The organism is Staphylococcus pseudintermedius (assembly GCF_034042775.1).
GTDB classification, from domain to species: Bacteria; Bacillota; Bacilli; order Staphylococcales; family Staphylococcaceae; genus Staphylococcus; species Staphylococcus pseudintermedius.
On the sequence record NZ_CP120150.1, the window covers coordinates 2015736 to 2073406 of the forward strand.

48 protein-coding genes and 1 pseudogene (2 of these 49 cut by a window edge) are annotated in these 57671 nt (G+C 36.1%); 15 read left to right on the forward strand and 34 right to left on the reverse strand.

Going from position 1 to position 57671, the window contains the following annotated elements; all coding sequences use genetic code 11:
- The 10 genes from uvrA to fakB1 all read right to left on the reverse strand — a co-directional run.
- Positions 1-1645, reverse strand: the 5' portion of a protein-coding gene (gene uvrA / locus P3U61_RS09540; protein ID WP_014614500.1) for an excinuclease ABC subunit UvrA. The gene continues 1199 nt to the left of window position 1, outside the view; the window shows 1645 of its 2844 coding nt (coding positions 1-1645); it begins with the start codon at positions 1643-1645; its stop codon lies off the left edge, out of view.
- Positions 1646-1650: 5 nt separating this feature from the next.
- The gene (uvrB, locus tag P3U61_RS09545) at positions 1651-3633 is read right to left on the reverse strand and encodes an excinuclease ABC subunit UvrB (protein WP_014614501.1); all 1983 of its coding nucleotides are present in this window, start codon (positions 3631-3633) and stop codon (positions 1651-1653) included.
- A gap of 169 nt (positions 3634-3802) precedes the next feature.
- Positions 3803-4048 (reverse strand): CsbA family protein, encoded by a 246-nt coding sequence (locus P3U61_RS09550; protein ID WP_031253646.1) that lies wholly within the window; start codon positions 4046-4048, stop codon positions 3803-3805.
- Positions 4049-4053: 5 nt separating this feature from the next.
- Positions 4054-4695: a YfbR-like 5'-deoxynucleotidase gene (locus P3U61_RS09555; protein WP_014614503.1), complete on the reverse strand. Its 642-nt coding sequence runs from the start codon at positions 4693-4695 to the stop codon at positions 4054-4056.
- Between the two features lie 207 nt (positions 4696-4902).
- Positions 4903-6007 (reverse strand): peptide chain release factor 2 gene (gene prfB / locus P3U61_RS09560; RefSeq protein WP_096533149.1). Its coding sequence is split into 2 segments (ribosomal slippage): positions 4903-5934 and positions 5936-6007, totalling 1104 coding nucleotides; the frame shifts between segments, so codons are not numbered across the junction.
- Positions 6008-6046: 39 nt separating this feature from the next.
- Entirely contained in the window at positions 6047-8575 is a 2529-nt protein-coding gene (secA, locus tag P3U61_RS09565) for a preprotein translocase subunit SecA (protein WP_014614505.1), read from the reverse strand.
- Positions 8576-8997: 422 nt separating this feature from the next.
- Positions 8998-9558 (reverse strand): ribosome hibernation-promoting factor, HPF/YfiA family, encoded by a 561-nt coding sequence (gene hpf, locus P3U61_RS09570; RefSeq protein ID WP_014614506.1) that lies wholly within the window; start codon positions 9556-9558, stop codon positions 8998-9000.
- Between the two features lie 64 nt (positions 9559-9622).
- Positions 9623-10039 carry a ComF family protein gene (locus tag P3U61_RS09575; protein WP_225549922.1) on the reverse strand — a complete coding sequence of 139 codons (417 nt, stop codon included), beginning with the start codon at positions 10037-10039 and terminating at the stop codon, positions 9623-9625.
- A gap of 248 nt (positions 10040-10287) precedes the next feature.
- Positions 10288-11574 carry a DEAD/DEAH box helicase family protein gene (locus P3U61_RS09580; RefSeq protein WP_015728758.1) on the reverse strand — a complete coding sequence of 429 codons (1287 nt, stop codon included), beginning with the start codon at positions 11572-11574 and terminating at the stop codon, positions 10288-10290.
- 154 nt (positions 11575-11728) lie between these two features.
- On the reverse strand, positions 11729-12613 hold the full coding sequence (gene fakB1 / locus P3U61_RS09585; protein WP_041614914.1) for a fatty acid kinase binding subunit FakB1: 885 nt from the start codon (positions 12611-12613) through the stop codon (positions 11729-11731).
- A 297-nt stretch (positions 12614-12910) separates the two neighbouring features.
- Between fakB1 and P3U61_RS09590 the strand changes: the two genes are divergently transcribed.
- Positions 12911-13546, forward strand: a complete 636-nt coding sequence (locus tag P3U61_RS09590) for a YigZ family protein (RefSeq protein WP_014614510.1) — start codon at positions 12911-12913, stop codon at positions 13544-13546.
- A gap of 155 nt (positions 13547-13701) precedes the next feature.
- On the opposite strand, the gene P3U61_RS09595 is transcribed toward P3U61_RS09590, so the two are convergent.
- Positions 13702-14760, reverse strand: a complete 1059-nt coding sequence (locus P3U61_RS09595) for a glycosyltransferase family 4 protein (protein ID WP_037543770.1) — start codon at positions 14758-14760, stop codon at positions 13702-13704.
- A gap of 429 nt (positions 14761-15189) precedes the next feature.
- On the opposite strand from P3U61_RS09595, the gene gdpS reads away from it, so the two are divergent.
- The 5 genes from gdpS to P3U61_RS09620 all read left to right on the forward strand — a co-directional run bounded on the left by gdpS (position 15190) and on the right by P3U61_RS09620 (position 20821).
- Entirely contained in the window at positions 15190-16260 is a 1071-nt protein-coding gene (gene gdpS, locus P3U61_RS09600) for a GGDEF domain-containing protein GdpS (RefSeq protein WP_014614512.1), read from the forward strand.
- Between the two features lie 493 nt (positions 16261-16753).
- Positions 16754-17515 (forward strand): threonine/serine exporter family protein, encoded by a 762-nt coding sequence (locus P3U61_RS09605; RefSeq protein WP_014614513.1) that lies wholly within the window; start codon positions 16754-16756, stop codon positions 17513-17515.
- A 69-nt stretch (positions 17516-17584) separates the two neighbouring features.
- Positions 17585-18034 carry a threonine/serine exporter family protein gene (locus tag P3U61_RS09610; protein ID WP_232331230.1) on the forward strand — a complete coding sequence of 150 codons (450 nt, stop codon included), beginning with the start codon at positions 17585-17587 and terminating at the stop codon, positions 18032-18034.
- 23 nt (positions 18035-18057) lie between these two features.
- The gene (gene pepT / locus P3U61_RS09615) at positions 18058-19281 is read left to right on the forward strand and encodes a peptidase T (RefSeq protein WP_015728755.1); all 1224 of its coding nucleotides are present in this window, start codon (positions 18058-18060) and stop codon (positions 19279-19281) included.
- A 340-nt stretch (positions 19282-19621) separates the two neighbouring features.
- Entirely contained in the window at positions 19622-20821 is a 1200-nt protein-coding gene (locus P3U61_RS09620; protein ID WP_320327912.1) for an IS110 family RNA-guided transposase, read from the forward strand.
- 175 nt (positions 20822-20996) lie between these two features.
- On the opposite strand, the gene P3U61_RS09625 is transcribed toward P3U61_RS09620, so the two are convergent.
- From P3U61_RS09625 to P3U61_RS09635, 3 genes are all read right to left on the reverse strand, one after another.
- Positions 20997-22112 (reverse strand): glycerate kinase, encoded by a 1116-nt coding sequence (locus P3U61_RS09625; RefSeq protein ID WP_014614516.1) that lies wholly within the window; start codon positions 22110-22112, stop codon positions 20997-20999.
- A gap of 354 nt (positions 22113-22466) precedes the next feature.
- Positions 22467-22787 carry a bacillithiol system redox-active protein YtxJ gene (gene ytxJ / locus P3U61_RS09630; protein ID WP_014614517.1) on the reverse strand — a complete coding sequence of 107 codons (321 nt, stop codon included), beginning with the start codon at positions 22785-22787 and terminating at the stop codon, positions 22467-22469.
- 164 nt (positions 22788-22951) lie between these two features.
- Entirely contained in the window at positions 22952-23845 is an 894-nt protein-coding gene (locus tag P3U61_RS09635; protein WP_014614518.1) for an EMYY motif lipoprotein, read from the reverse strand.
- A 110-nt stretch (positions 23846-23955) separates the two neighbouring features.
- Here P3U61_RS09635 and P3U61_RS09640 point away from each other — a divergent pair, with 110 nt between their 5' ends.
- From P3U61_RS09640 to P3U61_RS09650, 3 genes are all read left to right on the forward strand, one after another.
- Entirely contained in the window at positions 23956-24474 is a 519-nt protein-coding gene (locus P3U61_RS09640; RefSeq protein ID WP_014614519.1) for a GrpB family protein, read from the forward strand.
- 144 nt (positions 24475-24618) lie between these two features.
- Positions 24619-25548, forward strand: coding sequence for a UDP-N-acetylmuramate dehydrogenase (gene murB, locus P3U61_RS09645; protein WP_015728753.1), 930 nt, complete (start codon positions 24619-24621; stop codon positions 25546-25548).
- Positions 25549-25572: 24 nt separating this feature from the next.
- Entirely contained in the window at positions 25573-25887 is a 315-nt protein-coding gene (locus P3U61_RS09650; protein ID WP_014614521.1) for a CHY zinc finger protein, read from the forward strand.
- A gap of 380 nt (positions 25888-26267) precedes the next feature.
- Here P3U61_RS09650 and nrdF read toward each other — a convergent pair whose 3' ends face one another.
- From nrdF to nrdI, 3 genes are all read right to left on the reverse strand, one after another.
- Positions 26268-27230 (reverse strand): class 1b ribonucleoside-diphosphate reductase subunit beta, encoded by a 963-nt coding sequence (gene nrdF, locus P3U61_RS09655; RefSeq protein WP_014614522.1) that lies wholly within the window; start codon positions 27228-27230, stop codon positions 26268-26270.
- Between the two features lie 227 nt (positions 27231-27457).
- Positions 27458-29563, reverse strand: coding sequence for a class 1b ribonucleoside-diphosphate reductase subunit alpha (gene nrdE / locus P3U61_RS09660; RefSeq protein ID WP_323695691.1), 2106 nt, complete (start codon positions 29561-29563; stop codon positions 27458-27460).
- Positions 29526-29924 (reverse strand): class Ib ribonucleoside-diphosphate reductase assembly flavoprotein NrdI, encoded by a 399-nt coding sequence (nrdI, locus tag P3U61_RS09665; RefSeq protein WP_014614524.1) that lies wholly within the window; start codon positions 29922-29924, stop codon positions 29526-29528. Before nrdI ends, nrdE begins: the two co-directional genes overlap by 38 nt.
- Positions 29925-30548: 624 nt before the next feature.
- Between nrdI and P3U61_RS09670 the strand changes: the two genes are divergently transcribed.
- Both P3U61_RS09670 and queF read left to right on the forward strand, forming a co-directional pair.
- Positions 30549-31430, forward strand: a complete 882-nt coding sequence (locus tag P3U61_RS09670) for a DMT family transporter (protein WP_014614525.1) — start codon at positions 30549-30551, stop codon at positions 31428-31430.
- A gap of 19 nt (positions 31431-31449) precedes the next feature.
- Positions 31450-31950: a preQ(1) synthase gene (gene queF, locus P3U61_RS09675; protein ID WP_015728751.1), complete on the forward strand. Its 501-nt coding sequence runs from the start codon at positions 31450-31452 to the stop codon at positions 31948-31950.
- A gap of 321 nt (positions 31951-32271) precedes the next feature.
- Here queF and P3U61_RS09680 read toward each other — a convergent pair whose 3' ends face one another.
- Both P3U61_RS09680 and P3U61_RS09685 read right to left on the reverse strand, forming a co-directional pair.
- A complete protein-coding gene (locus tag P3U61_RS09680) occupies positions 32272-32766 on the reverse strand; it encodes a GNAT family N-acetyltransferase (protein WP_070407458.1) in 495 nt (164 codons plus the stop codon).
- Positions 32766-34007 carry an MFS transporter gene (locus P3U61_RS09685; RefSeq protein WP_159461113.1) on the reverse strand — a complete coding sequence of 414 codons (1242 nt, stop codon included), beginning with the start codon at positions 34005-34007 and terminating at the stop codon, positions 32766-32768. Before P3U61_RS09685 ends, P3U61_RS09680 begins: the two co-directional genes overlap by 1 nt.
- Positions 34008-34479: 472 nt before the next feature.
- Between P3U61_RS09685 and P3U61_RS09690 the strand changes: the two genes are divergently transcribed.
- The 3 genes from P3U61_RS09690 (at position 34480) to P3U61_RS09700 (ending at position 38905) form a co-directional block, all read left to right on the forward strand.
- Positions 34480-35985 carry a peptide MFS transporter gene (locus tag P3U61_RS09690; protein WP_014614532.1) on the forward strand — a complete coding sequence of 502 codons (1506 nt, stop codon included), beginning with the start codon at positions 34480-34482 and terminating at the stop codon, positions 35983-35985.
- A 350-nt stretch (positions 35986-36335) separates the two neighbouring features.
- A complete protein-coding gene (locus tag P3U61_RS09695) occupies positions 36336-37838 on the forward strand; it encodes a peptide MFS transporter (protein WP_014614533.1) in 1503 nt (500 codons plus the stop codon).
- A 134-nt stretch (positions 37839-37972) separates the two neighbouring features.
- Positions 37973-38905 carry a diacylglycerol/lipid kinase family protein gene (locus P3U61_RS09700; protein ID WP_014614534.1) on the forward strand — a complete coding sequence of 311 codons (933 nt, stop codon included), beginning with the start codon at positions 37973-37975 and terminating at the stop codon, positions 38903-38905.
- Between the two features lie 86 nt (positions 38906-38991).
- Here P3U61_RS09700 and P3U61_RS09705 read toward each other — a convergent pair whose 3' ends face one another.
- The 6 genes from P3U61_RS09705 to P3U61_RS09730 form a co-directional block, all read right to left on the reverse strand.
- Complete coding sequence (locus P3U61_RS09705) at positions 38992-39528, reverse strand: 5' nucleotidase, NT5C type (protein WP_101457780.1); 537 nt, start codon at positions 39526-39528, stop codon at positions 38992-38994.
- A 100-nt stretch (positions 39529-39628) separates the two neighbouring features.
- Complete coding sequence (gene hisC / locus P3U61_RS09710; protein WP_101457781.1) at positions 39629-40678, reverse strand: histidinol-phosphate transaminase; 1050 nt, start codon at positions 40676-40678, stop codon at positions 39629-39631.
- 324 nt (positions 40679-41002) lie between these two features.
- A complete protein-coding gene (locus tag P3U61_RS09715) occupies positions 41003-42520 on the reverse strand; it encodes an ABC transporter permease/substrate-binding protein (RefSeq protein ID WP_101457782.1) in 1518 nt (505 codons plus the stop codon).
- Complete coding sequence (locus P3U61_RS09720; RefSeq protein ID WP_014614538.1) at positions 42517-43476, reverse strand: ABC transporter ATP-binding protein; 960 nt, start codon at positions 43474-43476, stop codon at positions 42517-42519. Before P3U61_RS09720 ends, P3U61_RS09715 begins: the two co-directional genes overlap by 4 nt.
- A 238-nt stretch (positions 43477-43714) precedes the next feature.
- A complete protein-coding gene (gene recQ, locus P3U61_RS09725) occupies positions 43715-45496 on the reverse strand; it encodes a DNA helicase RecQ (RefSeq protein ID WP_015728744.1) in 1782 nt (593 codons plus the stop codon).
- A gap of 9 nt (positions 45497-45505) precedes the next feature.
- Positions 45506-47383, reverse strand: coding sequence for an ABC-F family ATP-binding cassette domain-containing protein (locus P3U61_RS09730; RefSeq protein ID WP_100006802.1), 1878 nt, complete (start codon positions 47381-47383; stop codon positions 45506-45508).
- Positions 47384-47494: 111 nt separating this feature from the next.
- On the opposite strand from P3U61_RS09730, the gene P3U61_RS09735 reads away from it, so the two are divergent.
- Positions 47495-48310 carry a ZIP family metal transporter gene (locus tag P3U61_RS09735; protein WP_015728742.1) on the forward strand — a complete coding sequence of 272 codons (816 nt, stop codon included), beginning with the start codon at positions 47495-47497 and terminating at the stop codon, positions 48308-48310.
- 156 nt (positions 48311-48466) lie between these two features.
- Here the strand turns inward: P3U61_RS09735 and P3U61_RS09740 are convergent, their stop codons facing one another.
- The 9 genes and pseudogenes from P3U61_RS09740 to P3U61_RS09775 form a co-directional block, all read right to left on the reverse strand.
- Positions 48467-50407 (reverse strand): peptide cleavage/export ABC transporter, encoded by a 1941-nt coding sequence (locus P3U61_RS09740; protein WP_410254255.1) that lies wholly within the window; start codon positions 50405-50407, stop codon positions 48467-48469.
- Complete coding sequence (locus P3U61_RS09745; protein ID WP_197737723.1) at positions 50407-50604, reverse strand: cysteine peptidase family C39 domain-containing protein; 198 nt, start codon at positions 50602-50604, stop codon at positions 50407-50409. The genes P3U61_RS09740 and P3U61_RS09745 overlap by 1 nt, the downstream gene beginning before the upstream one ends.
- Positions 50528-50719 (reverse strand): cysteine peptidase family C39 domain-containing protein, encoded by a 192-nt coding sequence (locus P3U61_RS09750; protein WP_197737724.1) that lies wholly within the window; start codon positions 50717-50719, stop codon positions 50528-50530. Before P3U61_RS09750 ends, P3U61_RS09745 begins: the two co-directional genes overlap by 77 nt.
- A 374-nt stretch (positions 50720-51093) precedes the next feature.
- Positions 51094-51402 (reverse strand): DUF3884 family protein, encoded by a 309-nt coding sequence (locus P3U61_RS09755; protein ID WP_063284913.1) that lies wholly within the window; start codon positions 51400-51402, stop codon positions 51094-51096.
- Between the two features lie 74 nt (positions 51403-51476).
- Positions 51477-52607 carry a glycosyltransferase gene (locus P3U61_RS09760; RefSeq protein ID WP_270871703.1) on the reverse strand — a complete coding sequence of 377 codons (1131 nt, stop codon included), beginning with the start codon at positions 52605-52607 and terminating at the stop codon, positions 51477-51479.
- Positions 52608-53842: 1235 nt separating this feature from the next.
- Positions 53843-54220, reverse strand: a pseudogene (locus P3U61_RS12375) (ISL3 family transposase); the annotation flags it as partial.
- A 113-nt stretch (positions 54221-54333) separates the two neighbouring features.
- Positions 54334-56271 carry a polyglycerol-phosphate lipoteichoic acid synthase LtaS gene (gene ltaS / locus P3U61_RS09765; protein ID WP_101457815.1) on the reverse strand — a complete coding sequence of 646 codons (1938 nt, stop codon included), beginning with the start codon at positions 56269-56271 and terminating at the stop codon, positions 54334-54336.
- A 344-nt stretch (positions 56272-56615) separates the two neighbouring features.
- On the reverse strand, positions 56616-57620 hold the full coding sequence (locus P3U61_RS09770; RefSeq protein WP_014614543.1) for a 5-oxoprolinase subunit C family protein: 1005 nt from the start codon (positions 57618-57620) through the stop codon (positions 56616-56618).
- Positions 57617-57671 carry the 3' portion of a 5-oxoprolinase subunit B family protein gene (locus P3U61_RS09775; protein ID WP_014614544.1) on the reverse strand. The gene runs 629 nt beyond the window's last position, so only the last 55 of its 684 coding nucleotides appear in the window; the start codon falls outside the window, past its right edge; it ends in the stop codon at positions 57617-57619. The genes P3U61_RS09770 and P3U61_RS09775 overlap by 4 nt, the downstream gene beginning before the upstream one ends.

The following is a 57671-nucleotide window of genomic DNA, read 5'->3' on the forward strand; positions in this document are numbered from 1 at the left end:
CTTCATCGTGTTCAACCACAATTAATGTGTTTCCAAGATCACGCATTTCTTGTAATGTATGAATCAAACGATCGTTGTCACGTTGATGTAAACCAATAGATGGCTCATCTAGCACGTACAAGACACCTGACAAACGAGAACCGATTTGTGTTGCGAGTCGAATACGTTGCGCTTCCCCACCTGACAATGTGCCAGATGAACGGTTCAGCGTTAAATAATCGAGTCCAACGTTATTTAAAAAAGCTAACCGCGACGTAATCTCTTTTAAAATTAAATGAGCAATTTGTGCGTCTTGTTCAGTTAGCTCAATATTTTCGTAATATGTCAAAGCTTCTTTAATGGATTGTTCCACCACTTCGCCGACATTTTTACCTGCCACGTACACCGACAATGCTTCGCGACTCAATCGTTGGCCATGACACGTCTCACACACTTGTTCACCCATATATTTTTGCATCATTTCACGTACGTATTCTGAAGGTGATTCGTGGTAACGGCGCTCAATATTCGGGACCACCCCTTCAAACGGCATCGTACGTTTACGCTCTTGACCGAATTTCGACTTGAATGTAAACTCAATTTCTTTGTCCCCAGAACCGTATAAAATGATGTTTCTTTGGCGTTCAGTTAATTTTTTAAATGGTTTGTCCATATTGATTTTGTATACTTCACATACACGTTTTAACATCGATGGATAAAAGTCCGAACTTGTCGGCTCCCACGGTAAAATGGCGCCTTCATTCAGCGTTTTATCTTTATCCGGAACGACTAAATCCAAGTCTACAGTTAGCTTTTGTCCTAAACCATCACACGTTGGACACGCGCCAAACGGACTATTAAAACTGAACATTCTCGGCTCTAATTCACCGATTGAAAAACCACAAATTGGACATGCATGCTTTTCTGAAAACTCTAGCTTATCTCCATCAATAATGTCCACGACGAGTCGACCGTCTGCTAATTCAAGTACGGTCTCGATGGAATCTGCTAAACGTGTTTCAATACCCGGTTTCACGACTAAACGGTCCACGACGATTTCAATCGTGTGGTTTTTATTTTTATCAAGTTCCGGTACTTGTGTCACGTCCATAATTTCACCGTCAACACGCACACGTACATAACCTTTTTTACTAATGTCCGTTAATAATTTTTCATGCGTCCCTTTACGATGGTTCACTACAGGTGCTAATAGTTGGATTTTCGTACGTTCTTCCAATTCCATAATACGATCAACCATTTGTTGTACGGTTTGTGATTCGATTTCGATACCATGATTGGGACAAAAAGGCTTTCCGATACGCGCATAAAGGAGACGAATATAATCGTAAATTTCTGTTACAGTCGCCACCGTTGAACGTGGGTTTTTACTCGTTGTCTTTTGATCAATCGATATCGCTGGAGATAAACCTTCAATTGTATCTACGTCTGGTTTATCCATTTGCCCTAAAAACTGACGAGCATATGCGCTTAAAGACTCCACATATCGACGTTGCCCTTCAGCATAAATCGTATCAAATGCGAGCGAGGACTTCCCCGATCCTGACAGTCCTGTCATGACAATTAACTGATTTTTTGGCAATTCGATATCAACATTTTTTAAATTGTGGGCACGGGCCCCTTTCACTACGATTGATGGTTCTTCCATGCATTTCACCCTTTTGATTTTAATTCAAATAATAAATCTCTTAATTCGGTTGCTCTTTCGAAATCTAATGCTTTTGCTGCTTCTTTCATTTCTTTTTCAACATTTTCAATCGTTTTTTCACGTTCTTTTTTCGTCATTTTCTTCGGTACTTCTTTACGTTGATCTTCATTTGTTTCATCCGTTTCGACCGTTGCACTAATGACATCATGAATCTCTTTATTAATTGTTTTCGGTACAATGCCATGTTTTTCATTGTATGCGATTTGAATTTCACGACGTCGTTCCGTTTCATCAATCGCGACTTTCATGGAATCCGTTATTCGATCTGCATACATGATGACATGCCCTTTATCATTACGCGCTGCACGGCCCATCGTTTGGATTAACGAACGCTCAGAACGTAAGAAACCTTCTTTATCCGCATCCAAAATCACCACTAATGAGACTTCTGGAATATCAAGTCCCTCTCTAAGCAAGTTAATACCGATGAGCACATCAAATGTTCCCATACGTAAATCTCTAATGATTTCAATCCGTTCTAATGTTTTAATTTCAGAGTGCAAATAATTGACCTTTACACCGGCTTCTTTTAAATAAGTCGTTAAATCCTCACTCATTTTTTTCGTTAACGTTGTGATCAGTACACGTTCGCCTTGTTCTGTTCGTTCTTGAATTTCACTGAGCAAGTCATCGATCTGATTTTTCGTAGGGCGGACTTCGATTTTTGGATCTAACAAGCCAGTTGGTCGAATAATTTGTTCAATCATTTCATCTGTATGTTCGATTTCATATGGACCTGGTGTCGCCGATACATAAACGAGTTGTTTCGCTTTTTGTTCGAACTCTTCAAACTTCAATGGTCTATTGTCTAATGCACTTGGAAGACGGAAACCATGCTCAACTAACACTTGTTTTCGTGCTTGGTCTCCATTGTACATTCCACGAATTTGAGGTAACGTCACATGCGACTCATCAATCATAATAAGCCAATCATCACCAAAATAATCTAACAAAGTGTACGGTGTAGAACCGAGTGGTCGCAATGTAAGATGAACCGAATAGTTCTCAATCCCTGATGTAAAGCCCATTTCGCGCATCATCTCTAAATCATAATTTGTTCGTTGTTCTAAACGTTGCGCCTCGAGTAATTTATTTTCACTTCTTAAATATGCTAGTTGTTCTTCTAATTCTTTTTCAATACGCTCAATTGCAATCTTCATTTTTTCTTCACGGGTTACGAAGTGAGAAGCTGGGAAAAGTGCAAAATGTTCACGTTCTTTTAATACTTCGCCTGTTAAATAGTTAATTTCACTAATACGGTCTACTTCATCACCAAAAAATTCCACACGAATACATAACTCTTCACGTGAAGCTGGGAAAATCTCAACGACATCGCCGCGTACTCTAAATGTTCCGCGTCTAAAGTCAATGTCGTTTCGTGTATATTGTACGTCAACAAGCTTTCGCAATAACTCACTTCTATCCATTTCCATCCCTACACGAATGCTTACAACTAAGTCACGGTATTCATCTGGATTACCTAAACCGTAAATACAACTTACACTGGCGATAATAATGACATCATCTCGTTCAAACAGCGCACTCGTTGCTGAATGTCGGAGTTGGTCTATTTCATCGTTAATTGACGCATCTTTTTCAATAAACGTATCGGTAGACGGAACATACGCTTCTGGTTGGTAATAGTCGTAGTAACTAACAAAATATTCCACTCTATTTTCAGGGAAGAAGGTTTTGAACTCACTGTACAATTGCCCCGCTAACGTTTTGTTGTGGGCAATAATCAGCGTCGGTTTGCCCACTTCTTTAATGACATTGCTCATCGTAAATGTTTTACCCGTACCTGTTGCACCGAGTAATGTTTGGTGACGTTTACCTTCTTCTATTCCTTTTACCAGTGCTTTGATAGCTTGGGGTTGATCCCCTTGTGGTTCGAAATTTGAAGCAATTTTAAAGTCGTGATGCTCCATTCACTGTCCGCCTCCTATCTACTTAATACTCATATTTTAACAGAACACAATGATAAAATACAAACATTTGTTCGTAATCCAACACAAAGAGGAATGCTTCTGATTACCTTCAAACTGTGTCAGATTCACTCCTGATGTCGCTATAATTGTGAAGGCGTATGCACAACGATTACATGCCGCCCTCTTTATCATGTTCGATATGATGAATTTTTAGTTCTTCTACAATAATATACCCTGCTAACAATGATACAACGTCAAGGAAAATAATCCATTCATTATGAAAAAAACCTTTATAAACTGATGCACCGATTACAACTAATGTAATGAGCGTCCCCATCCATTTACTTCTCGTTATCGCGCTGAAAATAACCACAAGGACACAAGGAAAAAAAGCGGCCAGTAGATACCAAATCAACCCTATCACATCTTTCTTTTATTTAGGATTTGCATCGTCATTTCTTTTAATTCAGTGCGTGGTATAAATCTTTCAGTTAACATTTCTGGAATAATATTTTCAATAAAATCCTGTACGGAAGCCAGATGATCAAATTGCATAATCGTTTCAAGACTCATCTCATATATTTCAAAAAATAGAGGTTCAGGATTACGTTTTTGAATTTCACCAAATGTTTCATACAATAAATCAATCTTATCTGCGACTGATAGAATTTGTCCTTCTAACGAGTCATCTTTGCCTTCTTGCAAGCGACGACGGTAAATATCTTGATACTGTTCCGGAATTTCTTCTTTAATGAATGTATCAACCATTTCCTCTTCTACTTGTGAAAACAGTTTTTTCAATTCACCACTCGCATACTTCACAGGCGTTTTAATATCTCCTGTAAACACTTCGGCAAAGTCGTGGTTGAGCGCTTTTTCGTATAAACTTTTCCAATCCACTGTCTTACCGTGATGCTCTTCAACTGTACCTAAATACTGAGCAATTTTTGTAACTTTAAAAGAGTGTGCGGCTACATTATGCTCGAAGTATTTAAATTTCCCAGGTAATCGAATGAGCTTTTCTAAGTCTGATAACCTTTTAAAATATTGATGAATTCCCATAATCAACCTCCTCCTGTCATATTTACATTTGATGTCCATTTGTTGATTATATTAACATATTTATATTATTTATATCACTTGTTTCTCCAACTTTTGAAAAAATACTTGCACGTGCTCGTACCAAACATCAAACGTCTTCATCACCCATATAATTCAGGGGCTTGAACAATTGAATGCCCTAGCCCCTAGTTGGATATACACTTCATCTTATTGCATTTGATGTCTTAAATACGCTTCGATAAACGGACCAATCTCACCGTCCATGACTGCGTTGACGTTACCCGTCTCCTCATTTGTGCGATGATCTTTCACCATAGAATAAGGATGGAAAACGTAAGAACGAATTTGACTGCCCCACCCAATATCTTTTTGTTCACCACGAATGGCAGCAAGTTCTTGCTCTTTTTGTTCTAACTCGAGTTGATAAAGTTTTGCTTTCAACATTTTCATAGCTGCTTCTCGGTTTTTAATTTGCGAACGTTCATTTTGGTTATTCACTACGATACCTGTCGGATGGTGCGTAATACGGATGGCTGATTCAGTTTTGTTAATATGCTGCCCCCCTGCACCTGAAGCACGGAAAGTATCCACAGTAATATCGTCTGAATTGATTTCAACTTCGATTTTTTCATTGTTAAATTCAGGAATGACATCGCATGACGCAAATGACGTATGGCGACGACCCGAAGAATCAAAAGGCGAAATACGGACGAGACGGTGCACGCCTTTTTCTGCTTTTAAATAGCCATAAGCATTGTGTCCTTTGACGAGCATTGTAACACTCTTCACACCTGCTTCATCGCCCGCTTGATAATCGACAATTTCCACTTTGAAACCTTGCTGTTCACAATAACGTTGATACATCCGTAACAACATATTTGTCCAGTCTTGAGATTCTGTGCCACCTGCACCAGGATGTAACTCGAGAATAGCATTGTTTGCATCATGCTCGCCATCTAGCAAGAGTTGCAATTCGAATTGGTCTACTTTCGTTTGAAATCCAATGACTTCTTGTTCTAAATCATCTTTCATTTCGTCATCGTATTCTTCTTGTAGCAATTCATACGTCGCAATCATCTCTTCAAGCGTTTCAGCAACTTCATAGTAATTGTTTACAACAGACTTTATCGCATTGTTTTGATCTATAATCGTTTGCGCACGCTCTTGATTATCCCAAAATTGTGGGTCCGCCATCATCTCTTCATATTCTTGGATGTTCGTCTCTTTGTTTTCTAAGTCAAAGAGACCCCCTAAGTTGTTCTAATTTTGCACTATAACTATCCAGATTGCGTTTAAGTTCGGACAATTCCATCATGTATCGCTCCTTTTAAATATTCAACTATTGCCACCGCTATTTACCGTGGCAATTTTTATATTTTTTGCCGCTTCCACATGGACATGTTTCATTACGTCCGACCTCATGCTCTTTTACAATAGGTTGTGGTTTAACTTTTTCTTTGCCATCTTCAGCTGAAACGTGTTTACCTTCTAACTCTTTCGTTTTCTCACGTTCAACATCTTCTTCTACCGTGATGACAGATTTCAGGATATATTTGCTGACATCTTCTTCAATACTTTGCATCATTATATCGAACAATTGATGTCCTTCATTTTGATAGTCACGCAATGGATTTTGTTGACCATACGAACGTAAATGGATCCCTTGACGGAGTTGGTCCATTGTATCAATATGTGATGTCCAATGATTGTCGATTGAACGCAATAATATCATACGTTCAAACTCCGGCATACGGTCGCCAAGTTGATCTTTTTGACGATTATATGCAGCTTCAATTTTCGCCCAAATGACTTCAAACATATCTTCTCTATCTTTGCCATTAATTTCACTTTCTGTTAAGTCACCTTCATGTAAAAAGATATCTTGAACATAGTGAATCAGTGGTTCGTAATCCATCTTTTCTTCATCTTCATTCACGTAATGTAGCAATGCGCGATCTAATGTGGAATGCATCATTTGCATCACTAGGTCCGTACTATGATCTTGGTCAATAATTTGATTACGTTCTTCATACATGATTTCACGTTGTTTACGTAAAACTTCATCATATTCCAAAATACGTTTACGCGCATCAAAGTTGTTACCTTCTACACGTTTTTGTGCAGACTCTACAGCACGTGACACCATTTTAGATTCAATCGGCGTAGAATCATCCATCCCTAGACGACTCATCATCGCTTGCATACGTTCTGAACCGAAGCGCACCATCAAATCATCTTGTAATGATAAATAGAATCGACTGTCCCCTTTATCACCTTGACGACCTGAACGACCACGCAACTGATCATCAATACGGCGTGATTCATGACGTTCCGTGCCAATTACAGCTAGACCACCTAGCTCTTCAACACCTTCGCCTAGTTTAATGTCTGTCCCACGTCCAGCCATGTTTGTCGCAATCGTTACAGCGCCTCTTTGACCTGCACCGGAAACAATTTCTGCTTCTCTTTCATGATTTTTCGCATTAAGAACACTATGACGAATACCGCGTTTTTTCAATAAATTCGAGATATACTCCGATGTTTCAACTGCAACAGTACCTAATAAAACAGGTTGACCTTTGCGATGTTTTTCAATCACTTCTTCGACAACCGCATCAAATTTACCTTTTTGACTCACATAAATTAAATCTGAACGGTCGACACGTTGGACAGGTCGGTTCGTTGGAATTTGAGTTACAGTCATATTGTAAATGTTACGGAATTCTTCTTCCTCTGTTTTAGCCGTACCTGTCATACCTGCTAACTTGTTGTACATTCTGAAATAGTTTTGGAATGTAATCGACGCCATCGTCTTAGATTCGTTTTGAATTTGGACATTTTCTTTCGCTTCAATCGCTTGGTGTAAGCCTTCTGAGAAACGACGTCCTGGCATTGTACGACCTGTAAATTGGTCAACGATCAGAATTTCGCCACCCGTTACCATATAATCCACGTCACGCTGCATTGTATAATGCGCACGTAAAGCAAGGTTAATGTGGTGAATCACATCTACATGTTTCACATCATATAAGTTTTCAATTTTAAACATACGTTCTGCCTTGTCAATACCTTGTTCCGTCAATTGAATACTTTTCGTTTGTACATCATAGTTATAATCTTCTTCAGCTTTAAGCATTTTTGAAAACACATTCGCTTGTGTATATAAAGATGTAGATTTCTCCGCTTCACCTGAAATAATTAACGGCGTACGGGCTTCATCGATTAAAATCGAGTCGACTTCATCAATAATCGCAAAATGTAATGGACGCATAACACGGTCTTCTTTATAATTCACCATGTTGTCACGTAAATAGTCAAAGCCAAGTTCATTATTTGTACTGTATGTGATGTCTTTACTATAAGCTTCACGTTTTTCTACTGTACTTAAACTATTGAGATTCAATCCGACTGACAGACCTAAAAAATTGTACAGTTCTGCCATTTCCTCACTTTGAACGCTAGATAAATATTCGTTTACCGTAATAACGTGCACACCGCGACCAGTTAATGCATTTAAATAGGTTGGCATCGTTGCAGTTAATGTTTTACCTTCACCGGTTCTCATCTCTGCAATATCACCTTTATGAATGGCGATTCCACCCATGATTTGTACTTTATATGGTGTCATATTGAACACACGTTTAGAAGCTTCACGTACAAGTGCGAAGGCTTCCGGTAAAATATCATCTAATTTATTATTCTGTTTTTTAATGTCTTCTATTTGTTGAACTTCTTCTTGAAAAGCTTTCGTCTTTGCTCTCATTTCTTCATCAGTTAGCAATGCAATATCTTCTTCTAATGCGATGACTTTGTCTGCTAACTTACTTAAACGTTTGACTTCTCGTTTATTACCGTCAATCATTTTAGTTATCAAACCCATTTTGTTCGCTCCTTTAGCCATAAAACTGTGCCGCTTACAACTATCCATCATATCATTTTTCGGTATAAATTTATACTCAAACCACTTATATATATACGTATCATTTAACAATTTTATTATAATACCTCATACCGTCAAATAACAATGCATGATATTTCTTTATGATATTCGAATCACCTTCCTACTTTATAGACGTTCGACGTATCAACCAAATCAAAAACTTGTAGTCAGGCTTTTGAATCAAACACACATAAATATTTCCTATCTGATAAAAGAAGGGACAAGCTTTAAATCTAATACATCTGATTAGATTTATACACTTGCCCCACCCTTTTTGCACGCATCATCACACGTTCAATCAAGACTTATAGTTATCAAATTGTTCTGCGCAATGAACGCTATCTCTTTATCATGATTAGAGATTATTCAGTTTCAATCAAACCGTATTTACCATCTTTACGACGATAAACAATGCTTGTACCATCTGTTTCACGATCATTAAACACGAAGAAGTCATGTCCTAATAAATTCATTTGTAGTACAGCTTCTTCTGAGTCCATTGGTTTTAAGCTGAACGTTTTAGAACGAATGATTTCGATATCAGACGCTGTTGCTTCTTGTTCCACTTCTGGTTCAGTCGCTTCAACTTCTGTAAATACATCCTCTTCATAACCACGGTCTCTGTTTTTACGATTGACACGTGTTTTATACTTACGAACTTGACGTTCAAGTTTATTATTAATTAAATCGATACCTGCATATAAATCATCGTGTCGTTCCTCTGCACGAAGCGTTACATTTTTCAATGGAATTGTCACTTCGATTTTAGTACTTGAATTTTGATATGTTTTCACTTTCACATGCGCTGTTGCATTTGGCACATTAGTGAAATAGCGTTCTAACTTACCAATTTTCTCCTCAATATAATTTCTAATAGCATCTGTGATTGTGAGGTTGTCTCCATGAATTTCAAAGTTAATCATAGTGCTCGCTCCTTTCAACCTCTTTTTATAATATATTCCTTACTTATATTTTAACATGTTTACGCTATCTCGCAAACGTTAACATACTTAATTTTCTGACTTTTTGTTGTAATAATACATTTCCAGCACAGTGAGCAGTGTGACCGGTCGTGTAAATATCATCAATAAGGAGAATACTTTTGTTTTCCAGAGAAATATCACTATCGAAGTAAATGGGATTATCGACTGCATAGCGTTCTGAACGTGATAATGCAAATTGTTTCGAGCGAGGACGCATTTTTAAACATGCGACATAAGGTAATTTCAAATGATGTAATATCGTTTGAACTGGATTAAAAGTGCGTTGTAAATCGTGATCTTGACTGGATGGCATCGGTACAATCAGTTCATCTTTTACAAGTTTTACCCGAATGTAATATGCAAAAACTTTCGCAAGTGCGACGTCATTTAAAAATTTATACTGCTGTAACAATGTCTTCATAAAATGATCATAATGAAAAAGTGGTTCAATGCGCTCAAATCGAACACCCATAGTGGTTAGGTTCTGACAATTGCGGCATCCTCCTGAGAGATCTAAATTGCCTTTACAATAGGCACATCGATTCGTCTCATTAAAACGACAATTTTCGATTAATTCATGACATTTCGGGCATAAAGTATGCGTTTTCGAAAAGAGGTTCGCCATTAAAATCGCTTCATGCATAGTGTTCATACAAAAAAGACAGTGTTTCATTTAATCCATCCTCGTTTCTTTGCGAGTTGATTCATTTCAACAATTTGACGATGAGCATCATACATCGCCCTTGTGCGTCCTTCATGCAAAAACAACACGTCACCATCTGGACAAACGGCTTTACGTCCTACACGTCCAGCGATTTGTATTAAGGCTGTTGAAGTATAGCGATGACTATCCACTACCCATACATCTAAATAAGGCATCGTGAACCCTCTTTCCAATATGGTTGTCGTTAACATGATGTCGTATAGACCCTTTCGTAAAGATTCAACCTTATATAACCGCTCAGGGTCTTCACTGTAAACCAATCCTAAACGGACCACTAAGGGCGCATACGTTTTAAAAAACCGCTTCATTTCACATATGTCACTGAAAAAAATTAAAGTTGTCCGTTGCTGTTCTTGCTGTGCTTTCATACGTGTTAATAAATAAAACTGCACTTTGTTCACTCGAACCTTAAAATATTTAAACCTAGGGGTCACTAGAGGATGCTGATGAAATCTTGCAGGTAAAGTAATTGTATGTGCATCATCAAATTGCGCTTTTAAATGCGGCGGCGGGGTTGCTGTCATATAGATGAGTGCTTTTTCCATTCTTGCTGCATTTTCAATCGTTTGCATTAAAGACGGGTCCATTGCGAGTGGAAAAGCATCAACTTCATCAATAAATATAACGTGAAAATGCCGCTTGAATCGATACAATTGGTGCACTGTCGCAATGACAAAATGTGCTGCATACTGCTGCCGACTCGCTTGATGTAAAATATCAATCGCTTCATTTAAAAATGTTTGCTTAATACGCCTACTCACTTCAATGACCACATCTAGCCGTGGTGAAACGACCGCGACATTATATCCTTGACGGCGTGCTTGAGCAATCGCTTCAAACATCATTTCAGTCTTACCTGCACCTGTCACCGCATGAAGTAATAATGATTCATGACGCAGCACAGCTTGAACAATATGCTCAGAAGCATATTGCTGTTGTGTCGACAGCTGAAAAGGCAACTGATACGCCGCTTCCGAACGACAAGTGACACTCCTCAATGTAAAAACATCTGTCACACTATCCATCCGCCCCATTTGAATGCAATGACGGCAATAGGTGATTGTGTCATTTATTACATCACTTTCATATTGATAAAAGTGATGTCGTTCCTCAGTTGCACATCGCGTACATCGCCATCCAGTTGATGTACGTGTCACCCCCTTTTCTACTTGTATAATTTGATTGTCATCGTATAAAGTCGCGTCTGTTATAAGTTGGCCATTAAAATACATTTTGAAGCTCCTTTCAATAGCATACACGTTCCAACGCCTCATTTTACTTTTTTTATCGGAAAAATTTTTCTGATCCGGTCCACTTTTAATACGATACCTCTCCAAAATAAAAACAGCCCCCTATCTTGGGAGCTGCTTTAAACTCATTTTATTGTTAACGTTCAACATTGACCGAATCAGGAACATCGATATAACGATTGACGACACCGATACCAAATCCACCTAATCCTAAATGTGATGTAATGACAGGTCCAAGCTCTGAAAAGACGATATTTTTATTCGGATACTTTTCTTTAAGACCGTTGTAAACGCCTTGAGACTCTGTTCTATCATCGCCACCAATGACCATAATCGTCGACTGTTCATACTGGTTCGATAATTCAACCGCTTTATCTTCAATTAACTTTAGCGCTCTTTTTTTCGTACGCACTTTTTCGTAAGGGACAATCAAACCATCTTCAAATGTCAATACAGGTTTCATTTTTAATAAATTTCCAATCCACGCTTGAGCACCTGTAATACGGCCACTTTTATGCAAGTTCTTCAAGTCATCTACAACTAAAAACGCCCCTACATGTTGTACCATATCGTCTAAGTCTGCCAATATTGCTTCGACATCTAATCCTTGTTCAATCAAGTCTAGAGCACGCAATACAAGTGATCCTTCAGGTAAACATGCAATTTTGGAATCGACTGGATGCACGCGAATCCCCTCGACCATTGTTGAAGCTTGCATCGCCGTTTGATATGCCCCACTGATACCACTTGAAAGATGTATAACAATAACATCCGTGTAACCTTCATCTCTATAGGCTTCGTACGCACTGATCATTTCACCAATGGCAGGTTGACTCGTTGTTGGGATAGATTTTGATGTTCTTAATATTTCATGAAATTCGTTTGCAAAGATTGAAATATTTTCTTTATAGTTTTCACCGTTTTCTAACGTAATACTTAACGGTACAGTACGAATATTATTCTTTTCTAATATATGTTGAGGGATATAGCTTGTTGAATCAGTCATGACAGCTATTTTCATGTTTTCTTCCTCCTCTAAAGCAAACACTTGATTTTCATCACGCATATGTGCAAAAACATTCATTATAGACAGTGCTCATTTTGGTATGAATGTATCTCGACAGTTTATTATATAACAAATTTCATCATGGAATGCTATTTTTTCAAATTTTCTTTATCATCGTGACATTCTTTATATCCACATATGTTACTATCATACTATATTTTGTAAAGTCATGTAGCATACTTTCGCATCTTTAAGTTAAATCTAAATATAGTATAATGAGTTAAGCAATTATTACAATAAAGGGTGACCTGTATGACAGATTCAGTAATTACAATTAAAGATGAACACATTATAGAAAACATCATTAGTAAATCTCGTTTCATTGCTCATATTAAACCGGTCCATGATGAAGATGAGGCAAAAGCATTTATTGAAGCGAAGAAAAAAGAACATCGAGAAGCAACGCATAACTGTTCGGCTTACACGATTGGTGATACGATGCTCATTCAAAAAGCACATGACGATGGCGAACCGACTGGCACGGCGGGTGTGCCAATGTTAGAAATGTTAAAAAAGTTAGATGTCCATGATGTCGCTGTAGTGGTGACACGCTACTTCGGTGGTATTAAACTTGGCACAGGTGGCCTCATACGTGCATATGGTGGTGCTGTACGCGATGTGATTCAAGATGTCGGTCGTGTCGCATTACGTCCGGCGATTCCTATCCGTATTTCAATGGCTTATGATTTAACTGGAAAATTTGAATACGAACTCCAATCAACCACTTTTATGCTTCGTGATACCGCATATACAGACCAAGTGACGTACCATATTGATGTCCTTGAAGAAGAATATGAGACATTCATTCAATTCGCCAATCAACATACACAAGGTAAATATACTTTAGAAGCTGACCCAGTGATGCGCTTACCGTTTGATATTGATTAATCTTATAACCTTGTACAATATCCTCTCTCGCGTACTTTCCATGTGGCATTCAAGGCAGTATGCTGTATGACAAAAGTATGGAGCGCTAGTTTCAACCTTGTAAAAACTTATCCCCCATCATGACGATGAGGGATAAGTAATATATGTTTCAATGTTTATTTTTTACTTCTTAATCGCTTTTGTCTCGCTATGAGGTCAAGTAATGGACGATAATCATCGTCTATTAAACCAGTGAATTCAACAATCAATTCAATCGTAATGACAATGAGGATGATCATTAAAAAGACGCCCCACGGTTGTGAGAGGTATAAAATAATACTCACGACACTGAACATAAACGCGATAGAATAGATTAAAATCACCGTCTGTCGATGCGTATAACCGAGTTCTAATAACTTGTGATGTAAGTGAGATTTATCGGCTTGCATAATATGTTGACCTTTTTTAACGCGGCGAATCATCGCAAAAAGTGTATCAATAAATGGCACTGCTAAAATAACGATCGGGAAAAACAAGGAAATAAACGTAATATTTTTAAAACCAAGTAGTGACACGAAACCGATAATAAAGCCGATACATAACGCGCCACTATCTCCCAAAAAGATTTTGGCTGGATGAAAGTTAAAAGCAAGAAATCCAAAAAGCGAACCAATCAGAACACTACAAATCATAATAATAAAAATATTGCCTTGTAAAATCGCAATAAATGCAATCGTCACAAGCGCAATGACAGAGACGCCTGCTGCAAGTCCATCTAAGCCATCAATCAAGTTAATCGCATTCGTAATGGCTACAATCCAAAAAATGGTAATTGGAATACTTAACCATCCAAAGTAAATCGTTGGCCCAATTGGAATGGAAATAAAATCGATAGTCACGCCGTACGACACAACGACTAATGCCGCTGCAATTTGGCCTATTAATTTAAGTATAGGTTTTAAGTCATATAAATCATCTATTAATCCAACAAAATACATAACAATTGCACCAAGTAATAGCGGCTTGATTTCTCGTTCAATCGGATGTCCAAGCCAAATCCCTATTAAGAAAGATAATAATATTGCCGTACCCCCAAGCATCGAAATGGGTTTAGTATGTATTTTACGGAAGTTGGGTTTATCTACAATATCTAGCTTTTTAGAAACGGCTATTACTATTGGTGTAATTATTAAACTGACTATCATCGAGACGCCAATGAGTGTTAAAGTATACATCAGTTCACCTACATTACACGGAATTTTTCTTCATTCGTCGTTCAACAACGGCAAAAATCATTCGAAACATTTGCTGTCTCATTCATTCGCAATCAAACGACTTCAGCACATTAGTTAAATACAAGACAACACACAAAACACAATTATACATTAATTATTTTTTATTATGTCAGTGTTGCCAATATATTTATTTTACATTAAATTAAAAGCACATTAAACCTATCAATTAAATTGAATGATGTATGTATAATTCATTAAATAAAAGCGCTGATAAGGTTAAAATACACGTTTATTTTATCACATCTTAGGACTCAAGTTCCTATAAAAACATTTTCAATCACATAAATCTTTACACGTTATAAAAAATAATGACAAATTGTAACATTTCACATACAATAACTAATGGTAAAGAAAAGGAGTCGCTTAATTATGATTGAAGCTATTATTTATAATATTTCAGTAACAATCGCTGGAATATATTTATTTCATCGTCTTCAATACGCTGAATCTCATGACTTTAGATTTTCAAAAAGTTATATTACCGTATTGATGACTATCGTTGGGTTGTTACTTGCATTTCAACCTATTCCAATCGAAAACTATATGATTCAACTTTCTTTTGTCCCTTTACTCTTTTTAGGCCGATATACAAATTCTTTTTACACAGTCTTCGCAGCAGTCATTATTGCGTTGGTCGGTTACTTTGTATTATCGACGACATTAACTTATGCTGTTTCGTTGTTAGTCATTGCAGCTATTGTAAGTACAATTGGACCATTTCTCAAGCAAAATCATGTCGTTTCGATCCAAATTTTAAATATTTTAAGCATTATTATTTTAACGATTATTGCAATGATTATGCCATCATTTGATACCGTAGAAGTGCTCTATTTAATCCCTATTTCAATGGTTGCAACATTAGTAACAGCCGTATTTTACGTCGACTTGCTCAGATTCTTCTCACTCATCGAACGTTACGAGAATGAAGATACTGTTGATTACTTAACCGGTTTAGGCAATGTAAAAGAATTTGACCGTCATTTAAACGAGATGGCACGTGTTGCAGAAAATGAACGACAAAGTTTAGCGTTACTATTAATTGATATTGATGGCTTTAAAGATGTGAACGATGCTTATACACATCATGCAGGTGATGCCGTATTAAAACAAATGTCTCACCTTTTACAAAACTACGTGCCTAAAAAAACACGCATTTTCCGAAACGGCGGCGAAGAATTTTCGATTGTCTTGCGTGATTGCTCTTTAGATGAATGTGTCAAACTTGCTGAAAGTATTCGTAAAGCTGTGGAAAAATCAAACTTCCATTTGCCAGACAAAATTGTCATTAAACTCTCCGTTTCTATTGGCGTCGGTTACATGACGAGTGAAAGTCATAAATCACAACGCAAATTATTTAAAGATGCTGATGATATGTTACATGTCGCGAAAAACGAGGGGCGTAACCAAGTGATGTTCAGCCCTATTATTAACCCAAAATAACGCATTAAAGCCACCTTACTTACACAACAGAGAGGTGGCTTTTTTATATGCTTTGATTCAATATTTGCTTGGTTTTAAGGTCTAGGAAAGCGTTCCTACCACCCACTCATTAATGTATGAATAACGTGTGACACCCATGTATTGAAGCACCATTTTTTAAAGTTTGCAAAAACCATTAGACCCTCGAAAGATAAAGGCACAGCCGAAAATCCAATTCGCCTTCCATCTAACGCATACTTCAATCAAGCCGGATTTAGTTGAGGAAAGTCTCTTGGGAAAGGGAGAAATCGTTCAGCAACATTGACTTAACATAGGAATAGCTTTCTGACCTCTTTGTCCTAAAATAAAATAGCATTTCCTCCTTCCCACTTTATTTTCAGCCATTTGCCAAATCACATTTTCAAAACTTTCATTAAAACTAAGTATTAACTATTGCAAGTGGTATTATTCCCATGTAGACTGACTATTGATTGAGATGAAAGGAGACACAGCCATGGCAGAAGCACTCACGATTATTGATGAAAACAAAGTCATTGATGTCGTCCTACTTGCTGGTAAAGTTTTATTAGAAAGTGGCGCAGAAACCTATCGTGTAGAAGATACAATGGGCCGTATTGCAGCGAGTTTTGGTCTAGAAGATACATACGCCTTTGTCACATCAACAGCGATTATTTTTTCACTGAACGATCGAACGAATACTCGTCTTGTTCGGGTGCGTGAACGGACGACGGACCTAGAAAAGATTGCACTCGCTAACAATATTTCAAGGAAGATTTCGCGTAATACATTAACGTTAGACGAAGCAAAAGCGGAACTGATTCATCTAGAGCACGCTTCATTACAGTATTCATTTATCATTAAGTTTTTAGCTGCATCTATCGCATGTGGTTTCTTTTTATTTATGTTCGGCGGCGTTGGACATGATTTTATTTATGCCGTTATTGCTGGTGGCGCTGCATTTTTAACATTCGACTTAGTCCAGCGCTTTATTCAGATTAAATTTTTCTCAGAATTCATTAGTGCTACAGTTGTAATTACAGTGGCCGCCTTTTTCACTAAAAACGGTTGGGCTACCAATCAAGATATTATTACCATTGCCGGCGTCATGCCACTTGTACCAGGAATTTTAATTACCAATGCCATTCGTGATTTAATGGCGGGTGAACTTTTAGCAGGTATGTCACGGGGTGTAGAAGCTGCCCTCACTGCATTTGCGATTGGGGCCGGCGTTGCGATTGTATTACTTATTTTCTAGAAAGGTGTGAGGACATTGACTTATATTTTTTATTATATTGCGCAGTTTTTAATCAGCTTTGTTTCGACGATGCTATTTTCAATCATTTTCAATGCGCCGAAACGCCTTTTACTCGCATCAGGCTTTGTAGGTGCCATGGGTTGGTCCATTTATAAATTTACAGTTGATATGAACTATGGGATTGTCATGGCTGCTTTTTTAGGAAGTTTTATCCTTGCGATGATGAGTCATACGATGAGCCGTCGTTACAAGCGACCTGTCATTATTTTCATTGTACCAGGTATCATTCCATTAGTGCCTGGGGGTGCAGCATATGAAGCAACCCGTTTACTCGTAACAAATGCTTATACACCTGCAGTAAATCAATTTTTAGAGGTCACTTTAACATCAGGTGCCATCGCATTCGGAATTCTTTGTGCCGAAATCTTCTACTACATCTATACACGACTTAAACATGCCTATGGTAAACTTAAAGGAAAGCATTATCGTAAAGGATACCATATGAATAACCGTATCTAAGTAGACAAAAAGGAGTGTTAAGTATGAAAGAACAAATTATCGAAAGACTCTCACGTTACGTTAAAATTAATACACAATCTGATCCGAATAGCGAGACAACCCCTTCAACTGAGCGTCAATGGGATTTGCTTCATCTTTTAGAAAGCGAATTGAAAGCGATGGGGCTTGATACCGATTTAGATCGTCATGGTTACCTATTCGCCACATTAGAAGCGAATATTGAAACAGAGGCACCTACAATCGGTTTTTTAGCGCACGTAGATACATCACCTGATTTCAACGCCGCAAATGTAAATCCACAAATGATAGACAACTATGACGGCGGCGTCATCACTTTAGGTACTTCTGGCCGTGAAATTAACCCCGAAGTCTTTCCAGATATCCTCAAAGTCAAAGGGCATACATTAATGACAACAGACGGTACTTCCTTACTTGGTGCCGATGATAAAGCAGGTGTTGTCGAAATTATGGAAGCACTCCAATATTTGATTGCACATCCAGAAATTAAACATGGCCGTATTCGTGTTGGCTTTACCCCTGATGAAGAAATCGGTCGCGGTCCTCACAAATTCGACGTTGAACGTTTTGATGCAGATTTCGCGTATACAATGGATGGTAGCCAATTAGGTGAATTACAATTTGAAAGTTTTAACGCCGCAGAAGCAAAAATTACGTTTGATGGTGTGAATGTGCATCCAGGTTCTGCTAAAGATAAAATGGTTAATGCACTGAATTTAGCCAATGCGTTTCATCAAGCATTACCTGTCAATGAAGTTCCAGAGCATACGGAAGGTTACGAAGGCTTCTTCCACCTCATGGAATTGAATGGTAACGTTGAAAAAGCGACTGCACAATACATCATTCGTGACCATGACAGCACTTCTTTTGAAAACCGAAAACAACAACTTATTGAAATTCAAAAAGACATCAATGCACGTTATTATTATGATCCTGTACATCTCGTAATCAATGATCAATATCGCAACATGGCAGAAAAAATTAAGCCATTGCAACATATTATCGACATTCCAAAAGCGGTTTATGCTGACCTGAATATCACACCGAATACTGAGCCGATTCGTGGCGGCACAGATGGTTCACAACTTTCATTTATGGGCTTACCGACACCGAACTTATTTACTGGCTGTGATAACTTCCACGGCCCTTATGAATATGCTTCTATCGATGTCATGGCACAAGCCGTACAAGTCATCTTAGGCATCGTCCAAAAAGTAGCAGAAAAGTAAACCTTGTAAAAAGAGCAAGAAATAGAAGTGTTTGATGGTGATATCATCAATGTCTGTTAAACGATGAATGGATATAATCCCACAAAAACATACTAAGATTAGCTGTGAAGAAATTTATGACGATAGATTTCTTCACAGCTATTTTTTATAGTTGTAGAGAGAAGTAGATCGCGCAGTCCCGTGGATCTTTGAATCCGTAAAAAAACTGATCAGCTTTACTCTCCTTTTGAAATTCGATTGAAGTATGTTGGGTTCTAGAAACCGTGTATAGGAAAATGAAATGAAAAAGGCTAAGTAAAGTTAAAGATTTCTCAATTCAATAAAGAAAGGTATGATTTTTATCAACTGTTTAGGTATTGATATAAGTAAGTCAGAAAGTGTGGTCGCACATTATAAGGATGAAGTTTTGGTTAAAGAAATGGTCATTCAAAATAATCAAAATGGCTATCGTTATCTTAAAAATTACATCAAGCATCTTGATTCTCTATTTATCCTCTTTGAATCAACAGGTATTTATTCAAGAGGCATGAAACGCTTTTGTGAAATTCACAAAATAGATTACTTAGAAATGAATCCCCTAGAAGCCAAGTTCAAAACGAGCTCATTAAGATCATGGAAAACAGATAAGTCAGACGCACATAAACTTGCACTTCTTGCCTTTAGAATGAAAGATTCAAAGGTACAACGTCAGTCTGAAGAGATATACTTTGAACTGAGAGAACGTGCGCGCTTTCACTTAGAAATGGAGATAAACCAAAATCGTCTCAAAGTTGAGTTAGTCGAAACACTACATCAAACATTTCCAGGGTTAGAAAAGCTATTTACTAACAGATATTCAAAAATCGCATTAAATATAGCTAAAGCATTTCCTCATCCTGATTTTGTAAGTACTTTGACTCATGATGAATTGGTGGAAAAAGTACTTCATTCAACTGATAAAGGCATTTCAGTTAATAAAGCTCACAAGTATGTCCAAAAATTAATTGAGATCAAGAATAATAGTTTTCCGAATGTGGACAAGTCTTCTTTCCTCCTACAAAAAGTCCAATACTTATGCGACAAACTGCTTATTGGGATAGAAGAAATGAAAGAATTTGATCAGGAAATGATTGACTTAGCTAAAAATACAACTGAGTTTGAAAACATTATTTCAATTCCTGGCATCGGAGAACTCACAGGTGCATTGCTTATTGGGGAACTTGGTAATATTAGAGAATTTAAAACAAATAAACAATTGAATGCATTTGTAGGTATTGATATTAAACGGTATCAATCAGGAACTTCAAAAAGTAGGGATACGATCAACAAAAGAGGAAATAAAAAAGCAAGACGTTTATTGTACTTAATCATTATGAACATTATTAGGGGAAGAAATCATTATCAAAGCCATATTGTGGATTATTATTATAAATTAAGAGAGCAGCCTCATGGGAAAACCCACAAGACTGCCGTAATAGCGAGTATCAATCGCTTATTAAAGACCATTCACTACTTGATAGTCAATAATAAATTATATGATTATCAGAAAGCACCACACTAACGCAACCATATAATCATATACATCATAACACCTTATTCAAAAAAGTAAAAATTGGACGGTCTAGTTCAGTAATGTCAATTTTAATTATTGAACCCTTGACAAATCGTAGGAAATAGAGACTGGGAACTTTTTCAAACATTCCCAGTCTCTGTCCTTTTTAATTCATGTCCTCTCGTTAATTAAACGATGTCCGTAACAATCGAATGGCTTGTACGGCATAATTTCTTAACTGTATCCCCATTTTGAAGTCAGTTAATGTTTTCGGCATATCAATAAACGTGTTGAACATCCCTGTCACGCCTAATGCTTCGAATCGTTCGAATTTGTCCGCTGTACCACATAGTGCAATAGCCGGCTTATCATATTGTTGGCATAGTTCAGCAATTCTTAGTGAAGACGTTTCAATCATTTCGTCTTGTTCATCTATGCCTTCACCAAATACAACTAAGTCCGCTTGTTTCACTAATGCATTCAATCCTGTAATTTGATCAACTAATTCATGACTCGTTTGAATTTCAGCTTTAAATAATGCGTGTAACGTTGCTGCGATACCGCCACCTGCACCACCTCTTTCAACCGTACCTAACACGATATGATGCTGATGTTTAAACAATTCACTCCAATACCAAAGCAAATTATCAATCACCACTGCCTCTTCTCGGTCGATTTGAAGATTTGGATAAGTCTTCATGACTGCACTCTGTTTGCCGTATAGCTTACTCTCAAAATCTGTCACAATCTGAATTCGACACTGTTTCAAACCTTCATGTAAATCTTCTAGATCAATACGACGCACGTGTTTAATTTGGCCGCCACCTTTTGTCATGTCGACGGTACGCCCTTCATCGTCATAAAACTGTGCACCTAAAGCTTGTAACATCCCTGCGCCACCATCAAATGTATCGATAGCACCTACTGAAATAATCATATGTTGCGCATTTTTATCCAAGGCATGACGCATCACTTCACCTACACCATAGCTTGACTGTTCTACAAGTGGTAACGTCCCTTTTAAAAATTGCCCCGCTTCTATAACGGTAATGCCATCATCTGTCTGACCGTACGTGGCGTCTACAGCTTGCATCGCCGCATCGTGTACGGGAATTTGATATTGTGTCCCAGATTTCCACAAAAAGACGGCATTTAATAACTCTCTTCTCCCATTAAATAGTGGGACTTGTACAATATCTGCATCCTCAATTTGACTCGCCACACCTTCTTCTACATAGCGATTTGCGTCATAACTCGAAATAATATGGTTAAATTCATCCATAGCTATTAATATTTTCATATAGTCCCCCTCTTATCTCTGAAATATTGATGTTCAACATCTCGTCTAATTGAATATATACTTTATTGATTTAATATCCGTTAATAACTTCTAATCTCATTATTCTATATTATAGCCTTGACCTTCAAAAGTGTACAAATGAACTAAACAACTCATTTAAACGTAGCGCTTTAATTCCCATGATACGATGCACTCATCACGCTTATATCATTGATCAAAATAAAAAGCAACACATCCTAGTTTATCACATGTGTTGCTTTCATATATTTTCAAATATTGCTTGGTTACGCTTTTCAGGTCTACCAATCATGACATATCATCACATCGATTCAACCATTACCAAACAATCTCAGCCTATTCCTCAGCTTTCGCAAGTTCAGAGACATTCACATTTTTATGACTGTCGTGCCACTTGACCTCACCGTTTACGAAATAAAGCGCTTGAGGTGATTCATGTTGGACACCTGTCTTTTCAGCAATATAATCCGATAGTTCACGTGCTTCTTGAACTACTACATAGTAACCATCCATATCACGCTCATATAAAAATTTATTAAATTGATCGAACGCGTTTTCCGAAATCGGACAAGTATTGCTATGTTTTAAAATAAAGATATATGGATTCTCTTCAATCACTTGTTCGAATTGGTCAATCGAAGTTAGCTTAATCGCCATTCTCTTCACCTCTAAGTAGATTTTCTGTTTGTCTTTTATCTAAATTAATTAAGTACTTTTCTCAATGTTTACCATTATACACACATAATATAGGCTTGTTAACCTTTAATTTTGAATCCGCTCCCCATCTACCGAAACAATCCATCTAAAACAGCGCGCGTCCATTAGTTTGAATTCAACTGATCACGCTGATTTTCGTATGGTGCGTTATAGCTGTCCAAATCTTTTGCCTTTGTAATGAGTTTACGAATATTCGCCTGAGCTAATTTTTGATTATAGTCAATCGTTTTGAGACGTTCTTGATAATAGCGCTCAAGACTATAATACATTTGCACTGCATTTTGTCGGGCGTGGTTCGTCATCTCATCTCGGAGTTGCATTTCATTTAAATCTTTAATTTGTGTTTGAACTAACGGAATCACTTCCTCTTGAATCGCCTGCATTTGTGCTTTTCCATCCTTTTCACGAATAGAGGTCTCTGCTTTCTCTTTGATATGGTGATTATTTTCATCGAGTCGCTCTTCTAATTTTGTGCTATCTTCTATGCCTTGTGACGTTTGTTTCGCACTACTTATTTGTGCCTCTACACGACTGCGATGCTTTTCAAATTGTTGTGTGAACTCCAGTATGTTTTCATTCGCGCGAATTGAATTTTGGCAGAGTACGATAAACTGATCTAATTTTTCAATTATCTCTTCTTTACCCTTTATGCCCTCTAAATATGTAGACTTCAACGCTTTCAAATCTTTATTTGGTTCAGGAAGTGCTTTCGCCTCTTGATGATACACTTTCATCGCTGGCTTTAATTTATCGTCTATTTGCTTTTTAAATTGTTCAAATGCTTTTTTGTTCGCATCTGTCGTATTTGTTTGACTCAAATCATACAGTTGGTTTAAATTCATTTCTTCTAATGTTCGATTCACAATGCGTTCTTTTTCTGCAACAGTCTTCATTTGTTGATCGAATGCGTGCATCTGCTTTTGAGATGATGCCATACATGCGGTAAGACTGCCAATCATCAGAAAACTTAAAATGATTATTTTTATCCATTTTTTCATCGCTGCACCTCTTATTCAATTCGTATTATACATAAACGTATTTAACTTGAAAATAATATATGATATAGTAATGCAGAATTACGCAAAAGGACACTCAAGGAGGCCTCCATATGTATCGTCATGTCCAACCTTTTATGACTGAAAATCAACAGCCATTTTATGCGACACAATACGAAAAATACCAACACATTTTGTTTGATCTCTTAGACTCACCGGTGAAGTTCACACAACATATCGGCGGTACTTTTCATTTTAATTATCCGACTGAACCTATTTTAGATATTTTAGTCGGTGTTGAAAATTTGCACGACATTACGTCATTAGATGAAAAGCGACTAAACTATGCTGGATTTTATCGTTTACACCATGCTTACGAAAAGAAAGTCGTGATGGCAAAATTTAATAACCTGAATGAATTAAAGCAAGAAGTCCGCTTACATATTATTCAAATGCACACGCCTACTTTCCAACAATACCAACAATTTCATGAATTATTAACGCATCATCCAGCAGCCATTCAATTTTTTAAAGCCCAAAAAGCCTCTCTCGAACAACCATTCATGCCAATCCGAGATTATGAAAACTTAAAAAAGCAATGGTTTAAACAACTTCAACAATACACAACATAAAAAGTTCATACATGACGTGTTCTATTAAAACAGTTAAAATATAGTTAAGTCTAAAAATACCAAACACACTTTGTAAAAACCATCAAATATGAAAAATTGATTTATAATTGGCAAAAACACTATGGATTATAATGAAGAGAAAGGATGTTATTTGTGAATCATTCTAGCATCTTACAGGATTTAGAAAAACTGATTCCTGCAAGTATTATTAAGGTAGATGAACCATTAAAACGCTATACTTACACTGAAACTGGAGGGAATGCGGATTTTTATATTTCACCTGAACGTTATGAAGACGTACAAAAAGTCGTGAAATATGCGTATGAACATGACATACCTGTAACCTATTTAGGAAATGGTTCAAATATTATTATTAGAGACGGCGGTATTCGAGGAATCGTATTGAGCTTACTATCTTTAAATCACATCGTTACTTCTGATGCGACAATTATTGCAGGCAGTGGTGCGGCTATAATCGATGTGTCTCGAAAAGCACGCGACGTTTCATTAACAGGTCTTGAATTTGCCTGTGGGATTCCTGGTTCTATCGGTGGCGCTGTTTATATGAATGCAGGTGCTTATGGGGGCGAAGTAAAAGATGTGATCGATTACGCACTTGTCATCGATGAACGTGGCGAGTTGCTTAAATTAACACATAATGAGCTTGAATTGGATTATCGTAATAGTATTATCCAACAACAGCATTATGTCGTGTTGGAAGCTGCATTTACACTCACACCTGGGAAGCAAGAAGACATTCAAGAGAAAATGGATGATCTCACTGAACGACGCGAATCCAAGCAACCACTTGAATATCCATCATGCGGTAGTGTTTTCCGTCGTCCGCCTGGTCATTTTGCAGGTCAACTCATTCAAAATGCCGACTTGCAAGGGCATCGTATCGGTGGCGTCGAAGTCTCTCGTAAACATGCTGGATTTATGGTAAATGTCGATCACGGAACAGCGACAGACTACGAAAACTTAATTCATCATGTCCAAAACGTTGTGAAAGAAAAATTTGGGATTGAGTTAGAAAGAGAAGTTCGGATTATTGGAGAAGATTTAGAGAAATAAAGAAAAGTTTAAGGAGCGAATGCTATGCCGAAAGTTTATGGTGCGACTGTCGACCAAGAAACACGTTGTACTCACTACAATACGCCATTTGATGTCATCGCAATTAAGTTTAAATGTTGTCATAAATATTATCCTTGCTTTAAATGTCATAATGAATCTGAAAAACATCGTCCGAAACGTTGGCATTCGGATGAATTTGATGAGCGCGCTATTTTATGTGGTGTTTGTGGTTATGAGATGCCGATTGAAACGTATATGATGACCGAATCTTGTCCTGAATGTGAAGCGCATTTTAACAACCGGTGTAAGTTTCATTATCACCATTATTTCGAAATTTAATTTTTTCATTATAATGTAATATAACAACCTTTAAACATCTTAAATATTATCTTCTGAATCGTCTTTTGATGCTATATTCGTAGTGCTAGAACTTTAAGTCCTCACTCCCACGGCTGCCTCGCTTTCTCAAAACTTACATTGAGAAGACAGGTAGCTATTGCAACAAAGCGATCTTCGTCAAAATGAACAGGCTTTTTTTACTTTTCATTTCTCTCCTAGAAGCCTTACCTTTTTGACACCCTATGAGTAAAGATAACGCACGGAAATCCTGTTTTTATAGCCCATCTAAAAAAGAGGTTAAGCAACGCTATTTTGCTTAACCTCTGTATTATGCTCATCAGTCCTATTTGACATAGAGCCTTTCATTGACACTTTAATCGTTAAAAAATAAAATCTTCATCTTGTAAAGATTCAACATTTAATGCAAGTACATAGCCATCACCTTTAACTGAGAAGAAGTCGTGATTTTTAGTAGAAGTGTCTAACGCATTCTCGATGATTGGACTAAACTCGCGTTCTTCAAAATACGGTTCAAAACCTAGATTGGAGAGCGCTTTGTTACCATTATAACGAACATAGTTCATCACATCATCAGTTAAACCAATCGGATCGTATAAACTTCTTGTATATGATGCCTCATTCGCGTATAAATCCTCTAATAATTGGTACATTTCTTTATCCGCTTTTTGTTTCTCACTTTCCGACAATTCATTTCTCAAACTTTGTGCATCTAAACCAGTGAATACACCATGAATCGACTCGTCCAGTAAGATTTTACGGATGATTTCACCTGATGTTGTCATACGGCCTTGTCCTGCCAAATACAAAGGATAGTAGAAACCTGAGAAAAAGAGGAATGTCTCTAAAAAAACACTCGCCACACGTGCCATATATTGATCATAAATAGATGCTTCTTTTCCCCATAATTTATGATAAGTGCCGACAATCTTTTCAGACTTATACTTTAAATGTGGTTCTTCTAATACCCAGACATCTAATAATTCATCTGTTTCTTTAGATGGAAGTAACGTAGTAAAAATGTGCGAATAACTTTTGGCATGGATTTGTTCCATCATCCCCATGAATGAATAGACTGCTTTTTTACGCAAGTCTTGTGTATGTAACATGATTAAAGGCATACCATCGTCTGCTTGGTGTGTATCTAATCCAGTTAAACCTGCAAGCGCTTTTTTAAATGTATCTTGTTCTGCTTCAGTTAATGATTTCCAACTTGCAATATCTTTAGAAACTTTAAATTCTGTTTCCACCCACATTTGAGCGATGTTTTGACGCCAAAACATATTTGTCATATCTTCTTGTGTATTCCAATTTACAGCTATCATTGACTTCTTTGCTCCTATCTTTTATATATTGTATGACAAATGGGACAAACCAATGCCCCATTCCATAAATTTTAACATTGTGAGTCGGGCAAAAGTTTGTGTCGCACACTTTCGCCCAAGTTGAGTAAACAGCACTATAAAACCATTTGTTCACCGCTATCCTCACAAGTATCACTTCAATCGCTAGACCTACGTGATATCATAGGTCCGCCTTTAAATCTAAAAAATTAAATCGCACAGCTCGTACATTCTTCGACACTCAATAATTTATTACGTGTATAGTATAAAGATTTCAAACCTTTATGATGCGCATAAACGTATAAACGTGACAATTCACGCGTTGAAATTTCTGAGTTAACATATAAAATTGTTGAAATCCCTTGGTCAATATGCGTTTGGATCGTTGCAATCAAATCGATCAGCTTCATTTGATCAATATTGAAAGCTGATTTGTAATACCACATTGTTTGCGGTGATAAAAACGGCATAGGGTAAAACGTTTCTGAATTCCCATATGTACGTCGCTCAATTTGGTCGACAATTGGCATGACCGAACTTGTCGCATTTTGCACATACGAAATACTTTGTGTTGGTGCAATCGCTAAACGGTATGCATGATATAAGCCATATTTTTCAACTTCAGCTTGCAATACTTTCCAATCGTCACGTGTAGGAATAGTGTGATTTGCAAACAGAGCTTTTACCTTTTCAGACTTTGGTAAAAAGTCCTCAGACGTATAGCGTTCAAAATAGCGTCCACTCGCATAATCCGATTTATCAAAATCTTTGAATGTTTCACCACGTTCTTTAGCAATTTGCATCGAACGTTCAATTGAATAATAATTCATCATCATGAAAAATACATCTGCAAAATCTTTCGCTTCTTCTGATTCGTAACTGATATGATTTTTAGCTAAATAACCATGCAAATTCATCACACCAAGCCCAACTGAGTGCAGTTCACTGTTCGCCTTTTTGACGCCTGGTGCATTTTGAATATTAGCTTCGTCACTTACGACTGTTAATGCATCCATTCCTGTATGAACAGAATCTCTAAACTGATTAGATTCCATGACATTCACAATATTTAATGAACCTAGATTACAAGAAATATCACGTTTGATTTCATCATCTACGCCATAACCATGAATCACAGATGTTTCTTGAAGTTGGAAAATTTCTGTACATAAGTTACTCATTTTAATTTGGCCAATATTAGAATTTGCATGCACACGGTTAGCATTATCTTTAAACATTAAATAAGGGTAGCCAGATTGCAATTGCGTTTGTGCAATCATATTTAACATTTCACGTGCATCTTTACTTTTCTTCATGATATTTGGATTTTCGACAAGACGATCATAATACTCGTCAATATTAATATCGTCTAAAGTCACGCCATATTCTTGTTCTACTGTATGAGGGGCAAACATAAAGAAATCTTTACCTTCTTTCGCCAATTCGAAAAACTTAGACGGTACAATCAGACCTGTTGAAATCGTTGAAAGACGCAAATCCTCATCTGCGTTAATTTTCTTCGTATCTAAAAATTCTTCTACATCGTAGTGGAAAATATTTAGATACACTGCCCCAGCACCTGGACGTTGACCTAATTGATCAGCATAGCTAAAACCACCTTCAAGTGCTTTAGCAATAGGTAAAACCCCTTTCGCAACACCTTTTATGCCTTTAATCGCTTCACCTCTTGCACGCAATTTGGAAAGGTTAATAGCTACCCCGCCACCAATTTTGCTCAATTGTTTAGCAGTTGAATCAATAAAATTAATAGAGTTTAAACTGTCATCTACTTCTAATAAGAAACATGAAACTAATTCACCTCTACGCGCACGACCTGCGTTCAAGAAAGTAGGGGTTGCTGGTTGGTAACGTTGCTCTACCATTGCTTGAATCAATTTTTTAGCAAGTTCAACATTACCTTTTGCAAGATAAAATGACACTATCATTACATGTTGATGATAGTCTTCCAGATATTGTGACTTATCATTCGTTTTTAATGCATAGTCTTTAAAAAATTTGCTTGCTGACATATAACTAGCAAAACGAAATGGAATCTCTGTTGCAAATGCAATTAATTCAACAAGTTGCGCTTCGCTGTATTCTTCAAATACATTGTAATAAAAATGATTGTCAACTAAAAAGTGAAGGCGTTCAAGTTCGCTATCAAAATGAACAGTTTTATCTTGAATCTCTTCTAAATAACTTGCAAGTGCTTCTTGATCTTTTTCAAGTTGAAAAAAGCCATTTTCATTTCTTTTTGTCACTTGATTATTAAGTTCAATGTGCTTGTATTGTTTTTGTTCCATAGTTTTCATAAAAATTGACCACCTTCTCTTTAAATTCGATTGTATCGTGTGCATTACCATGTAGTTCAAATTTCATTAGTAAAGGGACGTTATACATTTCTGCAATCCGTGTACCTGCCTTCGCAAAGTTAGTCCCCCAGTTTCGGTTACCACTTGCTGCGACACCCTTTAAATTTTCATGGTTGCATTCTAAAAATTGCTGGACTGGTTGAGGTACCTCACCAAAACCAATGGTCCCTGTGACGATAATGAATGGCTCAGTCACTTTTTCTAAAGTATTCGTCTCATTAATCTCTAGTGTGTTATCAAGTTCTGTACGTTTGATGAATCGTCTGACATTACCTGTAAAAGAATAAAATACTACTTTCATCCTGAATAACCACCTTTCTTCCGAGATAAATGATTCACGTATCGTTCATTGTAACTTTTCTCTCATCCACAATATAAATGTTATTGAATAAAATGCGAACATACATTTGCTTTATCTCTATTCTTAAAATAAGTTAAAAAGTTGATGATATACCATTATCGCCGTACAATAATGACTTATATTTTTCAACTACTATATGTAGATTATCAAAGAAATAGAATGTTCAAAATCGTGTAAACCTCCATTGATTTTGTCCATTCTCGTGATGTTATCCGCTCATCAAACACAATATATTGTGTTTATTTTCATTCGACCATACTATATTATGTGTCTCATTATACAGAACTCTATTCTCAATTTAAAGAGATAAATTGGAACTTTTGTCACCCATTGTCATCAAAAGCGATGAAATCAACTACTAGAAGAGTTGAAAAAATTATTTTCTGATTGAAGTGCATCTCTCACTTGACTTTCTTAACCGAAACGTTTATACAGACCTCTTAAACAGAACGTATGTTCCCTTTTATTGTAGCTCCTTTTAGTAAAATTGCAAGATATAATGCAAGTTGTTTCATTTTGTGCTACTATGTATAAGTCAAATTTTTATCAATAAGAGGCGATATCATGAATACTAAAGTGAAAGGAATCCTCGCTATTTTAATTTCTGCTATTGGTTTTAGTTTTATGGCAGTTTTTTTTCGTCTATCCGGCGATTTACCCGTATTTCAAAAATCACTCGCTCGAAATTTCGTAGCCATGTTTATTCCGTTATTCTTTATTCTTAAATATAAACAGCCCTTCTTCGGTAAGCTCAGTAGTCAACCTTTATTAGTGACACGTTCTGTTTTAGGTTTAATGGGCGTCCTGTTAAACATCTATGCGATTGATCACATGGTATTAAGCGATGCCGATATTTTGATGAAGTTGAATCCTTTTTGGACGATATTGTTAAGCCTCATCTTTTTAAAGGAATTTATTCAAAAATATCAAATTACTTCAATGGTTATCGCAATTATCGGTATGCTTTTCGTTGTCAAACCTGAATTTTCATCTGATGTGATTCCGGCAATTGTGGGACTGTTATCCGGTGTTTTCGCGGCTTCAGCATATACCGCTGTACGTGCTTTAAGTACACGAGAAGCCCCATACACGATTGTATTTTATTTCTCATTCTTTTCGGTTATTGTGCTGATACCATTCGTCGCATTTACATTTGAACCGATGAGCTTAATCCAAATCGTTTACTTGATTTTAGCAGGTTTGTCCGCTGCAGTAGGCCAAATCGGTATTACAGTCGCATATAGTTACGCACCAGCCAAAGATATTTCGATATTTACTTATGCGTCTATTATATTTACAGCAATTATCGGCTTTATCTTATTTAATGAATCACCTGACTTTTATGCCATTATCGGTTATATCATTATTTTAAGTGCAAGCTATTATATGTTCGAAAAAGCACGACGCTCGACAAGTTCTAAGCATCGTCAACAACCATCAAAATAATATAAAGGAGGCCTTCCTCATGACAGAAGGACGTTCAAAAGACGAATTACAAGATATTACACTTCTCGGCAACCAAAACAACACTTACAACTTTGATTATCGACCAGATGTTTTAGAAACATTTGATAATAAACACCAAAATCGCGATTACTTTGTTAAATTTAACTGTCCTGAGTTCACATCTTTATGCCCAATTACAGGACAACCTGATTTTGCAACCATTTACATTTCATATATTCCAAATGTTAAAATGGTCGAATCTAAATCATTAAAACTTTATTTATTCAGTTTCCGTAACCATGGTGATTTCCATGAAGACTGTATGAATATTATTATGAATGACTTAATTGAGTTAATGGATCCGCACTACATTGAAGTATGGGGCAAGTTCACACCACGTGGCGGCATTTCAATCGATCCATACACTAACTACGGTCGTCCAAATTCGAAATACGAAAAAATGGCAGAACATCGCCTCATGAATCATGACATGTATCCAGAAAAAATCGATAATCGATAAAAATTAATACAATTAGAGTAAACAAAATCTCTCAAGGAGCGAAAGCCTAATTTTTGATTTGCACATCTAGGATTTAGCATTTCCCCCTTGTATAATAAAACGATAGAGATGTATAAAGTTAACACATAAGATGAGTAAAAACAGAAATAAACTGTGTAGTAAAGATACATAATACCAAATCTTTACTACACAGTTTATTTAAAAGCTCCAAAATCCAAAGAAACAAATCTCGTTCATCATTGTTTAATAATGATGATCACTTCTCTAGATTGTTCTAGATGCTCAACTTTTTTCATATTAATTACCTCGTATCAAATAAAATCATAAAAATTTGCTGTATATACTTACATTAATAAAAGTATCTTTTAATTTTTTATGCTTTTTTAGTTCTCCTTCACAAACAAATCCACACTTATCCAACATTTTTTTACATCTTGAATTCATTTCATACACTTCTCCATATACTTTAATCATATTCATTTCTTTGGCAGCATGTTTATAAATCATTTCAAGTGCCTTTCCGCCTATCCCCATATCTCTGTAGTTTTTATGAAGCGCAAGACCAATACGAGAATTTTTATTATAATAATCAATGTCATATAGCATTCCCATTCCAACATTCTCCTCGCCTTGTTTAATAATAAAAATTTCGTCTCCCTTTTCTTTAAATATTTTCAAAGTATTCTTGATATCATTTTTTAAAATACTTGATTCTCCTCCTTGTAAAGCTACTAAATTTACAAAATCGTCGTTATATATATCTAATAAAAAATCAACATCCGCTTCATCTGCTAAAACTATTTTTAAGTTTTCCATTAGTCTTGTCTCCCCCACTCTATATGTTCGAAATCAGTCAATTCTCTAATTGAAGATTGGGACATCCAAAATACCGACACAAACACTAATAAGCTTGCAAACAATATCATTACCGTGTGACTCCCAAATAAAACACCTAAACTCCCACCTAATAACGCACCGAGAGGAGCTATTGATGTGGAGACCCCAATCATTGTTCCCATCGCCATTCCTAGTTGTTCTTCACTAACAGATAATTGAATAATGGTCTGAGAAATAATATTAAACATACCCACAACAACCCAACCCGTTAAAAATAAAACAAATGAGACAATCATTATAAAAGTGCTTTCATGCTTAAGTAACGAAAATAAAATCCAAGAAACACCGATAAGTGCAATGCCTAGGATATAAAACACACCTAAAGGAACACTCCTCATCCACTTTCCTTTTACAATTAGAGATCCCGCTAAAATACCAATTCCAGAACTAGACATTAAAAGGCTATAATGCAGTTCTCCTAATGCATAAAACGGTAAATTTGCAAAAATACCAGTTACTGAAAAATTAATAACAATGACACCTATTAGTAAGGGGAAAAATAATTTTCCTTTCCATAAAGCTAACCCAGAACAAAGCGTTTGAAAATGCATTTTCAAATACCCACTCTTTTCTACAGTCTTATGCCGATTTATTAAATAAATTTGTCGGCTCAAAAATATAAACATCACACCATTAATCAAAAAAGTAACACTATCAATAACATAAATAGAAAACAATCCAAATGCAGTAATCACTATTCCTGCTAACGCATTGAATAACGCATCACTACCTTGATATGCAATACTAAAATAGGCATTACCATCAATTAATTGATTTTCATTTAAAATTTTAGGTAATAAGCTCAATTGTATTGGGTATATCATTTGATTGAGTAGACTTGCTATAAACATAACCAATAATAATAGACTCAACGTTAAATGATCGATAATATGTAACAATGGAATGCCTAATAATAAGAGACCCTGTAACATTTGTGAGTATATTAAATATTTTTTAGGATTGATTCTATCTAATAAAGGACTTAAAAAAACTTGAATCAGTGCTGTTGATGAGGTCAAAAACAATGCAAAACCTGTATATATTGGTGAATGACTCAAACTATAGACAAGCAACATTGTCCCAATACTGTAAAGACTATCACCAAAATTCGAAATTAGCCTGCCCATAAACAAAATTACAAAATCTCTGTTTTGAAACACAATGTTCATCTCCAAACATTATTTTAATAGCATATTAACACTATTTTTCGAAAAGTAAATATTTTCTGAAAAGATTTACTATTAGGAGTATTCATCGTAATCAGGCTAATCTTTTCTTATCTCTAACAAAGCAATATTGACTGTTTATAATACTCCACTTTACTTGATACACCTTAACTAAGAGGAAAATAAACACTAACAATAAAAACGTGCAGTTTTTCGTAAATCATATTTAAAATTTTAAATATTTTATTGCTAAGCGAGAAAAAGGTGCTATAATAACTCATAAAGTTTAGTGACTTTATCGGGATATACGTACAAAAAACAGATAAACGATACATCAAGAAGCAAACTATATATATTCACATACCATAAAAATATATTATAAAATGTTCTTTGTATAAAAATCTTGTGTATGATACCGATGAGTTATAGAATAAGTTTAACTTGACTTACATAGGGGGTATTATCAATGAGTTCACATTATACAAAGGAAGAAATCCTAAATAGTACGCCACGTACGGGATTCTTCGGGCATCCTAAAGGACTCAGTACGCTAGTGTTCACAGAATTTTGGGAGCGTTTTAGCTATTACGGGATGAAAGGAATACTAGCTTTCTATATCTATTATTCAGTGGCTAAAGGCGGGTTTGGTTTAGACCAAGGTGTCGCACTTCAAATCGTTTCAATTTATGGCGCTTTAGTTTATATGAGTGGGGTGATCGGAGGTTGGATTGCAGACCGTATCACAGGCACACGTCACGCATTGTTTTATGGTGCTGTGCTGATCATGATTGGCCACATTTTAATGTCACTCCCAAACAGCCTTGTCTTATTACTTATCGCATTACTCTTTTTAATTATGGGGACAGGTTTGTTGAAACCAAACATCTCCTCAACGGTTGGATTGTTATACGATAAGAACGACGCACGCATGGATTCGGCATTTACGATCTTTTATATGAGTATTAATTTAGGAGCATTACTCTCACCACTCATTATCGGATGGGTACAAGTCAATGTCGGTTTCCATGTCGGCTTTGCGATTGCAGCTGTAGGGATGTTTTTCGGTTTATTGGCATATATATTCACAAATAAAAAATCACTCGGTCTTGCAGGTGTTGAAGTGCCAGACCCATTGACTCCAACAGAACGCTCAAAATTAATTAAAATCATCGGAAGTCTGACGATCATACTAGTGATTATTGGGATTGCATTGTATACAACAGGCTACTTAACTATTGAACTATTTTCTAATATCATCACGATATTAGGTGTATTCTTGCCTGTTTTCTTGTTTACAAAAATTATTCTAAGTAACAAGACTGCAAAACATGAACGTAAACGTGTTTTTGCATACATTCCGTTGTTTATTGCGTCTGTTGCCTTCTGGATGATTCAAGAGCAAGGGTCAACAGTTTTAGCACAGTTTTCTGACACAAAAACACAACTTGAATTATCTAAAGTTACAGGAGGATTGATTGATTTTCATATCCCACCAGCATGGTTTCAATCTTTAAATCCATTTTTCATTATTATTTTGGCACCTTTATTCTCAATTTTATGGATGAAACTCGGTCGTTATAATCCACCGACTGTCATTAAATTTGCGCTCGGTGTTATTTTAGCTGGTCTTTCATATTTAATTATGATTATTCCAGACAGTAACAGTTTGATCAATCCGTTCTGGTTAGTCGCGAGCTTCTTACTCGTAACGTTTGGTGAACTTTGTTTATCTCCTATTGGCTTATCAACAACAACAAAACTTGCACCTGATGCGTTTGCAGGTCAAATGATGAGTATATGGTTTTTATCGAATGCTATGGCGCAAGGTTTAAACGCACAAATGGTGAAGATTTATGTCCATATGAGTACAAACGAGTACTTCCTTTATTCAGGACTCTTCGCGGTGGCTATCGGTATAATTTTAATTTTAATTACACCATTGATTAAAAATTTAATGCAAGGCGTAAAATAAATTAAATACTTTTTCATACATATGAGAGGTTTGGCATGAATGTACCGGACCTCTCATATTATTTTCAAAAACTTTCTAGTGACACTTTATCTCCTCATTCGTTACTTCCATCGTCAAACATGTAGGGTCGATTTAAACATACATCCTCCCCCTCTTTATTTAAACGTTACTTCCATCTATCGGCAGCAAATAACCACTATACAAATAGTGCATAATTCAACCATTTATCACTTTATTTTTTATCTGAATTTTTAAAATTTTATTATTTTTAAAAAACTAATTGCTATTTATTTTCATCAGGCGTAAACTTTCTATTATATGTTTTGTTCAGATAGGAAGGATTGATTGAAATGTCAGAATTATCACACGAAAAAGCTGTACAAGAGATTCCTCAAAAAGGATTCTTCGGCCATCCTCGTGGTCTAGGTGTATTATATACCGTAGAATTCTGGGAGAGATTTAGTTATTACGGTATGCGTGCCCTATTGATTTACTACATTTACTACAATGTCAGTCAAGGTGGCTTAGGGCTCGAGAAAACATTCGCTCAATCGTTGATAGCTGTGTATGGCTCGTTAATCTTCATGACATCTATTTTAGGGGGCTGGGTAGCTGACCGAATACTGGGGACAAGACGCTCCATGTTTTATGGTGCTGTGTTAATTATTATCGGTCACATTTGTTTAAGCTTACCGTTTGGTTTAACAGGACTACTGTCATCAATGTTCTTTATTATTGTAGGGTCAGGTCTGATGAAACCTAACATTTCAAATATTGTGGGGCGTCTCTATCCTAAAGACGATAGCCGTGTAGATTCAGGATTCGTTATTTTCTATATGGCCGTAAATATGGGGGCGTTTGTTTCACCACTTGTGTTAGACCACTTTAGAAATGTCGGTAACTTCCACGGTGGCTTCTTAATTGCTGCGATTGGTATGGGGCTGTCACTCCTTTTTTACCTTTTATTTCATAAGCGTAATCTAGGACGTATTGGCGTCGCACCACCAAATCCGTTAAGCCCTGCAGAAAAGAAAAAGTATGGGATGATTTTCGGTCTGATTACCGCTGTGATTGTCTTAGTTGTTGCGATCGCATCTATGACTGGAACACTTTCTTTTAATTTAGTGAGTTTAATCGTATTAGTTTTAGGATTTGCATTACCATTTGTTTATTTTACGATTATGATTGTAAGTAAAGATACAACAGATGTTGAACGTTCACGTGTTATTGCGTTTATTCCTTTATTTATTGTCGGTGTTATTTTCTGGTCGATTCAAGAACAAGGGGCTAACGTCCTTGCCGTATACGCGGATGAAAAGGCAGATCTTGCTTTCAACTTATTCGGCTGGGAAAGTGTTTTCCCTGTGACATGGTTCCAATCGATTAACCCATTTTTCATTGTCGTTTTCGCACCAGTGATTTCTTGGCTATGGAGAAGATTAGGACGTTTTGAGCCAAGTTTACCAATTAAGTTTGCAATCGGTTTATTTCTAGCAGGTAGCTCGTTCATCCTGATGATGGGTGTGATTTATGCTTACAATGACGCCAACATTTGGTTTGTATGGATTATCTTGTCATATATCATTTGTGTGATTGGTGAGCTTTGTATTTCACCAACAGGAAATAGTTCAGCTGTTAAACTTGCACCTGAAAACTTCAACTCTCAAATGATGAGTTTATGGTTATTAACGAATGCAACAGCACAAGCGATTAATGCACAACTTGTGAAACTTCAACCTATTATTGGGAATCAAAACTATTTCGGTCTTATTGGGGGCATCGCTATCGTTGTCGCGCTTTTAGCCGTCATCGGTTCACCATTTATTTTAAGAGCTATGAAAGGTATTCGTTAACATCACAATAAGGTGAGTATACGTTTGGGACACCCCTCGTATACTCACCCTTTTTTACTTTGAAGTTATCATGATTAACATCAACACAATTGCGGTATACAATGAAGTGTACGTGAATTGAAAGGAGCAAACTTATGGCACCACAATACGAACACGGCGTTCTTTTTTATCACCAACATTCAGGACTCAACAAAATACATGAAGGCTTGGGTGAAGTGACTGTCGCGCTGACCCAACTCTGCAAAAGATTTACCATTCAATTAAGTGAAAATGAAGGTGACATCGAAAAATATTGTCAACGTATACAAGACCAAGACAATCGCGAAGGCATCGATGTCCTCTTCATTTTAGGTGGCGATGGAACAGTCAATGAATTAATTAATGGTGTCTTAAAATATAACTTAAACCTCCCAGTCGGTATTATTCCAGGTGGCACGTTTAATGACTTTGCGAAAACATTGAATTTATCTACTAAAGCAGGCCCAGCGAGTCAAGATTTGTTACTTGCATCACCTCAAAAATACGATGTGATGAAAGTTGAAGATCAATATGTATTAAACTTTGCGGGCATCGGTTTGATGGTACAAAATGCTGAAAATGTACAAGGTCAATCTAAAGACTTGTTCGGCAAACTAAGTTATATTATGTCAACACTTAAAACACTTTCTAACCCAAAGCCTTTCAACTATACATTAGACATTGATGGTCGAACGTATACAGGTGAAACGTCCATGTTGTTATTTGCGAATGGTCGTTTTATCGGTGGCGGCAAAATTCCGCTCATGGAAATGTCGCCCTCTGACGGTGAGCTTAATACGTTTATTTTTAATAATTACAGTATGAGTATTCTTAAAGATATTTTTAGCTTACGTGATAGTATGACGTGGAGTGAAATTAGCGACAATATCGATCATATTCCAAGTCGTCACATTCATGTGAAAACTGAGCCGCCAATGCGCGTCGATATCGATGGTGAAATTGCTTTAGATACACCGGTTGATATTGAAATCATTCCGCAAGCGATTGAATTATTGACGGTAGAACCAGGTCAAGCAAAAGATAACTAGCGAAAAGCAAAAAAAAGCAGTGACGCCATTGTAGTGCGTCACTGCTTTTTGCTGTTGTGGATTAAAAAATGCTAACCTATTAAACGCTATGCTTCCTTACCGAAAAAGTATTCTTCTACTTCTTTCCAGTTATTCACACGTTCAAAATCGGTATTCCCCTCATTATGTGGCGCTGAAAACATTAACGGCTTCCCTGTATGTCCCCCTAGTTGACGCGGATTGTCATCAATTAAATAATCCGTCGCGACAATGTCTTTACGGCCACAGAACACAAATTGTTGTGAATCTAAAAATGGGAAATGTTCCAATAACCATTCGTATTTGTCATGGAAAGATGTCGGCACATCCATTGCAGCTGTGACAATATAAATGTCATAGTGCTCGGCTAATTTTTTAACGACCGCTTGCGCATCTTTCATCACATTTAAACGGCCAAAAAAGCCGTCTGATGCCAAAATATTACGGATTTCTTCCGTATGTTCTGGCATGATTTCGTAAATACGTTTCCCAGCGATTTGATCGATTGTCACACCTAATTGTGTACGGCGATTCAACTCATCTAAAATCGCCCCCATCGTATCTGCCAGTACTTCATCCATATCGATCCCTATTGAAGTTCTCATGTTATCGCTCCTTGTATACATTCATCTCACCGCTTTATCATAACATACTTTGTCTCAGCGTTTGATGATTCCCACACAAACTCGAATGTCATTGTTTAGGTTAAAATGATTTCAACACGTGGCGAATCACTTCATTTTGTTCTGGAAAACCTAATGAAATACGGACACCATTAGGGAAAAGACGCGCAATAATGCCGTGGCGTAACAAGGTCTCATCCAATTCTTCTGCACGATCTGTTTCTACAAAGACAAAGTTTGTTTGAGACGGATAAATTTTCAAAGCTGTTTCAAGATCAATAAACTTTTCACGTTCCACGCGGTTCGTCTCCACGACTTGTTGTAGATATTCCTGGTCTTCTAACGCTTTCAATGCGGCTTGTTCAGATAAACGTGTCGTATTAAATGGCGGACGAATGACATTGAGTTGTGCAGCTAATTCTGGCGTAGAAATGAGATAACCGATACGTAAACCTGCTAAACCATACGCTTTAGAGAACGTACGCATTAACGCGACATTATCATATTGCTTCATTAATTCTAACGTTTTTGGATAATCTTCTGCAGAGACATATTCCGCATAAGCCTCATCCATAAATACTGGAATGTGTGAAGGTACCTTTTCTAAAAATGCTACAATATCGTCATGTGTGTGATATGTTCCAGTTGGATTGTTCGGATTACAAATCCATATCGCTGCTGTTTTATCATTTACTGCTGCTGCGATACCGTCCAAATCAAATGACCCTTCCACCAATGGGACTTGAATGGTCTCCGCATCTTCTACGACCGCATTGTGAAGATATTGGCCGAACGTCCCCGCACTCGTCACAATATTGTCCCCTGCACGGACTAACGTTCTAGAAATAATCACAATCATTTCATCAAGGCCGGCACCAAAAAGAACTTGTGATTTGTCTACACCATAATGATTTGCAATGGCTTCTTGTAGCAATGGTGCATTCGGTTCAGGGTATAAAAAGAGGTCATCCACATGATCTTTAATCGCTTGTTTCGCTTTAGGAGATGGACCAAATAAGTTTTCATTAGAAGCATGTTTGTGAAGCTCACCCTCAATCCCATACTTTTCTTTTAATTTCTCCGGTGACAATCCAGGTTGATACGCACGTAATTTAGAAATTTGTGATTTCATTTCTAAACCTCCTATAAATCAGAATTTTTAAAATATAGTTACTAGTATAACCATTAACGCTTTAAAATGCTAGAGTATCCGTCTATTTATTCGTAGTCTATCAAAGGTTCAAATAAAAATTTTGATCACGCACAAGTAAAAAGACGATGTCGTACGTGTATCATAATGACAACCGGATAATACCATTGATATAGAACAACTGGACCATGACGCCTCTCCAAAAGTTTTGAAAGACAACAACAGTCCAGTCGTTTTTATACTATTTCTAATAAAGTCAACAAATTGTTCGGCAACCTATCAACAAATGAGACGCAAACAACAGCACTATTTGTCAATCAAGCCTTGTTTCTTGAGATACGCTTTCGCGACATCATAAGGATCTTCATCTTTTTCAGCAACACGATAATTCATTTCTTGCATCTCTTCATCAGATATTTTACCTTCAAGTTGGTTTAAAGCTTTTTCAATATCTGGGTGCGCTTCAATAAATGATTTTTTAAACAGTGGTGCACCTTGATACGGTGGGAATACTTTACGGTCATCATCAAGCACGACCATATCATATTGTTTTAATTCTGCATCTGTCGAATATGCATCAATTAAATTAATATCACCACTTTCAATAGCTTGATAACGCAATTTAGGCTCCATCTTTTTCACATTTTGGAAGTTTAAGTGATACACTTTTTGAATCGCATGATAACCATCTTCACGGTCATTAAATTCAAGTGTGAAACCTGGCTTAATCTCGCTTTCGACTTTTTTCAAATCATTAATCGTTTTAATGTTGTGTTCTTCGGCAAAGTCGCGTTTGACTGCTAATGCGTACGTATTGTTGTATTGCATTGGTCTCAACAACGTCATATCAAATTTGTTTTCCAAACTTGCATTTGCTTGTTCATATACTTCTTTTTCGTCTTTAGATTTCGGTGATTCTTTAGTCAACTCACCTAATACGGTACCTGTAAACTCCAAATAACCATCAATATCACCTGATTTTAATGCATTGAATAAAAATGTTGTTTTACCCATACCGTCTTTCACTGACACAGTATAATCTGTTTCATCTTCAATTAAAATCTTGTATATATTTGTGATGATTGACGGTTCTGTACCAAGCTTCCCAGCAATCGTAATACGTTCATTTTGATTAGAGAAGATGGGTGCGATAGTAACTGCCAACATGAACAGTAATATCACACCAAGTGTCGCTAACATTTTACGGTAAGACGTATGGCTTAACATTCTTAAAATCACATCAAACAAAATTGCTAGTATCGCTGCAGGAATCGCTCCAATTAAAATCAATGAAGTGTGATTACGATCAATTCCTAATAAGATAAGGTCACCTAATCCTCCCGCACCAATTAATGCCGCTAGTGTAGCTGTACCAATAATCAATACCATTGCTGTACGAATACCGGCCATAATGACTGGCATGGCTATCGGTAACTCAACTTTAGTCAAACGACGAATAGGTTTCATGCCAATGCCTTTTGCTGCTTCTATTAACGAATAATCAACACCTGTAATTCCCGTATACGTATTACGTAGAATAGGTAATAATGCGTAAACAACAAGCGCAATCACCGCTGGTACCGTTCCAATACCGAACAATGGAATCATAAGGCCAAGTAAAGCAAGCGACGGAATGGTTTGTAAGACTGCTGCAATGTTAATCACTACTTCAGATAATTTTTTAGTTTTTGTTAGTAAGATACCAAGCGGTACACCGATTAACACAGCAATCAGTAATGCGACAAACGAAAGTTGAATATGTTCGAGTAAGGCAGCAAATAACTCACCTTTTCGACTATTCAATGTTTCTAAAAATATATTCATCTACTGACACCTGCCTGATTTTTTGATAAGAAGCTAAAGATGTCTTGGCGCGATAAAGACCACTGCTCACCTTCAACTGGCACAATGACCGCTTCATACTGTACCAGTTCATCATAAACATCACTCACTGTTTGATCTGCATGGACGACTGGATATTGACGCAATTGTGCCTCTGTCGCTTTTTCGCCTGCAAGTTCTACAACTTTACCGAGTGAGAAATGATTCAGTACAACACTCGTCAAGTCACCTAGAAATTGGCAAACGAAATCATTTTTTGGTTTTTTGATAAAATCGTTAGGTGTGCCGATTTGTTCTATGTGCCCATGATTCAGTAAGCAAATGCGATCTCCTAATTTAAAAGCTTCTTCTATATCATGTGTCACGAATACAATTGTTTTCTTAATTTGATCTTGTAACTTTAATAAGTCATCTTGTAGTTTCTCTCGGGTAATTGGATCTAACGCACTAAAAGGTTCGTCCATTAATATTACCGGTGGATCTACTGCGAGCGCACGGACAACTCCGACACGTTGTCGTTGCCCACCTGAGAGTTCTTCAGGTTTTCGGTCTCTAAACTGTTCTGGATCGAGCCCAACCATCGATAATAGTTCATCGACGCGTGCATCAATCTTTTCTTTTGTCCAGCCTTTCATCAGCGGTACTTGTGCGATGTTATCACGGATAGTCATATGCGGAAATAAGGCGATTTGTTGTAACACATACCCCATATCCCAGCGCATTTCGTATACAGAATAATCACTAATTGGACGGTCTTTAAAGTAAATATAACCTTCAGATAATGGTATTAATCGGTTAATCATTTTCATTGTGGTTGTTTTACCTGAGCCAGATGGACCAATCAAAACGAAAAATTCACCTTCGTTAATCTCAATATCCACTTGATTGACAACGACTCGGTCATCATAGTACTTAGAAACATTGCTAAATTTTATCATACAATCCCTCTATCTTTCTGTTTTCAATTAATTTTACTGATATACAATTCATTTCCCCAAATGGCTAGACACAATATTCATTAAAACATAATTCATTGTAAAAATAACACAATTTGCATCTAAAAAATTTAAATCATCTACTATCGACACGTCTCACGTTTCCATTCTTTACCACTCAATAAGAAATCGTTTATTTGTAAAAAAGGAGCCAGGAATTCCCCCAGCTCCATCTGATGTTTTACGAACGATGCATTTTATATTCTTGAATCGCTTCTAAAAATTCAGGACAATAGTGCTTCAGCTTATAACTACCAACACCATCAATCTGAATCATTTCTTGCTTTGTGACAGGCTTTCTTTTCGCAAAAGCTTCTAACGTATAGTCTGTAAAAATATTCGTCGGTGGCATGTTTAATCGTTCGCTCATTTCACGTCTGACTTCGACAAGCTTTTCAAATAACGTGCGGTCGACCCCTTCTACAGTGTTAATATGCACTGTTTCTTTCGACTTACGCTTGAACGGCCTTGTAAACACTTGTGTATCCTCACTCAATAACTTTTCTACTGAGGCATCACACATGAGTATTTCGTCATGTTCGTTGAGAAAGCCTTTAAAGCGGAGTTCATCGATTAAATGATGTAACTCGCCAGTCGTATAGTCTTTCATCAAACCATACGTCGAAAGATTTTCATAGCCTTGATGACGAATGTAGTCCGAAACCTCGCCACGCAAAACTTGAATGACCGTTTGATATCCTTCTTGTTGACGTAAACGTGCGACACCGCTAATGATCATTTTCGCTTCTTTCGTCATATTGTACGTTTTATTTTTATCAATACAATTACTACATTGGTGACATTCTTCAAGTTTTTCATTCGGCTCAAAATAATGGACTAATGTTGCTTCTAGACATTTCGTCGTTTTCGTATATTGAATCATTTTCGTCAATTTTTCGCCCATACGTTCCTTGTAATCATCGTCCGCTTTCGAGGCACCGATAAAATACTGATGTAAAGCAATATCTCGATCACTGTACAATAAAATACAATCACTATCTAATCCGTCTCGACCTGCACGTCCTGCTTCTTGATAATACGATTCCAAATCACCCGGCATATTGTAATGAATGACATAACGGACATTCGATTTATCAATTCCCATACCGAATGCGTTGGTCGCAACGACTACACGAGTACGGTCATATAAAAAGTCATTCTGGGCTTCATCTCTTTGTTTCGCTGTCATTCCTGCATGATAGTAGGATACAGGGATATCTGCGTCTTCTAAAGCTTCATACAAGGCTTCTACTTGTTTACGCGTTGAACAATAAACAATCCCCGCTTTCTGACTATGTTTTTGAATATAATCCAATACAAACTTTTGACGTTGATACGTCCCATTCACCTGGAACTTCAAATTACGTCGACGAATACTAGTTTTGACTAAGTGTTGTCGCGAAATCATTAACCGTTCCATAATATCTTGTTGCACTTCAGTCGTCGCTGTTGCAGTCAATGCGACAATCGAAAACTGTTGCGGCATAGTCAATACGCGTTGTATGACTGCTTGATAACTCGGCCTAAAATCATGTCCCCATTTTGAAATACAGTGTGCTTCGTCAAATGCGACGAGTGAAATATCGACACGTCGCAACAACATTTCAAAATAAGTTTGCTCAAAACGTTCCGGTGCGATGTATAAAAATTTCAACTCACCATTGACCAATTGCGTTTCTATCTCTTTTTGTGCTTGCGTACTTAAACTACTATTCAAATAAGCCGCAGATATTCCCATTGCGGTCAATTGGTCCACTTGGTCTTTCATTAACGAAATTAAAGGACTAATGACAATGGTCGTTCCTTTAAACATCAATCCCGGTACTTGATAACATAACGATTTACCCCCACCTGTGGGTAACACCCCTAACGTATGATGATGATTCAATACGCGTTCAATAATTTCTTTTTGACCAGGACGAAAAGATTTGTATCCAAAATAATGCGACAATGTTTGCTCCATGCTATCCCTCTATTGTTCTAATATTTCTTCTAGTTCACTCCACCGCGTCATGTCGGTATCATATTGAGCTTCGAGCGTTTCTTTTTCTTCATTTAATGCTTTGATTTTGGCATAATCTGCGTTCGCTTCGATCATTTCGGCGTCAATTTCAGCCAGACGCGACTCTGTTTCCTCGAGGCGCACTAATAACATGTCATATTCTCGTTTTTCGTTGTATGATAATCCTTTTTTCTTTTTTGGTTGTAATGTCGGTTGTTGTTTCACGGACGCTACTTGAGTTGCTGCTTGTTCCAATTGTTTTTGGTATGCTAAATAATCTTCAAACTGCCCTAAAATCATGTCAATTTGACCGTCGTGAATATACCAATAACAATCCACGACTTTATCTAAAAAGTAACGGTCATGGCTCACAGTAATGACGGTACCACCAAATGTTTGAATGTAGTCTTCTAAAATCGTTAACGTTTCTGTATCCAAATCATTTGTTGGTTCGTCTAACAACAACACGTTCGGCTGATGCACTAACAACTTCAATAAATACAAACGCTTTTGTTCGCCACCCGAGAGTTTATACACTTTCTTACCATGCGTCACACTGGGGAATAAAAAGCGTTCCAACAATTGCGTAATCGAAACGGTCGTCCCATCTTTTTGACGCGCCAACTCACTTTCTTCACGCAAGAAATCAATGACACGGACATCACGATTCAATCGTTCATCTGTTTGTTTAAAATATGCCACTTTTACCGTTTGACCTATCTTTAATACACCTTCAAAATGCTGATCTTCACCTGCTAAAATGTTCAGCATCGTCGTTTTGCCGACACCGTTTGGGCCCACAATACCGATTTGAACACCTTTTTGAATCAATGTCGACACGTTTTCAAATAATGTACGGCCATCAATACGTTTCGTCACATTTTCAAGTTCAAAGACTTGTTTGCCTAAACGCGAATAAGCCAGATTCAATGACCCTTTCCCTTGCACTTGATGCGATTGTACTTGTTCTTTCAAGTCATGAAAACGATCTTGCCTTGCTTGTTGCTTCGTAGTTCGCGCTTTGACACCGGCACGCATCCACGCTAACTCTTGTTTAAAAAGTGCACGTTGTTTCGTTTGTTGACGCACTTCGATTTCTTCCCGCTCTGCTCGCATTGCAATATACGCTTCATAGTTACCTGGATATGTATCTAGCTTGCCATTTCGCAATTCTACAATACGCGTCGCCACTTCATTTAAAAAGTAACGGTCATGCGTGACAAAAACGACTGTTTTCGGATAAGACTTTACAAATTGAATTAACCAATGAATCGATTCGAAATCTAAATGGTTCGTCGGTTCGTCTAATAATAATAAATCTGGTTTTTCAATCAACGTACGCGCTAACACTACGCGCTTTTGTTGGCCACCTGAGAGTTCACTCATTCGGCGTGTCGTATCATGGATGCCAAGTTTCGATAAAATCGTTTTAATTTCAGCACTATAATCCCAAGCACTGTAAGCATCCATATCAGCTTGTGCTGCCATCATTGCATCAAACGCTTTGTCAGTCTGTTGTTCTGCGTATTGTGCAGTAGCTTCTTCATAACGTTTAATGACTTGCAACTCTTTGGAATCTGCACTATAAACCGCTTCATAAACCGTTAACGTTGGCTCCAAATTATGATTTTGTGCCGCATAACGAATACGATATTGTTTCGGATGCGATTGAACGGCATCAAAATCTTCATCCATGCCTGCGATGACTTTGAGCAATGAACTTTTCCCCGTTCCATTAATACCAACTAATCCGATTCGCTCTTGATTGGAAATGGATAACTGTAAATCATCAAAAATGACTTTATCCGCATAAGATTTGTTGAGGCGTTCAATTTTATACGCTTCCACAACACATACACCCTTTTTCTTATAGATTTACTCGCATTTATCTGTTAACCTTAAATCAGTTCTATATATTATACACTTTTTTTGGAACAAATGATACAAGGAGCTATTTCTATGTTGGATTATATTTCAAACATGCCGCCCTTTTTACAAGCATTACTTGCAGGTGTCATCACGTGGTTATTAACCGCATTAGGGGCTGCAACCGTATTTGTATTTAAAAGTGTCAACGAAAAAGTGTTGAATTCGATGCAAGGCTTTGCTGCTGGTATTATGATCGCCGCAAGTTTTTGGTCATTACTCCAACCGGCCATTGAAAGCAGTTCGGGCAGTACTGTACCGTGGCTCCCTGCTGCAATTGGCTTTTTACTCGGCGGGGTATTCATCCGTTCTTTAGACTATGTTATTCCACACATGCATCGAAACGCAACTGATGAATCACAACATCAAGAAGGTGTTGAGACGAGTCTAAATAAAAACACACTTTTATTACTTGCGATTACATTGCATAACATTCCTGAAGGGCTCGCAATCGGGGTTGCCTTTGGTGGTATTGCGACAGGAAATGAACACGCAACTTTGTTAGGGGCACTCGGACTTGCAATTGGTATTGGGATTCAAAACATTCCTGAAGGGGCTGCATTATCATTACCGATACATGCTTCAGGACAGTCCAAATGGAAAGCCTTCAACTATGGACAAGCTTCAGCACTTGTAGAACCTGTTTTTGCTACAGTGGGCGCAGCTGCTGTATTGGTCGTTACTCCGATACTACCATACGCACTCGCTTTTGCTGCAGGGGCGATGATTTTTGTCGTCGTTGAAGAATTAATTCCTGATTCACAAGCCGGTAAAAACACAGATCTTGCGACACTAAGCTTGATGGTTGGCTTTACCATCATGATGATACTAGATGTTGCTTTAGGGTAAATTCAAAAAACCGTTCAATGTGATGAAACACTGAGCGGTTTTTTGATGTGTACATATATCGATACATTAAAAATACTCTTTAACAACTCACAACAAAGATTTCACACGGTTGACTATATAAAATTTCAACCAATATACCAAAATATAATAATTAACTTAAGTTATAATTGTAAAATTCAGAAAATAAAAGGTGTGAAAAAACAGTACCTTCATTTCGTTCTTCACATTGGTTGTGTTAATACAAAAAATACCATTATTAATTAAGTTAGAATAGTAACCTTTTGCTTTTAATAAAAATTCATGTGAGCCCTCTTCTATAATTTTTCCTTTTGCTAAAACAAATATTTTATCTACTTTTTGAGTTATATTTAGATTATGGGAGATAAATATAATAGTTTTATTTAACGCCATCAAATTATTAATAATTTTTCTCTCCGTGAGTATATCAATATTACTCGTTGCTTCATCCATTATCAATATAGAAGAATTTGTTAATAGTGCTCTTGCTAAAGCTATCTTCTGCCGCTGACCTCCTGACAAAGCAGAAAAATCAGAACTTAATACACTATCAAGTCCAAGTGGTAAGCTATCAATAAAGGATTTTAGTTCAGCCATTTTAATAGCACTATCTATGTCCTTTTGCGTAACCTCTTTAACTACCCCTAATAAAAGATTTTCAAGTATAGTTCCATTAAAAATATAAGTTTGTTGTGGAATGTATATAATCTGCTGTCGTAAAACAGATTTATTGATATTTGTTATGTCCAATCCACCTAGTGTTATTTTACCCTTTGAAGGTTCAAAAAAACTAACCATCAATTTCGCCAAAGTTGTTTTACCTGATCCAGACTCTCCAATAAAGGCTACTTTACTATTATGTTCTATTGTTATATTAATATCTGTAAGGATTTCTTTTTCGTACACATATCCATATGAAATATTTGAAAATATAAGTTTACTTGAGTTTTGGTTCAATTTGATATCCAATTTATTCTTTTCAAATTCTGATTTAACTGTGAATATTTCATTCAATCCATTATTAGCCACACCTGCTATTTGTAATTTAAGCTGTAAATTCATAATATTTTCTATTGGATTCATAAAGTAAATCATTAATGAATTAAAAACAAGCAAAGTTCCAATTGAAATTTGATTGTCTATAACTAGGTTAGCGCCTACCCATAAAATCGATACATTTAATATTAATTGAACAACCTTTTTCAAAACGTTTTGCTTTATATTTAGTTTGTTTAACAAGAATGTTTTTTCGTAATAATTCGAAAAATTATATTTTATCTGCTTATAGCATTTCTTTTCACATGTCAGTGCTTTTATCGTCTCCATACCTGTTATATCTTCCATCAAATAAGAAGACAAAGTAGCATTTGCCTCCATAGATTTTATTCTTTTCCGTTCAAAAGAGTTCATAAAACCAAAAGCAATTACGGCATAAATAGGAATGATAATTAATATTAATACAAATAAAATAGTACTTTGATAATACAGGAAGATAGATATGCCAACTATTATTGTAACATCTAAAAACAATGATAGCATGGTACTAGCTAAAGCATCAGTAATTGAATTTGTATCATTAAGTCTTGATAGTATGTCTCCTGCTCTTCCCGTTTCAAAAAAAGTAATAGGTAATCTAAACAAATGTTTAATGTATGGTGAAAGTATATTTATAGAATATGTCTTTACTAATAAAATCAAAAAATATTTCTGCAAATAACTAAGAATTTGTTGCATAATGTAAGAAGCAATTAAAGCCATGGAAATCATACTAACCCATGTTTTTAACTTTTGGGGAATATAAAAATCAATAATTGACTTCATAAAATATGAACCTAAAATATTTATCATATTGACTAAAATGGAAATGATTATTATTTTTATAATCAATCTTTTTTCTTTTAATAATAAAGGTATAAAAGAAGTTAAACGAACTTTATCTTGCTTTATAGGCTTATATAAAGATGTAGGTTTTAATAAGATTGTAACTCCAGTCCACTCTTCTTTAAATTCCCTATAAGTCATCTTTGTTAAATTAACAACAGGGTCAGCTATATAGATATACTTTTTATCACATCTAATTACAACATAATAGTGAAAATGATTGTTATTTTTTTAACATGAACGATAAAAGGATACTGTAAATCATCAATTTCAAACAAAGATATATCTGCTTTAATAGGAACTGTCTCAAAACCTAACTTATCTGCTACCTGAACCAAACCATATGCTGTAGTGCCATTTACTGTTGTTCTTAACTTTCTTCTCAGAAAATCCAAAGAATAGTGAGAAAGAATAGTGAGAACCGTAAAATTCTAATATCATAGCGAGCGCTGCCGCGCCACAATCTTGAGAATCTACTTGTGCACGATAAAATCGTTTTGAAAATTTCATTCGACACTTCTACTCCTTCCCACCACTTTTTAGAACAACATTTAAATATTCAAAAAGCGGGTGGTAATTCCCACCCACTTAATATCATGTCAAAATTCAAACCTATTATTAAAAGCTTTAATGGTTATTCATCTTTACATATTTTTTTCATATAATCACATGCACTCTCTGGATCAGATGTACCGAATCTAACCAATATACTGTCGTTTATACATGTAATCTGAGCCCATTTACAACGGGACATCCCACCACTTAAGTCTTTCAGCACCTGATTTGATATCACTTTAAATTTATCAATACTTTTTATATCTATCCCTCCTAAATAGAACAATTTAATAATACTATTAAAAATCAATTAAATGTATGATTTATTTTCAAAACGGAATCTCGTTAGTTATAGAAAATGGGAGATAATCCAAATAAAATTTGACTTTTTCTAAATCTTTATGGTCTATATTTTTTGTTATCATTTTCTTGAATTGCTCGGTTGATAATTCCGTATGGCATATCCAACGCTTACCACTATAGCTATACCAAGTTCCTATTACTTTAAATTCGTCTTTAAATAGAGGAGCCCTATCTAAAAGACTAAAATCAACTATATAAATACTTTGAAATGTTTTTTCATAAAGTTTTTTTTGAGATAATTGACATAAAATTTTCTTTAAAGATATTTTAATCATAGATTTCTCACTCCTTTACACTACCTGTTATCTTAATGCGGTAGATTCCTGAGCTATAATAATATCAATATTTATTAGCTTAAAGTCGATAGACAATCATAAATAAATTTTTTATTATAAAAACAAACTGTATCTTTACTATTTATTTCTAATTCTTCAAATACTTTTTTACTTTCCTTTAAATATCCTCCCCAAAATAAAGAGGCTCCTAATAACGAATGAGTGCATTCTTTCGAAAAAATTACATCTCCCTCATTTAACAAATCATAATTCTCTAAGAAACTTTTCAATAAATTTGTAGCATCTATATTAAGTTTCTTTATATAGTATGAATATTTCAAAAAAATAAAGTCTTGAGTATGATTAAAATCTTTCTCTAACAGCTCCATATAGTAAGTAAAACGTTCATGATTGGATTCTTCTAATAACTTAAACATCAAAAGAAAAATAATTCTAACAGAGTAATAATTGTTGTTTATTTCGATTCCAGATATCGCATCTCTTTTAAATATAATTTTTTTAAAAAATTTTAACATTTGATTATAATTCATATTTTCTATATTATCTCTCAAATATAAATAATACCAACGACCTTCTTTTGGGAAATCTATAATTGTTTTAAGAAGCAATTTATTATAATAATTTGTTTTCTTTTGACTTCCTCTTCTAATTCCTAAAACTTCTACATTTAAATTAGCATAAGATACAGAATTATTTAAAGAAAAGAATGTTTCGTGTACTCTACCTTTGTACGTCAAAGTATTAGTATTTCTTATCAACTTACTTGTTTTATATACTTCTTCATCTCTAATTACTTTAAAATTAAAGGCCGTATTTTCAAAGTCGTCGAACATTCTTAAATACGTTAAGTAAAACTTTAAATTATCATTTTTTCTAACAATTTCGTCAGCATCTAAAATCATAATCCAGTCACAAGTTGCTTTAGCATTTGCAAAGTTTCTTGCTTTTGAAAAATCATCACACCAATTAAATGTAAATATTTTTATTTTTTTATCACACATTTTTTTAATTAAATCTAAAGTGTTGTCTTCAGAACCAGTGTCAACAATAATGATTTCATCGGCTAAATCTAAAATACTCAAAAGGCTTTTTATAATATAATCTCTTTCGTTTTTAACAATATACACTACAGAAATTGTAGTATATTCACTTATAATCTCTAATTTATTTATTTTTTCAATCAATTCTGTATCGTTTTTAACTCTTTTAGACTCCCAATCTTTTGATTCTATAAATTTATTTTGTTGTATGTTTCACAAGAAATATTAAGAAATGCCTTATTTTTTTCTAACCAATCTTCATCAAATATAGGGTATATGTTTTTCAAAGTTAATCACACCGCCTCTAAAAAAATAATAAAACAAAATATTTTTAAAAGTTTTGCAAGACTGGGAGGCGAATTATTATGATAAATACGTAATTCTACTATCACATTTACAAATTACTATGCTTTAATTATAAATAATTGTATTACTTTGTAAATATAGTGTCAATATTTATTTATATTCGGAAGTATAATTTCTCACATATACTTTAATTACAGAAGTACATGCAGTGTAGATGACGGTTATAAAATGTAGGAAAATGGCGAAATGAAAATGCTGCATTTCATATATAAACGCCAAGATAAATATGGACAAGTTTATTCTTTTTATGAAAGGAAATGTTTTAATCTAAAATACTTTCCAACGATAGAGGCGATTGAGACGGGTTCTTTGTCAACGTCGGTTGGTGAGACAATAACGGCACTGAGACATTATGGTTTCCTAATCTCTGCTTCTATTTATAGACTGATATCGATTAATAATGATTGATCCTTCGAAAATAAGGGGTGAATGTGTATAAAAAATGATGCCATTGTTTTCTGGATTTCATAATCTTGCACTCAGTTTCGCTGTATTGATATAGGATTACCCAGATGGCTGAGACGCCTGAGGGGGAACGTGCATACTGTTGACAGTCGCCTCTTTACTTTAATGGTGGGAGGCGTTTATCGCAGTAGCGGGCTGACTTCTCAGTGTTTTCACTTTTGAGAAGTCTAATCAGCCATGCAAGGCAGTACAACGAAATCTTGTTGCATATGAGATTTCTGTACTGCTCCTAAAATCCAATTTGGCTTCAATCAAGCCGAATTGAGTTGAAGGGCCGGCTCTAGGAAAGCGAAACCATGATGACAATTAAAACCACAAATCGTAATGCGGACAAGTTTAATAAAAATATTACAACAATAGCATCAAAAATTTTTAAGACCCATTCCGTTTTTTATATGCACTTACAAGTATCTTAGAAATGATTAAGATTCCAGAAATTTCTATAACTATAAGACACACGTTTGTTTTATTATTAATCCTTTCAATCGGGCCATTTGTTAAATGAGGATGATGCATAGTATTTGAGGTTCAGGGCAAATATTTGATGAATGTTTGCAACGATTAGGTAAAATGTCGATGATATCATGGGTTACACTATCACAGTAAATAAAGCTCATTGGTCCTTCGATATCTTTCATTGATTTGAATTCGTCAAAAGCTAAGTGCTCAGGTAAAGCATCATGTGCGTATGTCTTTACAAATTACTCACCTCTTTTAAATGGCAATGAACAGTTGAAGGTGATACACATAGACTTTTAGCGACATCTTTTTCAGATGTGAATTTAGTTAGCTTCCGCGTCATCAAGCGTTTGACCTTATTTGAGACTTCGGGGTTGAATATAGGGTATTTTAGTTATAAAGGTTTGTTGACAAGCTTTAAAGTAAAAACGATGCTTCTTCAAATTTAAATAAACAGGTCTTTCAAAATTAAAAAACGGGCAGTAAATCTCTCACCAACCGTTAAAAATACACAACCAAATATATACAACCTAAAAAACAGGGAAATGCACTGATTTGTACACTTCCCTGTCATAACATTTTATTTTTGATTTGCCTTTGGACCTGTCGGATATTTATAATCTGCTGGGTTCAATTTGTTGAAATCAGGATTTTTATAGAATCGGAATAAGTCTCCATTCAAGACTTTATCACTCATTTCTAAGTCATGTTGTACCTGCTTTTTGTCCTTATCAAGATCTGCTGGCGGTGTTTCTAACGGTTGATTGTCTCTGTTACTGTAGGCTTTACCGTTGACATATTTATAATTTCTCGTCACGAAATCACCATTACGGAATGGTACAATTTCTTTATGGTCCTTGGATAACATATCTGTACCAAACATGAGATAATTTTTCGTATCAATACCTAACAAGTGAAGTAATGTTGGCATCACATCAACTTGACCTGCATACGTGTCGTCCACTTTAGGCTCAACCCCTGGTGCTTTTAACCAGAAACCCGTTGCATTCAAGTCATTAAACTTCGCTGGTGTAATCTCTTCACCTAATAACTGTGACATCGCTTTGTTATGATTTTCTGAGATACCATAATGGTCACCGTAAATCATAATGACTGAATCATCGTACAGACCACGCTCTTTCAAGTCATTAATGAACTGTTCTAACGACTCATCTAAGTAACGCGCTGTTTGAATGTAACCATCGACCGTTGAGTTACCTGTGTCACCTTTTGCAATCGTTGCGTCTTCATCACTTAATGTAAAAGGATAATGGTTCGTCAACGTAATTAAATGTGAATAGAACGGTTGTTTTTCTTTAGATAAGTAATCCGCCGCCTCTTTGAAAAACTCTTTATCTTTTAATCCAAGGTTTTCTAAGTTTTCTGGAGACATTTCAAAATATGTTGCATCATAAAACTTATCGATACCAAAATGTCTGTATACTTGGTCACGGTTCCAAAATGTTTTATAGTCACCGTGCATGACATTTGTTGTATAGCCTTGTTGTTGATGCATAATAGCTGGTAAAGATTGAAAAGTATTGTCACCTTTTAATGAAAAGGCCGAACCTTGAGGTAAACCATACATACTGTTGTCCATTGTGAACTCAGCGTCTGACGTTTTACCTTGTCCAGTTTGGTGATAGAAATGTGGGTAATATCTAAAGTCCTCATTACCTGACGACAATTTATTTAAAAACGGCGTCACTTCCTCACCATGAATTTTTTTATTAATTAGGAATGTTTGGAAGCTTTCTAAATGGATTTTAATGACATTTTTACCTTTAGCTTTTCCATAGTATTCCATATTCGGTGTAGCTTGTTTTTGTTTTGTATAATTCAATACTTCTGTTAAATCATCTTCAGAAGCGAGTGCCTTTTGTTGATTGTTCTGTACTGTTTTGACGCCATCATATACTGTAAAGTTGTAAGGTCCTAAGTATTTCACAAGATATTTATGGTCAAATGTACGCGTTAATAATTCAGGTCGGTCTGTTTCTGCAAACGCTAAGTTCAAGAAGAATAACGCGATTGCTGTAGCCATGACGACGGGTACAAACTTTTTCTGAAATACATTGCGGCTCAACCATTTACGTTTGAACACGAGTACAAATAAATACACAATCAGATCAAGGAAGTAAACAAAGTCGTACCATTGGAATGATGCACTCACTGCACCGCCCATGGAGTCTACATTGCTCACTTGGTTCAATGTACTAAATGTGATGAAATCTGAGAAAAAGCGGAAATACACGACATTGGCATATAATAAAAAGGTGAGCAAAAACCCGCCAACAAACATGAACCAAAACGCTTTACGTCCTTTAAAGAATAAGAATACACTTAAAATAAGTGCAACTAAACTATATGGGTTCATTAATAAAATTAAATTTTGTGTTAAACCTTTCACGCCAAGTGATAAGTCCACATAATAAGCAAAATACGTTTTTAATGCGATTGTTAAAACCATCAGTAGGAAAAACGTAAAAATACCTATTTTCTTTTTTCCTTTTTCCATAATTGTTCCCCCGTATTTAATTCTAATCCTCAAAGTTGATTATTTATCGTTTATACTAAGTTTGTAAAAGTTCTACTTTACTTATGTGTTATTTGTAATCAATTTGTAATATTCAACAGTAATTTCAATATATCAATATATAGGAGTTGACATAAAATTTCAAGTCAAAACTGTTTGTATGAATCACATTCATTGCAACTTCATATTAACTTTATCAGTGCTTCATATTATCTTCATCAAGCCCTGTGCACAGCAAGTCGAATGTATTTTATTATACTGTAATGTAATGCGCTGAAATTGTATTCGGACTCAAGTAGTATTTCTTGGTTTCCTGTCAAATTGAGTTACTTCAACATTTCTTTTTGCATTCTAAATTCGATACCTTGGAACAATTGTTTACGCCATTTGTGATATTTCACTAGGTTTTGTTCTGCTTGCAACACGTCAATAAATTGAAACTTAATTTTCGAACCTTGACGTTTTTGCGCAATTTTAGACAAATGATAAGACGCAATCGTACCAATTTGTGGGTAACTGCCTAATGTATAATGGTCATTTAATAAAATGACTGGGGCACCTTCTTTTTTCACTTGAATTGTCCCACGTTTCACAGATTGGTGCGGTGGCATATCATCATAATGCGCTTTAATTGGCATGCCTTCTAAGACAACACCCATACGATTCGCTTTACTCGTCACTTCATACTCACCATTAGCGAATTGACGGAGCACTTCCGCTTCAAAATCTTCTGTCCCTTTATTCGGAATGACATGTACGACGTCTGATAAATAGTTGAAAGACAAGGCATAACCATCCACACCCCAATCGACCGTCTTACGCTGTGCCAAGTTTTTAAACAACTGATGATGACGCGCATTATAATCGCGTTTTAGTTCAATCGTATCACCTGCTTGTAAACGACGTCCTTTAAATCCGCCCATGCCTGCAATCGTATCTGTCGACGTCGAACCGAGCCATTGGTCGAGTTCAAAACCACCCGCAACTGCTAAATACAAACGCGAACCACGGCGTAGATGATCGACGGCTAACACGTCTCCTTTGTTCATTAAATACAATTTATTCATTTGTACACGCATGTCATCTGTATGTGCGACACCTTGTGCACCAGACAATGCGATTAAAGTCGGTTCTGTAAAACGAATACGCGCCATTTGATTGCTCATTTCGAGTGTCGCTTCATTGCGGTCATTGCCGACTAAACGGTTCGCAATTTCGTGCGCCAACACATCTAAAGCACCACTACGAATAACCCCCATATGTTCATAGCCTTCGCGTCCAAAATCTTGAAAACTTGAAAATAACCCGCTGTCTTCTATGATGATTGTCATGCGTCGTTCCCTCCTGCTTGTACTTCAAAAAACTTCACGTGGTCCCCTAAT

Coding starts and splice junctions, on each gene's coding strand:
- uvrB (WP_014614501.1), bottom strand. CDS start 3,633: ATGGAGCATCACGACTTTAAAATTGCTTCAAATTTCGAACCACAAGGG.
- P3U61_RS09555 (WP_014614503.1), bottom strand. CDS start 4,695: ATGGGAATTCATCAATATTTTAAAAGGTTATCAGACTTAGAAAAGCTC.
- secA (WP_014614505.1), bottom strand. CDS start 8,575: ATGGGTTTGATAACTAAAATGATTGACGGTAATAAACGAGAAGTCAAA.
- hpf (WP_014614506.1), bottom strand. CDS start 9,558: ATGATTAACTTTGAAATTCATGGAGACAACCTCACAATCACAGATGCT.
- P3U61_RS09575 (WP_225549922.1), bottom strand. CDS start 10,039: ATGAAGACATTGTTACAGCAGTATAAATTTTTAAATGACGTCGCACTT.
- P3U61_RS09580 (WP_015728758.1), bottom strand. CDS start 11,574: ATGTATTTTAATGGCCAACTTATAACAGACGCGACTTTATACGATGAC.
- fakB1 (WP_041614914.1), bottom strand. CDS start 12,613: ATGAAAATAGCTGTCATGACTGATTCAACAAGCTATATCCCTCAACAT.
- P3U61_RS09590 (WP_014614510.1), top strand. CDS start 12,911: ATGACAGATTCAGTAATTACAATTAAAGATGAACACATTATAGAAAAC.
- P3U61_RS09595 (WP_037543770.1), bottom strand. CDS start 14,760: ATGTATACTTTAACACTCATTGGCGTCTCGATGATAGTCAGTTTAATA.
- gdpS (WP_014614512.1), top strand. CDS start 15,190: ATGATTGAAGCTATTATTTATAATATTTCAGTAACAATCGCTGGAATA.
- P3U61_RS09605 (WP_014614513.1), top strand. CDS start 16,754: ATGGCAGAAGCACTCACGATTATTGATGAAAACAAAGTCATTGATGTC.
- P3U61_RS09610 (WP_232331230.1), top strand. CDS start 17,585: ATGCTATTTTCAATCATTTTCAATGCGCCGAAACGCCTTTTACTCGCA.
- pepT (WP_015728755.1), top strand. CDS start 18,058: ATGAAAGAACAAATTATCGAAAGACTCTCACGTTACGTTAAAATTAAT.
- P3U61_RS09625 (WP_014614516.1), bottom strand. CDS start 22,112: ATGAAAATATTAATAGCTATGGATGAATTTAACCATATTATTTCGAGT.
- ytxJ (WP_014614517.1), bottom strand. CDS start 22,787: ATGGCGATTAAGCTAACTTCGATTGACCAATTCGAACAAGTGATTGAA.
- P3U61_RS09635 (WP_014614518.1), bottom strand. CDS start 23,845: ATGAAAAAATGGATAAAAATAATCATTTTAAGTTTTCTGATGATTGGC.
- P3U61_RS09640 (WP_014614519.1), top strand. CDS start 23,956: ATGTATCGTCATGTCCAACCTTTTATGACTGAAAATCAACAGCCATTT.
- murB (WP_015728753.1), top strand. CDS start 24,619: ATGTTATTTGTGAATCATTCTAGCATCTTACAGGATTTAGAAAAACTG.
- P3U61_RS09650 (WP_014614521.1), top strand. CDS start 25,573: ATGCCGAAAGTTTATGGTGCGACTGTCGACCAAGAAACACGTTGTACT.
- nrdF (WP_014614522.1), bottom strand. CDS start 27,230: ATGATAGCTGTAAATTGGAATACACAAGAAGATATGACAAATATGTTT.
- nrdE (WP_323695691.1), bottom strand. CDS start 29,563: ATGAAAACTATGGAACAAAAACAATACAAGCACATTGAACTTAATAAT.
- nrdI (WP_014614524.1), bottom strand. CDS start 29,924: ATGAAAGTAGTATTTTATTCTTTTACAGGTAATGTCAGACGATTCATC.
- P3U61_RS09670 (WP_014614525.1), top strand. CDS start 30,549: ATGAATACTAAAGTGAAAGGAATCCTCGCTATTTTAATTTCTGCTATT.
- queF (WP_015728751.1), top strand. CDS start 31,450: ATGACAGAAGGACGTTCAAAAGACGAATTACAAGATATTACACTTCTC.
- P3U61_RS09680 (WP_070407458.1), bottom strand. CDS start 32,766: ATGGAAAACTTAAAAATAGTTTTAGCAGATGAAGCGGATGTTGATTTT.
- P3U61_RS09690 (WP_014614532.1), top strand. CDS start 34,480: ATGAGTTCACATTATACAAAGGAAGAAATCCTAAATAGTACGCCACGT.
- P3U61_RS09695 (WP_014614533.1), top strand. CDS start 36,336: ATGTCAGAATTATCACACGAAAAAGCTGTACAAGAGATTCCTCAAAAA.
- P3U61_RS09700 (WP_014614534.1), top strand. CDS start 37,973: ATGGCACCACAATACGAACACGGCGTTCTTTTTTATCACCAACATTCA.
- P3U61_RS09705 (WP_101457780.1), bottom strand. CDS start 39,528: ATGAGAACTTCAATAGGGATCGATATGGATGAAGTACTGGCAGATACG.
- hisC (WP_101457781.1), bottom strand. CDS start 40,678: ATGAAATCACAAATTTCTAAATTACGTGCGTATCAACCTGGATTGTCA.
- P3U61_RS09715 (WP_101457782.1), bottom strand. CDS start 42,520: ATGAATATATTTTTAGAAACATTGAATAGTCGAAAAGGTGAGTTATTT.
- P3U61_RS09720 (WP_014614538.1), bottom strand. CDS start 43,476: ATGATAAAATTTAGCAATGTTTCTAAGTACTATGATGACCGAGTCGTT.
- recQ (WP_015728744.1), bottom strand. CDS start 45,496: ATGGAGCAAACATTGTCGCATTATTTTGGATACAAATCTTTTCGTCCT.
- P3U61_RS09735 (WP_015728742.1), top strand. CDS start 47,495: ATGTTGGATTATATTTCAAACATGCCGCCCTTTTTACAAGCATTACTT.
- P3U61_RS09750 (WP_197737724.1), bottom strand. CDS start 50,719: ATGAAATTTTCAAAACGATTTTATCGTGCACAAGTAGATTCTCAAGAT.
- P3U61_RS09755 (WP_063284913.1), bottom strand. CDS start 51,402: ATGATTAAAATATCTTTAAAGAAAATTTTATGTCAATTATCTCAAAAA.
- ltaS (WP_101457815.1), bottom strand. CDS start 56,271: ATGGAAAAAGGAAAAAAGAAAATAGGTATTTTTACGTTTTTCCTACTG.
- P3U61_RS09770 (WP_014614543.1), bottom strand. CDS start 57,620: ATGACAATCATCATAGAAGACAGCGGGTTATTTTCAAGTTTTCAAGAT.